At 70.2% G+C, this 57,671-nt stretch carries 24 protein-coding genes (2 of these 24 running past the window's edge); 12 read left to right on the top strand and 12 right to left on the bottom strand.

Annotated features, from left to right (window positions below; all coding sequences use genetic code 11):
- The 4 genes from AC3B6C_RS00930 to AC3B6C_RS00915 form a co-directional block, all read left to right on the top strand.
- A protein-coding gene (locus AC3B6C_RS00930) for a non-ribosomal peptide synthase/polyketide synthase (RefSeq protein ID WP_488374603.1) crosses the window boundary here: on the top strand, positions 1 to 14,482 show its final stretch. 25,733 nt of this gene lie to the left of the window's left edge; 14,482 of the gene's 40,215 nt are visible here — the last part of the coding sequence; its start codon lies beyond the left edge, outside the window; it ends in the stop codon at positions 14,480 to 14,482.
- A 75-nt stretch (positions 14,483 to 14,557) separates the two neighbouring features.
- Positions 14,558 to 28,369 (top strand): amino acid adenylation domain-containing protein, encoded by a 13,812-nt coding sequence (locus AC3B6C_RS00925; protein WP_488374602.1) that lies wholly within the window; start codon positions 14,558 to 14,560, stop codon positions 28,367 to 28,369.
- A 122-nt stretch (positions 28,370 to 28,491) separates the two neighbouring features.
- Complete coding sequence (locus AC3B6C_RS00920; protein ID WP_010842256.1) at positions 28,492 to 28,719, top strand: MbtH family protein; 228 nt, start codon at positions 28,492 to 28,494, stop codon at positions 28,717 to 28,719.
- Positions 28,720 to 29,025: 306 nt separating this feature from the next.
- Positions 29,026 to 29,343: a hypothetical protein gene (locus AC3B6C_RS00915; protein WP_010842255.1), complete on the top strand. Its 318-nt coding sequence runs from the start codon at positions 29,026 to 29,028 to the stop codon at positions 29,341 to 29,343.
- Positions 29,344 to 29,448: 105 nt separating this feature from the next.
- Here AC3B6C_RS00915 and AC3B6C_RS00910 read toward each other — a convergent pair whose 3' ends face one another.
- Positions 29,449 to 30,084 carry a DUF4190 domain-containing protein gene (locus tag AC3B6C_RS00910; RefSeq protein ID WP_488374601.1) on the bottom strand — a complete coding sequence of 212 codons (636 nt, stop codon included), beginning with the start codon at positions 30,082 to 30,084 and terminating at the stop codon, positions 29,449 to 29,451.
- 80 nt (positions 30,085 to 30,164) lie between these two features.
- Positions 30,165 to 30,701: an MTB12 C-terminal domain-containing protein gene (locus tag AC3B6C_RS00905; protein ID WP_488374600.1), complete on the bottom strand. Its 537-nt coding sequence runs from the start codon at positions 30,699 to 30,701 to the stop codon at positions 30,165 to 30,167.
- A 171-nt stretch (positions 30,702 to 30,872) separates the two neighbouring features.
- On the opposite strand from AC3B6C_RS00905, the gene AC3B6C_RS00900 reads away from it, so the two are divergent.
- Together AC3B6C_RS00900 and AC3B6C_RS00895 are read left to right on the top strand one after the other, a co-directional pair.
- Positions 30,873 to 31,973 (top strand): LLM class flavin-dependent oxidoreductase, encoded by a 1,101-nt coding sequence (locus tag AC3B6C_RS00900; protein ID WP_488374599.1) that lies wholly within the window; start codon positions 30,873 to 30,875, stop codon positions 31,971 to 31,973.
- On the top strand, positions 31,970 to 32,641 hold the full coding sequence (locus tag AC3B6C_RS00895; RefSeq protein ID WP_010842251.1) for a CE1759 family FMN reductase: 672 nt from the start codon (positions 31,970 to 31,972) through the stop codon (positions 32,639 to 32,641). The genes AC3B6C_RS00900 and AC3B6C_RS00895 overlap by 4 nt, the downstream gene beginning before the upstream one ends.
- 108 nt (positions 32,642 to 32,749) lie before the next feature.
- Here AC3B6C_RS00895 and AC3B6C_RS00890 read toward each other — a convergent pair whose 3' ends face one another.
- Together AC3B6C_RS00890 and AC3B6C_RS00885 are read right to left on the bottom strand one after the other, a co-directional pair.
- Entirely contained in the window at positions 32,750 to 33,763 is a 1,014-nt protein-coding gene (locus tag AC3B6C_RS00890) for a pirin family protein (protein WP_488374598.1), read from the bottom strand.
- Between the two features lie 67 nt (positions 33,764 to 33,830).
- Positions 33,831 to 34,586, bottom strand: a complete 756-nt coding sequence (locus AC3B6C_RS00885; RefSeq protein ID WP_010842249.1) for an acetoacetate decarboxylase family protein — start codon at positions 34,584 to 34,586, stop codon at positions 33,831 to 33,833.
- 329 nt (positions 34,587 to 34,915) lie between these two features.
- Here AC3B6C_RS00885 and AC3B6C_RS00880 point away from each other — a divergent pair, with 329 nt between their 5' ends.
- Together AC3B6C_RS00880 and AC3B6C_RS00875 are read left to right on the top strand one after the other, a co-directional pair.
- Positions 34,916 to 35,632, top strand: coding sequence for a DNA-binding response regulator (locus AC3B6C_RS00880; protein WP_488374597.1), 717 nt, complete (start codon positions 34,916 to 34,918; stop codon positions 35,630 to 35,632).
- A gap of 243 nt (positions 35,633 to 35,875) precedes the next feature.
- The gene (locus tag AC3B6C_RS00875) at positions 35,876 to 36,241 is read left to right on the top strand and encodes a response regulator transcription factor (protein ID WP_010842247.1); all 366 of its coding nucleotides are present in this window, start codon (positions 35,876 to 35,878) and stop codon (positions 36,239 to 36,241) included.
- 48 nt (positions 36,242 to 36,289) lie between these two features.
- Here AC3B6C_RS00875 and AC3B6C_RS00870 read toward each other — a convergent pair whose 3' ends face one another.
- From AC3B6C_RS00870 to AC3B6C_RS00840, 7 genes are all read right to left on the bottom strand, one after another.
- Positions 36,290 to 37,327, bottom strand: coding sequence for an alpha/beta hydrolase (locus AC3B6C_RS00870; RefSeq protein ID WP_488374596.1), 1,038 nt, complete (start codon positions 37,325 to 37,327; stop codon positions 36,290 to 36,292).
- Positions 37,328 to 37,452: 125 nt separating this feature from the next.
- Positions 37,453 to 38,400 (bottom strand): anti-sigma factor, encoded by a 948-nt coding sequence (locus AC3B6C_RS00865; protein ID WP_488374595.1) that lies wholly within the window; start codon positions 38,398 to 38,400, stop codon positions 37,453 to 37,455.
- Positions 38,401 to 38,407: 7 nt separating this feature from the next.
- On the bottom strand, positions 38,408 to 39,016 hold the full coding sequence (gene sigK, locus AC3B6C_RS00860) for an ECF RNA polymerase sigma factor SigK (protein ID WP_010842244.1): 609 nt from the start codon (positions 39,014 to 39,016) through the stop codon (positions 38,408 to 38,410).
- A gap of 91 nt (positions 39,017 to 39,107) precedes the next feature.
- A complete protein-coding gene (locus AC3B6C_RS00855) occupies positions 39,108 to 39,890 on the bottom strand; it encodes an ABC transporter permease (RefSeq protein ID WP_010842243.1) in 783 nt (260 codons plus the stop codon).
- The gene (locus AC3B6C_RS00850) at positions 39,880 to 41,130 is read right to left on the bottom strand and encodes an ABC transporter ATP-binding protein (RefSeq protein ID WP_488374594.1); all 1,251 of its coding nucleotides are present in this window, start codon (positions 41,128 to 41,130) and stop codon (positions 39,880 to 39,882) included. Before AC3B6C_RS00850 ends, AC3B6C_RS00855 begins: the two co-directional genes overlap by 11 nt.
- Complete coding sequence (locus AC3B6C_RS00845; RefSeq protein ID WP_010842241.1) at positions 41,108 to 41,365, bottom strand: MbtH family protein; 258 nt, start codon at positions 41,363 to 41,365, stop codon at positions 41,108 to 41,110. The genes AC3B6C_RS00850 and AC3B6C_RS00845 overlap by 23 nt, the downstream gene beginning before the upstream one ends.
- On the bottom strand, positions 41,362 to 55,179 hold the full coding sequence (locus AC3B6C_RS00840) for a non-ribosomal peptide synthetase (protein ID WP_488374593.1): 13,818 nt from the start codon (positions 55,177 to 55,179) through the stop codon (positions 41,362 to 41,364). The genes AC3B6C_RS00845 and AC3B6C_RS00840 overlap by 4 nt, the downstream gene beginning before the upstream one ends.
- Positions 55,180 to 55,777: 598 nt before the next feature.
- Here AC3B6C_RS00840 and rplN point away from each other — a divergent pair.
- From rplN to AC3B6C_RS00820, 4 genes are read left to right on the top strand one after another with little or no spacing between them, the layout of a single operon-like run.
- The gene (gene rplN, locus AC3B6C_RS00835; RefSeq protein ID WP_004019493.1) at positions 55,778 to 56,146 is read left to right on the top strand and encodes a 50S ribosomal protein L14; all 369 of its coding nucleotides are present in this window, start codon (positions 55,778 to 55,780) and stop codon (positions 56,144 to 56,146) included.
- A gap of 1 nt (position 56,147) precedes the next feature.
- Positions 56,148 to 56,465 (top strand): 50S ribosomal protein L24, encoded by a 318-nt coding sequence (rplX, locus tag AC3B6C_RS00830; protein WP_005197643.1) that lies wholly within the window; start codon positions 56,148 to 56,150, stop codon positions 56,463 to 56,465.
- A gap of 1 nt (position 56,466) precedes the next feature.
- Positions 56,467 to 57,045, top strand: a complete 579-nt coding sequence (rplE, locus tag AC3B6C_RS00825; RefSeq protein WP_010842239.1) for a 50S ribosomal protein L5 — start codon at positions 56,467 to 56,469, stop codon at positions 57,043 to 57,045.
- 1 nt (position 57,046) lies between these two features.
- A complete protein-coding gene (locus AC3B6C_RS00820) occupies positions 57,047 to 57,232 on the top strand; it encodes a type Z 30S ribosomal protein S14 (RefSeq protein ID WP_005197641.1) in 186 nt (61 codons plus the stop codon).
- A 105-nt stretch (positions 57,233 to 57,337) separates the two neighbouring features.
- Here AC3B6C_RS00820 and AC3B6C_RS00815 read toward each other — a convergent pair whose 3' ends face one another.
- Positions 57,338 to 57,671: the 3' portion of an SRPBCC family protein gene (locus tag AC3B6C_RS00815; protein ID WP_488374592.1), read on the bottom strand. The gene runs 119 nt beyond the window's last position; the window shows 334 of its 453 coding nt (coding positions 120-453); the start codon falls outside the window, past its right edge; the stop codon is at positions 57,338 to 57,340.

Below are 57,671 nucleotides of genomic sequence, written 5' to 3'. Positions count from 1 at the left end.
CACCCCCGAGGCCACCGCGCTCGTCTTCGGCGACCGCGAGGTCTCCTACGCCGAGTTCGCCGCCCGGGTCAACACGCTCGCCCGCGATCTGATCGCCGCCGGAGTCGGCCCCGATGTCGCTGTGGCCCTGTGTGTCCCGCGTTCGGTGGAGATGATGGTCGCGATCCACGCGGTCGTCGCGGCCGGTGGACAGTACGTCCCCGTCGACGTGGCCGCACCCGCCGATCGCGTGCGGTACATGTACGAGACCGCCGGTGCCAAGGTGCTGCTGGTCGCCGACGCGCACGGGGTCCGGAACGCGGTGGGCGCCGCGACCGAGGTCGGTGTGCAGGTCATGACCGTCGATGCCTCGGCGCTCCTGGACGTCGATTCGGCGGCCGCGTCCCCGGTGTCCGACGACGACCGTCTCGCGCCACTGCGCGCCGACGACGCCGCCTACACACTGTTCACCTCGGGGTCCACCGGACGTCCGAAGGGCGTGACGCTGTCGCATGCGGCCGTGCTGAACCGACTGTGGTGGGGTCTGGACGCCCTGCCGATCGGCCCGGACGACGTCGTGATGCAGAAGACGCCGTACACCTTCGACTGTTCGGTGCCGGAACTGTTCGCGCCGTTGGCGATCGGCGCGCGCGTCGTCGTCCTCGCCGACGGCGGCCATCTCAACCCGCGGCAGGTCGCCGACGAGATCGCCCGCACCGGTACGACGATGGTGCACTTCGTGCCGTCGATGCTCTCGGTCTTCCTCGAGGTCGTCGACCGCGAGCAGCTCGCCGCACTCGACACCATCCGCATCGTGTCCACCACCGGTGAGGCGTTGCCGCCCGCGGTCGCGGCGCCGGTGCGCGAGTTGTGGCCCGACGCCTGGTTCTTCAACCTGTACGGCCCGACCGAGGCCGCGGTGGAGATCACCTTCGAGCGCATTCACTCCGTCGCCGCCGACGACCCGACCGTGCCCATCGGCATCCCGGTCTGGAATTCGTCTGCCGTGGTGCTGGATTCGCGGTTGCGGCGGGTGCCGCCCGGCGTGCCCGGGGAGCTCTACCTCGGCGGTGTGCAGCTGGCCCGCGGCTACGCCGCGCGCCCGGATCTGACCGCGGAGCGGTTCGTCGCCGATCCCTACGGTGAGCCCGGCACTCGCCTGTACCGCACGGGCGACCTGGTGCGCCGCCGCCCCGATGGCGTCCTGGAGTACCTGGGCCGCACCGACTTCCAGGTGAAGTTGCGCGGCCAGCGCATCGAGCTCGGCGAGATCGAGGCGGTCATCGCCTCCGCACCGGGCGTCGTGCACGCCGCGGCCACCGTGGCGACCGTGCCCGGTGGTGGCGAACACCTCGTCGGCTACCTCGCCGGCGCGCCGGGTGAGAGCATCGACCTCGATGCGGTGAAGGCGGTTGTCGCCGAGTCGCTCCCGGGATACATGCGGCCGACGGTGTGGATGCCCGTGGAGGACATCGCACTCAACACGGCGGGCAAGATCGATCGCCGCGCGCTGCCCGAACCGGTGTTCACCGCGGGCGAGTACGTCGCGCCGGCCGACGAGTCGGAGGCCGCGGTGGCGGAGGTCTTCGCCGACATCCTCGGGGTGGACCGCGTCAGCGTGACCGACTCGTTCTTCGATCTCGGCGGCAACTCGCTGGCGGCGATGCGACTCGTGGCACGAGTCGGCGAGGTCACGGGTGCCGAGATCGCGGTGCGCGACCTGTTCAACGCCCCGAGCGTCCGCGAACTGCTCCGTGCCAGCACCGATCTCGGTGCGGCGCGAGCACCGATCGTCCCCGTCGCACCGCGGCCGGAGCGGGTGCCGCTGGCATTCGCCCAGCAGCGGATGTGGTTCGTCAACCAGGCCGACACCACCTCGTCGGCGTACAACCTCCCGGTCGTGCTGCGACTGTCCGGGGCACTCGACACCGAGGCGCTGCACGCCGCGCTGATCGACGTGGTCTCCCGGCATGAGTCGCTGCGGACCACGTTCCCGTCGGCCGACGGCATGCCGTACCAGAAGATCAACCGGGCATCGTCGGTCGCCGCACGTCTCGACTGGCAGGAGGTGTCCTCGCAGGCGGAGATCGAGGCCGCGGTGTCCGCGGGCTTCGACGTCTCCACCGAGTGGCCCATCCGCGCACGGATCTGGGAGGTGGCCCCGGACGAGCACGTCTTCGCCGTCATCACCCACCACATCGCCTCGGACGGTCAGTCGATGACGCCGCTGGTGACCGATGTGGTCACGGCCTATCTCGCCGAGTCGGCCGACACCGATCCCGAGTTCGGGGAGCTGGAGGTCCAGTTCGCCGACTTCGCGATCTGGCAGCACGAGGTGCTCGGCTCGCCGGACGACCCGGACTCCGTCGTCGGCCGCCAGCTCGCCTACTGGACCGATCGTCTGGCCGGGCTGCCCGACGTGATCGAGCTGCCGACCGACCGGCCGCGCCCGGCACGTGCCGGCCGGCGCGGTGGTCGCGTGTCGTTCGCCGTGCCGGCCGCCGTCGGTGACCGGATCGCGGGCGTCGCGCAGGAAACCGGCACGACACCGTTCATGGTCGTGCACGCGGCGCTCGCCGCACTGCTCTCGCGGCTGTCGGCGACCGAGGACATCGCGATCGGTACCCCGATCGCGGGTCGTGGTCAGCGCGTTCTGGATCCGCTGATCGGCATGTTCGTCAACACGCTCGTGCTGCGGACCCGGGTCGACCGGGCCCGCGGTTTCGCCGACCTGCTCGAGGCGGCCAGGGACGCCGACCTCGAGGCCTTCGCCAACGCCGACGTCCCCTTCGAGGTGGTCGCCGACGCCGCGGGGGCGCAACGCTCCGCCGCGTTCGCGCCGTTCACCCAGGTGTGGTTGACCTTCGACCGATCCACCCTGCCCGAACTCGCCGGTTCCGATCTGTCGGTGGGCGAGATCGCCGGCCTGCAGGTGAGTCCGGTGACCACCGAGCGGATCCCGGCACGCGTCGACCTGCTCGTCGGGATCTCCCAGCCGGAGGGGTCGGGCACGGACTGGTCGGGCACCATCACTTATGCGGCCGACCTGTTCGACGAGTCGACGGTGTCGCGGATGGCCGATCAGCTCACCGCCCTGCTGGACGGAGCGCTGACCGACCTGGAGGCCCCGCTGGCCAAGATCGCGCTCGGTGACACCGTGTCGCCGGCCGAACTGGCCCGCGCGGCAGCGCAATCCGAGCCGCAACGGGAGACGGTGTCGATCGCCGACTCCGACGCGGTCGTGACCGGGGGACCGGGAACCGAGCCGGTCGTCCTGGGCGAACTGTTCGCCCGGGCCGCCGCGAAGTGGGGACCCCGCCAGGCCGTCGTCGACGCCGACAACGTCTGGTTGTCCTACGCGGACCTCGACGCGCGGTCGAACCGCTTGGCGCGCTGGCTGATCGGTCAGGGCATCGGCCCGGAGAAGCTGGTCGCGCTGGCGATCGGCCGGTCCGCCGATCTGCTCACCGCGATCTGGGCGGTGGCCAAGACCGGTGGTGGCTATGTGCCGATCGACCCGGACTACCCCGCCGAGCGGGTGGCGAACATGGTCGAGGACTCGGGCGCGATCCTGGGACTGGCCGTTCAGGCGTCGGGAACGCTTCCCGGCGAACGCTTCTCGTGGCTCCGTCTTGACGATGCGACGCTGTCCGCGGAGATCGCGGCGCTCTCCGACGCGCCGATCACCTCATCGGATCGTCGTGCACCGGTGCGGGTGGACAACGTCGCCTACGTCATCTACACCTCCGGCTCCACCGGGCGCCCCAAGGGTGTCGCCGTGACGCATTCGGGTCTGGCGAACTTCGCCGCCGAGGAGATCCGCCGCTCGGGTGCCGACGAGTACTCACGGGTGCTCGGATTCGCCTCGCCCAGCTTCGACGCGTCGGTGCTCGAGTACCTGCTCGCGACCGTCTCGGGCGGCGTGCTGATCTATCGTCCCGCCGACGCCGTCGGCGGTCCGCCGCTGCAGGACCTCATGATGCGGCAGGCGATCACCCACACGTTCCTGACGCCGACGGTGCTCGCGACCATCGAACCGCAGGCGGTCCCGGCGCTCCGGGTCGTCTACGCCGGTGGCGAGGCCGTGCCGCAGACGTTGAAGGACAGCTGGGCACCGTTCCGGCGCATCCAGAACCTGTACGGCCCGACCGAGACCACGATCGGCGTCACCATCAGTGCGCCGATGGCCGTGGGGGAGCCGGTCTCGCTCGGCGGCCCGCTCGCCGGCGTTGGCCTGATGGTGCTCGACGCGCAGTTGCGTCCGGTGCCCGTCGGTGTGACGGGTGAGCTGTACGTCAACGGCGGCGCCCTGTCGCGCGGATACCTCGACCGCCCCGGTCTGACCGCCGATCGGTTCGTGGCGAACCCGCACGGTCACCCCGGCGACCGGATGTACCGCACCGGCGACGTCGTCCGCTGGAAGCAGGACTCCACCGGCGCGCCGGTCATCGAATACTCCGGCCGTAGCGACGACCAGGTGAAGTTGCGCGGTCTGCGCATCGAACTCGGTGAGATCGAGGCGGTACTCGCCGAGCACCCGGCGGTCCGCTCGGCCGTGGTCGTCGGTGTCGGCGGTTCAGTCGCGACCGCGCTGGCGGCCTACGTGGTCGGGGCCCGGACACCGGCTGGACCCGACGTCGATCCGGCGGAGCTGAGAGCATTTGTCGGCGAACGACTCCCGGCGCACATGGTGCCGGCCTCGGTCGCGGTGCTCGACGAGCTCCCGCTCACCCCGGTCGGCAAGCTCGACAAGGCGGCGCTGCCCGAGCCGGTCATCGAGGTCGGCGAGATCGTCGCACCGGAGACCGACGAGGAAGCCGCGGTCGCCGCGGTGTTCGCCGACGTCCTGGGGATCGAGCAGGTCAGTGTCACCGAGTCGTTCTTCGACCTCGGTGGCAACTCGCTGTCGGCGACCCGCGTCGCCGCCCGGGTGGGCGAGGTGCTCGGCGTCGAGACCTCGGTGCGCGACCTGTTCGAGGCGCCGACGGTGCGTGCGCTGGTGGCCGAGGTGTCCGGACACGCCGAGGCACTGCCGCCGGTCGTCGCCCGTCCGGACCGTCCGGAACTCGTACCGCTGTCCTTCGCCCAGCAGCGGATGTGGTTCATCAACCAGTTCGATCCTTCGTTGCCCACGTACAACATCCCGTTCGTGTTGCAGGTGCGGGGCACTCTCGACACCGAGGCGCTGCGCCGCGCCATCGTCGACGTCGTCGAACGGCACGAGGTCCTGCGGACCACCTTCCCGTCCGTCGACGGGGTCGCCCATCAGCTGGTCCATCCGGCCGACCAGATCGCCGACCGCCTGGACTGGGGCATCGCCGAAGATCAGCGCGGACTCGAGACCGCCGTCATGTCCGGGTTCGACGTCGCCGCCGACTGGCCGATCCGCGTGCGGGTCTGGCACGTCGATGCCGAGCGTGCCGTGGTCGCGGTCGTCGTCCACCACATCGCCGCCGACGGCGAGTCGATGAATCCGTTGCTCGTCGACGTCCTGGCCGCCTACGACGCCCGGGTGTCGGGAACCGAACCCGACTTCGAGCCCCTCGAGGTCCAGTTCGCGGACTACGCCCTCTGGCAGCACGAGGTGCTCGGCGACGGGACCGATCCGAGCTCGGTCGTCGGGTCCCAATTGGCCTACTGGACAGACAGACTCGCCGATCTCCCCGAGGTGCTGAACCTGCCGTTCGACCGGCCGCGGCCGCTGCAGGCCTCGCAGCGCGGCGGCCGCGTCGGTGCCGCGATCCCGGCCGAGATCGGGGAGCGCGTCCGCGAACTCGCACGCGAGGTCGACGCGACCCCGTTCATCGTCGTGCACGCGGCACTGGCCGTGCTGCTCGCGCGTCTGTCGGCCGGCGAGGACGTGGCGATCGCCACCCCGGTGGCCGGACGCGGTCAGCGTGTCCTCGACCCGCTCGTGGGCATGTTCGTCAACACCCTCGTCCTGCGGGCCCGGGTGGACCCGTCGATGTCGTTCGCCGAGCTGTTGGAGCAGGCGCGCGACACCGACCTGGAAGCCTTCGCCCACGCCGACGTGGCCTTCGAGATGCTCGTCGAGAGGCTCAACCCGGTCCGGTCCGAGGCGTTCGCCCCGCTGGCCCAGGTGATGCTCACGTTCGGCCAGACGGCGCTGCCCGAGATGGGTGCGGACACCGCGCCGGCCTCGGTCGCGGGTCTCGAGATCGAACCGATGCCACCGGCCGACCCGCCGGCGAAACTGGACCTGACGATCGGCGTGTCCGTTCCGGACGGCGACGGGGACTGGCCGCTGTCGCTGGTGTTCGCACGGGACCTCTTCGACGAGGACACCGTCGCCCAGCTGGCGCGCAGGTTCGTCGGGTTGCTCGACCAACTCACCGCGCACACCGACGATCCGGTGGCCGACGCCGCACTCCTCGAACCCGCCGAGGTCGAGGAGATACTCCGGAGGTCACGGGGTACGGAGACCGCCATACCGGCGGGATCGGTGGCCGATGCGCTCTCGTTTCGCGGGGCGCGGTCGCTCGACTCGATCGCGCTGACCTTCGCCGACCGTGAGCTCACCTACCGCGAATTCGGCGCCCGGGTCGCCGATCTCGCCCGCGAACTCCTCGGGCTGGGCGTGGGACCCGATGTCGCGGTGGCGGTCTGCATCGATCGCTCCGTGGAGATGGTGGTCGCCGTCCACGCGGTGACCGCGGCGGGCGGCCGGTACGTGCCCATCGACACCTCGGCTCCGGGTGACCGCGTGCGCTACATGGTCGAGACCGCGGGTGTGCGGGTCCTCCTCGTCGGACCGCGTCCCGTGGCGGCCGACCTGTCCGGCCTCGACGACGGGATCCGGCGTGTCACCGTCGATTCCGGGCGTGCGGTGGATCCGGCGACGCCGCCGGTCACCGACGCCGAACGCGTCCGGCCGATCCGCGGCGACGATGCGCTGTACACCCTCTTCACCTCCGGTTCGACCGGGCGGCCGAAGGGCGTGACCGTCAGCCACGCCGCCGTGGCCAACCGGCTGTGGTGGGGACTCGACGAGTACCCCTGGACCGTGGGCGACCGGATCATCCAGAAGACGCCCTACACGTTCGACGTCTCGGTGCCGGAGCTGTTCGCGCCGTTGCTGACCGGGGCCACGATGGTGATGGCCGAACCGGGCGGTCACGCCGACCCGCTCTACATCGCCGACCTGATCGCCCGCAGCGGTGCCACCTCGGTGCACTTCGTCCCGTCGATGCTGTCGGTGTTCCTCGATGTCGTGCCGGCCGAGACGATCTCCCGCCTGGGGACCCTCCGGTGGCTCTTCGCCTCCGGTGAGGCGCTTCCACCGGCGGTGGTGGCCCGCGCGCACCAGCTGCTGCCACACGTCCGGATCGTGAACCTGTTCGGTCCCACCGAGGCGGCGGTCGAGGTGGCCTACGCCGACGTGACCCGGGCACCGTCGATCGTGCCGATCGGCGTGCCGGTGTGGAACACGACCACGCATGTGCTCGACGCGCGACTGAACCCCGTCCCGACGGGAGTCCCGGGCGAGCTGTATCTCGGTGGCGACCAGGTGGCACGCGGGTACGCCGCGCAACCGGGACTGTCCGCCGAGCGCTTCGTGGCCGACCCGTTCGGCCGGCCCGGCTCACGGCTCTACCGAACCGGCGACCTCGTGCGGTGGAACACCGACGGGGAGATCGAGTACCTGGGCCGCACCGACTTCCAGGTGAAGCTGCGCGGCCAGCGCATCGAACTCGGCGAGATCGAGTCCGTCGTCGCGGCCGCCCCCGGCGTCGTGCACGCCGCGGTGACGGTGGCCGACGCACCGGGTGGCGGACAGCATCTGGTCGCCTATGTCGCGCCGTCGACCGTGGACCTCGAGGTCCTGCGAGACGCGGTGGCGCAGGCACTTCCGGAGTACATGCGTCCGACACTGTGGATGCCGATCGACGACGTGGTCCTGAACAGCGCGGGCAAGCTCGACCGCCGTGCCCTGCCCGCACCCGACTTCGCGGGGCTCGATGCCGACTATGTCGCACCGGCCAACGCGACCGAGGAGACCCTGGCGACCATCGTGTCCGGCCTGCTCGGGCTGGAACGCGTCTCGGTCACCCAGTCGTTCTTCGCGCTCGGCGGCGACTCGATCATGTCGATCCAGCTCGCCTCGGCGGTTCGCGCCGCCGGGTTCACGCTCACGCCACGAGACATCTTCGAGCAGCGCACCATCCGGGCGATGGCCCGGATCGTGGCCGGGGAGGCACATCGCCTGCCGGCGCTCGACGAACCCGCCGGCGGTGGGCACGGCGACCTGCCGCTGCTGCCGGTGATGTCGTGGATGATCGAGCATTCGGCGGATCCCGCCGACTACGCGGACTTCTCGCAGTACCGGGTGCTCCACGCGCCGGCGGGTCTCACCGTGGACGCGTTGTCGGAGTTGCTGTCCGAGCTCGTCGCGGTGCACCCGATGCTGTCCGCGCGTCTCACCCGTGACGGCGATCGCCCGCGGCTGGTCGCCGGCTCGGACGAGACCCCAGATGGTCGCATCGCGCCGTATGTGTTCGCCGAGTCCTCGGCCGCACCGGTGGGCAGTCCCGGCCACGACGCCGATCTGCGTGCCGCGCATGCCGAGGCGCTGGCACACCTCGATCCGTCGACCGGTGCGCTCGTCGCGGCGGGCATCGTCACCGACGTCGACGGCGTCGGCCGGATCGTCCTGGCGATCCACCACCTCGGTGTCGACGCGGTGTCCTGGCCGATCATCGTCGAGGACCTGGTGACCGGATGGGCGCAGCGGTCGGCGGGGCAGCCGATCGCCCTGCGTGCCGAGGCGACGTCCGAGCGGGCGTGGGCCCACGCGGTCGGCGCGCAGACCGACCGGCGGTCCGCCGAGCTGGCCTACTGGCTCGACCGGCTCCCGGCCCGGCCCACCGATCTCGGGGTCACCTTCGACCCGTCGCGGGACCGGTTCGCCACCGAGGTGTCGGTGGTCCACGCGTTCGACGCGGAGGTGACCGAGGCGGCGCTGACCTCGGTGCCGGAAGCGTTCCGCGGCAACGCCAACGACGTCCTGCTCGGTACGTTCGCACGTGCGGTCCGGGCGTGGCAGGCCGCGCGCGGCATCGCCGACGTCGCACCCGTCACGGTGCTGGTCGAGGGACACGGTCGCAAGGACGAGATCGTCACCGCCGACGGCGAACGCGCGGTCGACCTGTCCCGCACGGTCGGCTGGTTCACCACCATCGCCCCGGTCGCCGTCGATCCGTCCACCGACGTCACCCACGCGGTGAAGTCGGCCAAGGAGGAACGCCTCGGGCAGCCCGACGGCGGTCTCGGTTTCGGTGTGCTGCGCTACGGCGCGGACACCGAGCTCGCGCAGCGTCCGCTGCCGAGCATCGGGTTCAACTTCTTCGGCGCCGGCCGTGCCGGACGCCCCGCCGCCGAACCCACGCACGACGTCATCCCGTTCACCGGTGCGCCGGGCGTACCGGGGATGCCGCCGTCGGTGTCCGGCGCGATGATCGCGCTGAACCCGTTGAGCGTCAACGTCGGTACGCGAAGCGACGGCGATGCCCGGCGCCTCACGGCCAACTTCACGTTCCCGTCGGCACTGTTCGGGACCGACGACATCACCGCGCTCGCCGAGTTGTGGGCCGACGAGCTCACCGCGCTCGCGCAGCACGTCGCCGTCGTCGGCGACCCGGGCCGGTCACCGTCGGATGTACCGGGTACGCCCGTCACCCAGACCGAGCTCGACGCACTCGCGGTGCGGTTCCCGGGCGCGGACGTCTGGCCGCTCACCCCGCTGCAGGCCGGTCTGTACTTCCAGTCGCAGATGGCGGTCCGGGACGCGGTGGGAGCCGACGACGGTGCCGCGGGTGTGGACGTCTATGTCACCCAGGCGGTGCTGCATCTCGGCGGGGACGTCGACCGGGCGCGCTTGCGTTCGGCGGCAGAGGAACTCGTCGCACATCATCGCGTGCTGCGCAGCGGATACCTGCGCACGGCGGGCGGCGCCCTGGTGGCCGTCGTGCCGCCGCGCGTCGACCTCCCGTGGTCCGAGGTGTCCCTGGAGCCCGGGTGTGACGGTGACGAGGCCGCGCGACGAGTACGCGAGATCGCCGACGCCGAACGGATCACGCCGTTCGATCTCGAGGAGCCGCCGCTCGTGCGGTTCGTGAGTGTCGAGCACGGCGCCGGGTCCGACACGACGCTGAGCCTGATCGTGACCAACCACCACATCCTGCTCGACGGCTGGTCCGGTCCGTTGGTTCTCGCCGACCTGCTCGCGCTGTACGCCGGGGTCGGCCCGTACACCGCGACCATCGCCGCCGACACCGACTTCGGTGACCATGTCCGTCGTCTCGCCGCCGCCGACCCGGCCGCGGGTCTCGCCGCCTGGCGCGACGTCCTCGCGCCGTTGGAGGAGCCGACGCTGGTGTCCGGGGTCGAGGAGGCCACGACCACCTCGCTGCCGCGTGACCACGAGGAGTGGATCGACGCCGGCACGACGGCGGCGATCAACCGGCTCGCCCGCGAACGCGGCGTCACCGTCAGCACGATCCTCCAGTTCGCCTGGGCGGTGTTGCTGTCGCGGATGACCGGCAATCGGGTGGTCGCCTTCGGCGAGACCGTGTCGGGACGGCCGTCGGACCTCGACGGCGTCGAGGGCATGGTCGGCCTGTTCATCAACACGGTCCCGAGCGTCGTCGACGTCGACCCGGCCGCCCCGATCGGCGACGTACTCGCCGCGATGCAGGCCGACAAGGTCGCGGTCCTCGACCATCAGCACGTCGGCCTCGCCGACCTCACCGCGCTGGCCGGGATCGGGGCCCTCTTCGACACGCTGACCGTGTTCGAGTCGTTCCCGGTGGACTCCGACTCGCTGTCCACGGCGGACACGTCGCTGGCCGGCGGACTGCAGATCGTCGGCGTGGACGCGGGCGACTCGACGCATTACCCGCTCAACCTAGCTTCCTCGCCGTCCGGCGACCGCCTGCTGTTGAAGCTCAAGTACCTGCCGTCGGCCTTCAGCGACGACCAGGTGCGGGTCTTCGGTGCGGCGCTGCGCGAGATCCTGCGGACGACCGTCGACGATGCGGATCTGCCGACCTCGGCGATCGCACTGCTCGACGCCTCCGCCGCGGCCGAACTCACGCCGGTGAACGGTCCGGCGGCGCCGCAACCGCGTCTGCTCGGCGAGGTGTTCGCCGACGTCGCGGCCGAGCACGCGGACATCGTCGCGGTCACCGACGGCAGCGGCGCGTCCCTCACCTACGCCGAACTCGATGAGCGCTCGAACCGACTCGCGCGGTGGATGATCGGTCGCGGGATCGGTGTGGACACGGTCGTGGGACTGGCGCTCGGTCGCACCGTCGACCGCCTGGTGGGGCAGTGGGCGCTGGCGAAGCTGGGCGCGGCATACCTGTCCGTCGATCCGACGCTGCCCGCCGACCGCATCGCCCACATGGTCACCGATTCCGGTGTGCGCCTGGTGATCGCCTCTGGACAGGGAGCTCCGGAACAGGGCACCGCCGCCCCCGGTGACGTCGAGTGGATCGAGATCTCCGCTCTCGCCGAGGCCGTCCGCGACATCGAGGGCGGTCCGCTCGCGCCCGGTGAGATGGTGGGGATCCCACGCCTCGATGCGCTCGCCTACGTCATCTACACCTCCGGGTCGACCGGTGTCCCCAAGGGGGTCGCGGTCACCCAGCGCGGTGCGCACGCCTTCGCGGTCGCCGAGACGCAGCGGTTCGGCATCCACCCGGGTTCGCGCGTACTCGGTTATGCCTCACCGAGTTTCGACGCCTCGGTGCTGGAATGGCTGCTCGCCTCGACCTCGGGTTCGACGCTGGTCTACCGCCCGGACGAGGTCGTCGGCGGTGAAGTGCTGACCGGTTTCCTCCGCGAGCACGAGCTGACGCACGTGTTCCTGACACCGAGCGTGCTGGCGACCGTCGACCCCGACGATCTGCCCGTACTGCGGATGCTCGCCTCGGGTGGCGAAGCGGTCTCGGCCGCACTCGTCCGCACCTGGGCGCGCCGGGTCGCGTTCCACAACGCCTACGGACCGACGGAGACGTCGGTGGCCGTCACGATCAGTGGTCCGCTCGACCCGGACGAGCCGGTGACGATCGGCGGCCCGGTCGCGGGCACCGGCCTGCTGGTCCTCGACCAGCGCCTCTCCCCGGTGCCCGTCGGGATGGCCGGCGAGCTGTACGCCACCGGTGTGTCGACGGCACGTGGATACCTGCGCCGCCCGCAGCTGACCGCCGAACGGTTCGTCGCGTCTCCGTTCGGCGAGCCCGGCGATCGCATGTACCGCACCGGCGACCGCGTCCGGTGGGTGCGCTCGGCATCCGGCGAGCTGGTTCTGGAGTACCTCGGACGTTCCGACGACCAGGTGAAGCTGCGCGGCCTGCGCATCGAACTCGGCGAGATCGAGAACGCGCTGTCCTCTCATCCCGCGGTGAAGACCGCGGTGGTCCTCGGGGTCGGCGGATCGGTCGCGACCGCACTGGCCGCCTACGTCGTCCCGGCGTCGGATGAACCGGGTGCCGGGACCGCGACACCGGCTCTCGACACCGGCGAACTCCGGGATCACCTCGCGGAACGACTGCCGTCGTACATGATCCCGGCGACGATCACGGTCCTGGCGAACCTGCCGCTCACTCCGACCGGCAAGCTGGACAAGCGGGCGCTGCCGGCACCGGACATCGAGGCCGACGACCTCGTCGCACCGGAGACCGCGGCCGAGGCACGTGTCGTCGCCGTCTTCGCGGACCTGCTGGGCGTCGACGCGGTGTCGGTGACCGGTGACTTCTTCGCCCTCGGCGGCAACTCGCTGTCGGCGACCCGGCTGGCGGCACGCGTCGGTGACGCGCTGAACGCCGACATCGGCGTGCGGGACGTGTTCGAGTCCCCGACTCCGCGCGCACTGGCCGCCCTCGGCGAGCATCGCGGCGGTCTGCGCGCACCGGTCACCCGGGTCGAGCCGAGACCGGCGGAGATCCCGCTGTCGTTCGCACAGCAGCGGATCTGGTTCATCAACCGCCTCGACCCGGCATCGGCGGCGTACAACCTGCCGATCGGCGTCGAACTCGGCGGGCAGCTCGACGTCGAGGCACTCGGCGCGGCGATCGGCGACGTCGTCGCGCGGCACGAGATCCTGCGGACCACGTTCCCGGCCGTCGACGGTCGGCCGACGCAGGTCGTCCACGACGCCGACGGTCCGGCGGCACTGCCCACGCTCGTCGAATGCGCCACGGAGGCAGAGCTACTCGACGCGCTGTCCGCCGGCTTCGACGTGACCACCGAGGTGCCGGCGCGGATCCGGCTGTGGCGACGCGGTGAGGGCTCCTGGGTGCTGCTCGCCGTGCTGCACCACATCGTCGGTGACGGCGAGTCGATGCGGCCGCTGATGGCCGACGTGGTGACCGCCTACCGGGACCGTGCCGCCGGCCGGACACCGGAGCTGCCGCCGTTGCCGGTCCAGTTCGCCGACTATGCGCTGTGGCAGCAACGCGAGCTCGGCGCGGTCGACGACCCCACGTCGGTGGTCGGCCGGCAGCTGTCGTACTGGCTGCGACAGCTCTCCGGGGTGCCCGATGTGCTGGAGCTGCCCGCCGACCGGCCTCGCCCGACCGTGGCGTCGATGCGGGGGGCGCGGGTGGACTTCGAGATCCCGCACGAGGTCGCCACGCGGATCACGGCACTGGCGCGTGAGCGCGGGATGACGCCGTTCATGGTGGTGCACGCGGGACTGTCGGTGCTGCTGGCCCGTGTTACCGCAACCGACGACATCGCGGTCGCCACCCCCATCGCGGGTCGGGGGCGCGCCGAGATCGACCAGCTGATCGGCATGTTCGTCAACACCCTGGTCCTGCGCGCCGAGGTCGACCCCGCGATGAGCTTCGCGGAACTGCTCGAGGACACCAGGGTCATCGACCTCGATGCGTTCACCAACGCCGACGTGCCGTTCGAGACACTGGTCGAACGTCTGAACCCGACCCGGTCGAGGGCGTTCTCGCCACTCGCGCAGGTCATGCTCACGCTGACCAACGCGGGCAACGCCGCCCCGGTGTTCGAGGCGGAGGGTCTGCGGGTGGCGGCGCTCGAATCGCCGGTCACGACGGCCCAGCTCGACCTGACGGTCGCGGTGGTCGCCCGTCCGGACCGGTCCTGGTCGGCGTCGATGGTGTACGCGACGGACCTGTTCGACGAGGGGACCGTCGAGCTGCTCGCGCAGCGCCTGGTTACGCTCCTCGACGGGCTCACCGCCCGGCCGGACGCCGCGGTCGGGGAGTGTCCCCTGGTGACGCCCGCCGAACGCGACCGCGTACTGGCATGGTCGGCGGGCGCCGCGACGCGGCCGACGGGCGCCACCCTGCCGGGCATCATCGGTTCGCGGCAGGCCGCCGTCACGCAGGCGGGAAGCGGCGAGAACGGTGCCGTCGACGGCGAGGTCGGGTACAACAGTCGCGGTGGGTACGACGGTCGCTACGGTGACGGTGGTTCCGGTGGCGATGGTGCCGGTGGGGATGACTGACCGAACAGAACACTCGGGGGGAATGGGGAACGCAGGACGAGACGGCAGGCGACGAGGCGAGATGGAGGCCCAACGGTGACCGATGTGGTGCATGTGGCGACGAGGTCCGACGTACCGGCCATCGTGTTCGGTTCGCGTCGCGTCAGCTACGCCGAGTTCGGGGCGCGGGTCGACTCACTGGCACGTCATCTGATCTCGATCGGTGTCGGACCCGACGTCGCCGTGGCGGTCGCCATCCCGCGTTCGGTCGAGCTGCTCGTCGCCGTTCACGGCGTCGTCGCCGCCGGCGGTCACTATGTGCCGCTCGACATCGACGCGCCGCACGACCGCACCCGGTACATGCTCGAGACCGCGGGCGCACGGTTGGCCCTCGTCACCGCCGACTCGGCCGTCGAGTTGCCGGCCGATGTCACCGCGGTCGTGGTCGACACGACCACCGAGATCGACCTCGCCACCCCACCGGTGACCGACGACGAACGTCGCGCGCCACTACAGTCCGCCGACGCCGCCTACACGCTGTTCACCTCGGGGTCGACCGGTCGGCCGAAGGGTGTCACCGTGTCGCATTCGGCGATCGTGAATCGCCTGGAATGGATGCGGGACTGGTACTCGATCAAGGATTCCGATGTCTTCGTGCAGAAGACGCCGGTGACGTTCGACGTGTCGGTGTGGGAGCTGTTCCTGCCGTTCGCGGTCGGGGCCACCCTGGTGGTGGCCGAACCCGAACGTCACGGTGATCCGCGATATCTGGCGGAGGTGATCACGGCCGAGAAGGTGTCGGTCATCCACTTCGTGCCGTCGATGCTGTCGGTCTTCCTGGACGTACTCGGCGACCGCGTGAGCGATCTGTCGTCCCTGCGGTTGACGTTCACCTCCGGTGAGGCGCTGACCGCCCCGGTGGCGCAGGCGCTGGTGGCGGCGTTGCCGCACAACGAGGTCCACAACCTGTACGGCCCCACCGAGGCGGCCGTGGACGTGACCGCCCATCAGGTGCGGGCGGGGGAGACGTCGGTGCCGATCGGCGTCCCGGTCCCGAGCACCACGACCTTCGTCCTCGACTCGCGGCTGCAGCTCGTGCCCTCGGGCGTGCCCGGCGAGCTGTACCTCGGGGGAGTGCAGCTCGCGCGCGGCTACGCCTCACAACCCGCGCTGACCGCCGAACGTTTCGTCGCCAGCCCCTTCGCGGCTCCCGCACGCGGTGATGCGGCGGGAAGCGCCGACGGTTTCGGCGAACCCGGAGAGCGTCTGTACCGCACCGGCGACCTTGTGCGCTGGAATGCGCGCGGGCAGCTGGAGTACCTGGGCCGTACGGACTTCCAGGTGAAACTGCGCGGACAGCGACTCGAGCTGGGGGAGGTCGAGTCCGTCCTCATGTCGGCGCCGGGCGTCCTGCATGCGGCCGCCACCGTGGCGAAGGTCTCCGGACAATCCCATCTCGTCGCCTATGTCTCGCCCGCATCGGTCGACGTCGACGCGGTGAAAACGGTTGTCGCGCAGGCGCTGCCGGCCTACATGCGGCCCACGGTGTGGATGACGATGGAGCATCTGCCGCTGAACAGCGCGGGCAAGGTCGCCCGCCGGCAGCTGCCGGTGCCCGAACTCACGGTCGAGGAGTTCGCGGCGCCCGAGTCCGACGCCGAGACCTCGATCGCGGCCATCGTCGCCGATGTGCTCGGCGTCGACCGCGTCAGCGTGACGCAGTCGTTCTTCGACCTCGGCGGCAACTCGCTGTCCGCGGCCCGGGTGGCGGCGCGCGTGGCCGACCTGCTCGACGTCGACGTGTCGGTGGGCGACCTGTTCGACGCCCCGTCGGTGCGGGATCTGGCCGGCCTGGTGTCCGGGCGCGGGCGGAGCGTCCCGCGCGTCGCCGCCATGCCGCGACCCGCGCGGCTGCCGTTGTCGACGGCGCAGAGTCGGATGTGGTTCATCAACCAGTTCGACACCGCCTCTCCCGCCTACAACATCCCGATGGCGTTGCGTCTGACCGGAACCCTCGATCTCGACGCGCTCGAGGCCGCGGTCGGTGACGTGGTCGCCAACCACGAGATCCTGCGCACCACCTATCCCAGTGACGAGCACGGCCCGATCCAGCTCGTCACCGATCCCGACACGGCCCGCGCACGCCTCGACTGGCGGGCGGCGGACACCGAAGAGGACCTGTTCGTCTCGGCGACGACCGGCTTCGACGTCGCCACCGACCCGCCGCTCCGGGTCCGGTACCTGCGTCGGGACGAGACCGTGGTGGACGTGGTGGTCACCGTGCACCACATCGCCTTCGACGGCGAGTCGACCCCGGTGTTCGTGCGCGACCTGCTGGGCGCGTACCTGCACCGTACGAACGGCGCGCCAGCGGTCGCCGCGCCCGCGGTCCAGTACGCGGACTTCGCCCTGTGGCAACGCGAATACCTCGGCGCCGCCGACGATCCGGGCACGCCGATGGGTCGTCAGCTCGCACACTGGCGTACCGTCCTCGCGGACCTCCCCGCGGTGACCGATCTGCCGATGGATCGCCCGCGACCGGCCGTCCTCGACACCGCGGCGGCGGTCGAGTCGGTGACCGTGGACGACGCACTCGCCACCGCCCTGGACGACCTCGCGCGCAGCCGCGACGTCACGCTCTTCATGGTTCTGCACGCCGCGCTCGCCGTCACCGTCGCCCGGCTCGCCTCGACCCGGGACGTCGTGATCGGTACCCCGATCGCGGGCCGTCCCGACGCCGCGCTCCACGACCTCGTCGGCATGTTCGTCAACACCCTCGTGCTGCGCACGGCCGTCGACCCGGCGTCGACGACGGACGATCTCATCGCCACGATCCGCGCCGCAGACCTGGACGCCTTCGCGCACGCGGACGTGCAGTTCGACGATCTGATCGAGGAACTCGCGCCGGAGCGGTCCACGGCCTACCCGCCGCTGGTGCAGATCGCCTACACCCTCGTCGCCGCCGGCGGACGGCCGGAGGAGATCGACCGGGTGGAGCTGTCGGGTCTGAACGCCGAGCCGCTCGGGGTCGCCTCACCGATCGCCAAGTTCGACCTCACGGTCTCGGTGTCCGAACGCACCGGATCGTCGCCGATGAGGGCCGACTTCCTGTATGCCACCTCGTTGTTCGACGCCGCGACCATCCGCCGCTTCACCGAGGTCTGGCTGCAGGTGATCGCCGCGATGGCGACCGGTCCCGCGCTGCCCGTCGGTGACATCGACATCGTCGGCATCGACGCCGCCACGCTCAGCGCACCGAGCCGGAACTCCGTCGGCGAGGCCGTGCCCGCCGCGGACGGCGGGGTGACCGAACCGCTGACCCTCACCGAGCTCCTCTCGCGGCGGGACCTCGACCCCCACCGCCCGGCGCTGGTCCACGACGGTGCGGAGGTCTCCTACGCGGAGTTCGAGGAGCGTACCAATCGTCTGGCGCGACAGCTGATCTCGCGTGGAGTCGGCCCCGGTGACGTGGTGGCCGTCGGACTCGAGCGATCCATCGGATCGGTGGTCGCGGTGTTCGGTGTGATCAAGGCGGGTGCCGCCTACGTGCCGATCGACCCCGCCTACCCGAGCGATCGCATCGCGTTCATGGTGTCCGATTCCGGTGTCCGGCTCGGTCTCACCGACGCGTCGACGCGGAGCCGGCTGGGCGAATCATCCTGCGAATGGCTCGAACTCGCCTCGCTCGACGACCCGGCCGTCCCGGGCGGACCCGTCACCGACGCCGAACGTCGCGGGCCGGTGCGACTCGACGACCTGGCCTACCTCGTCTACACCTCCGGCTCCACCGGCCGCCCGAAGGCCGTCGGCGTGCCCCACCGCGGCATCGCGAATTTCGTCGCCGCGCTGACCGAGGTCACCGGGACACCCGCGCAGGCCCCCGACACCCGTGTCCTCCACGTCGCCTCACCGAGCTTCGACGCGTCGGTGCTGGAGATGATGTGGTCGATCGCGGTCGGGCACACCCTCGTCGTCGCACCTGCCTCGGAATACGCCGGCGACGCACTCGGGCGCATCCTCGAACGTGACCGGGTCACCGACACCCTCATCACCCCCACCGTGCTGGCGACCGTCGACCCGCGGCGGGGCCGCTTCGTCCGGAACCTCGTCACCGGGGGCGAGGCATGCCCGCCCGAGCTGATAGCACGGTGGGTCACACCGGAATCCACGCGCCGGATGTTCAACTTCTACGGGCCGTCGGAGGCCACCGTCTGGGCGACCACCGGACGATCCGAGCCCGGCGCGCCGGTGACCATCGGGCGACCGGTCCGCGGCTTCGCCGCCTATGTCCTCGACGGCCGTCTGCATCCGGTCCCACAGGGTGTGGTGGGTGAGCTCTACCTGTCGACCGGCGACTCGCTCGCGCGCGGTTACTTCGGCCGGCCCGGCCTCACCGCATCGTCCTTCGTGGCCGACCCGTTCGCCCGCGAGCCGGGCCGGCGGATGTACGCAACCGGCGACCTGGTGCGGATCACCGCGGCCGGCGAGATCGAGTTCGCCGGGCGCGCCGATCATCAGGTCAAGATCAACGGGCAGCGAGTCGAACTCGGCGAGATCGAGTCCGTTCTCGGCGATCAGCCGGGCGTCGGCTCGGTCGTCGTGACCGGCGTCGACGACGAACACGGGCGCACACGTCTCGTCGCCTATCTCGTGGGCGACGACACCGCGGGCGACGGGCGCCTCGATGCCGACGCGGTCCTCGCCGGGGCGTCGGACCGCCTTGCCGGACACATGATCCCGCACTCCGCGATGGTGCTCGACGAGCTGCCCGTGACCCCGGGCGGCAAGCTCGACCGGCGCGCGCTGCCGGTGCCCGAGTTCACCACACCCGCCGACGGGTACGTCGCACCGGCGACGACCGCCGAGGAGACCCTCGCCGCGATCGTCGCGGGACTGCTGGGCCTCGACACCGTCTCGGTGACCGAGTCCTTCTTCGCGCTCGGCGGCGACTCGATCATGTCCATCCAGCTGGCCTCCGCCGCGAAGGCGGCCGGATTGCCTCTGTCGCCTCGAGGGATCTTCGAACAGAAGACCATCCGCGCGATGGCGCGTGTGGCGTCGGCGGGCGGGGACCGCGCCCCGATGCTGGCCGAGCCCGCCGGGGAACCCGCTGGACGGGTCGACCTCCCGCCGATCGTCTCCTGGCTCGTCGACGCCGCGCGGACACCGGCCGACTTCGCCGACTTCAACCAGTCGATGGTGCTCACCGCGCCCCCGGGACTCACCGTCGAGCATCTCGGCGAGGTGCTCGGGGCGGTCGTGGCCGCACATCCGATGCTCGGTGCACGCCTGGAGTCCGTCGGTGACACCTGGATCCTCACCGCCGGAACGCCGTTCGACGCCGACGCCTCGATCGTCGCGTCCACCACCGGCGCGGCCGCCGGCGAGCCCGGGTTCGCCGAGGCACTGGTCGAGGCGCATGCCGAGGCGGCCCGGCGCCTCGACCCGGCCGCCGGGCGACTCGTCGCCGCCACGATCGTCACCGGCGCCGCACCCGCGGACTCCGACCACGCGGAGTCGAGCCGACCCGCACGAATCGTGCTCGTACTCCACCACCTCGGCGTCGACGCGGTGTCGTGGCCGATCCTGATCGAGGATCTGCTCACCGTCCACGCGCAACTGACCGCCGGGCAACCGGTGGCGGTGCGTGCCGAGGAGACCTCGCAACGTGCCTGGCAACGGGCCCTCACCTCGCAGCTCGGCGCCCGCCGGGCCGAAGCCGGGTACTGGCTGGACCGCTCGCCGGTCGCCCCCACCGACTTCGGTGCGGCGCTCGAGCCCGACCGCGATCGGTACGGCACCCTGACCTCGATCGTCCACCGCGTCGATCCGGCGATCGTCGATCCGTTGACCACGACCGTGCCCGAAGCATTCTCGTCGTCGGTGGTCGACGTCCTGCTCGCCACGCTGGCCCGCGCGGTCCGCTCCTGGCAGCGCGATCGCGGTATCGCCGACACCGCACCCGTCACCGTGCTCACCGAGGGGCACGGCCGATACGAGGACGTCCTGCTGGCCGGCCCCGAGCCGCGTCGCGCGGACCTGTCGCGCACGGTCGGCTGGTTCACCTCGCTCGCCCCGCTCGCCATCGATCCCGCCGACGACGTCGTCCACGCGGTCAAGGCGGCCAAGGAAGAACGCCTCGGCATGCCCGACTCCGGCATCGGCTATGGCCTCCTGCGGTACGCCGCCGGCGATGACACCACCGATGATGCGGCCGCACAACTGCATTCGCGTCCGCTGCCGACGATCGCGTTCAACTACCTCGGAACCCGCGGCACGACCGGACGGAGCGAGTCGCCGACGACGCCCGACGTGGCCGCAGCGCCCGGCACGCCGTTCCTGCCCGCACCCGACGCACCGTTCCTGCCCGCCACCGTGTCCGACGGGGTGGCCGCGATGAGCGTGCTGACGGTCAACGCGAGCACCGGCGCGTCCCCGGCCGGGCGAGTGCTCTCCGCGGATCTGCAGTTCCCCGCGGCGATCCTGTCGCCGGCAGACGTCGGCGACATCGCGCAACGGTGGACGGCCGAACTCGCCGACGTCGTCCGCCTCGTCGCCGACGGCGTCGACGTCGGTCTCTCACCGGCGGATGTCCCGGGTGCCGAGGTGACGCAGCACGACCTCGACACGGTGGCGGAGCGATTCCCCGGCGCTGCGGTCTGGGCCCTGTCGCCACTGCAGCGCGGACTCTACTTCCAGTCGCAACTCGCCGGTACCGACCAGCTCGATGTGTATGTGACCCAAGCGGTCCTGCACCTCGACGGGGACGTCGACCTCGAGCGGCTGCGAACCGCCGTGGTCGCACTGCTCGATCACCACCGCGCCCTGAAGTCGGGCTTCGTGCGCGTGCCCAGCGGGCACGTGGTGACCGTCGTGCCCGAAACGGTGCCGTTGCGCTGGCGCGTGATCGACGTGCCCGCCACCGACGCCGAAGGTCTCCGGGCCGCCGTCCACGAAGTCTCGGCGAGCGAGCGGACCGAGCCGTTCGACCTCGCCGATCCGCCGCTGTTGCGTGCGGTGGTCGTGCGGCACGCGCAGGGGACCAGCGTGGTCATCACCAACCACCACATCCTCTTCGACGGCTGGTCGGGTCCGCTCGTGCTGGCCGACCTGCTCGCGTTGTACGCCACCGGCAGCCCCTTCACCGGTCGGGGAACCGGCGAGCGCACCGACTTCGCGGACTACCTCGCGCGCATCGCCGATGCCGATCTCGACGCCGGTCTCGCCGCGTGGACACGGATCCTCGAGCCGGTCGACGAGCCCACCCTGGTCGCCCCCGGCCTCACCGCTGCCTCCGTCGAGGACGACGGAAACGACACCGCGGCAGCGCATCTGCCGCGCGAGCACCGCTGGGTCCTCGAACCCGAGCTGGTCTCGGGGCTCGAGCGCACGGCGCGGCAGTCGGGGTCGACCATGGCCACGGCACTCCAGCTCGCGTGGGCGGTACTGCTGTCCCGGCTCACCGACAATCGGGTGGTCACCTTCGGCGAGACCGTCTCCGGGCGTCCCGCCGGGCTCGACGGCGTCGAGTCGATGGTCGGCCTGTTCATCAACACCCTGCCCGCCGTCGTCGACGTCGATCCGGACGCCACGATCGCGGAGGTCCTCGGCCGGCTGCAGTCGGACAAGACCGCCGTCCTCGATCATCAGCACATCGGCCTGCCCGAGATCCTCACCGCCGTCGGGCGTCCGCAGCTGTTCGACACCCTGACCGTGCACGAGTCCTATCCCGTGGACAACGACTCCCTGGCCGACGGCGCCGCCAGCGCCGCGGTGGGGCTGTCGATCCGGGACGTCGAGGTCTCCGACGCCACGCACTATCCCCTCAACCTGGCGACCTCACCGACCGCATCGGGTATCGCGGTCCGACTGACCTACCTGCCCGACGCTTTCGCCGACGACCAGGTCGCCGTCTTCGCGCGGTCCCTCGTGCGGATCCTGCGGACGATCGCCGACGATGCGCAGACGCGTATCGCCGACATCCCGCCGATGTCGGCGGACGACGAGGCCCGCCTCGACACCTGGTCGACCGGCCCGGAACTGAGTCCGGCCGGTTCGCATGTCGCCGATCTCCTCCTCGAGCGCGTCGCCGCGTCACCCGATGCGATCGCGGTGGTGGGTCCGGCAGGGGAGTCGACCTACGCCGAATTGGGAAGCCGGGTGAGCGTTCTCGCCCGGCGGCTGGTCGGTCTCGGGGTCGGCCCGGAGGTCGCGGTCGGGGTCTGCATCCCGCGGTCGGTGGAGATGATCGTCGCCGTCCACGCGATCCTCGTCGCCGGTGGGCAGTTCGTGCCGATGGACCCCGCCGCACCGGCCGACCGCATCGACTACCTGGCGCGTACCGCCGGTGTCGCGGCGGTCCTGATCGGTCCGGGACAGACCCCGGTGGGTATCGAGGCGCTCGACCCCGGTGTGCCCGTGGTGACCGTCGACGACGACACGGACGGGTCGGCACTGCTCTTCGGCTCCGCCGAACGCGCCTCGGCGGTCGACGGGGCGAATCCGGCCTACACCATCTTCACCTCGGGCTCGACCGGTCGGCCCAAGGGCGTCACGGTGAGCCACGAGACGCTGCGCGCACACCTCGACTACGACCGCGGCGCCTACGATTTCGGGCCCGACGACGTGTTCCTGCAGGTGTTGGAGCTGACCTTCGATCCGTCGGTCGGCGAGATCCTGCGCCCGCTGCTGTCCGGAGGCCGTCTCGTGGTCATGGAGCCGGGTGCGCACCGGGATCCGGTCGCCGTACTGCGGTATCTCGCCGACTTCGGCGTGACGTCGGCGACGCTGGTGCCCTCGATGCTCGCGGTACTGACCGAGGTCGCCGATCCCGAACAGCTGCGGGGGCTCTCACGGCTGCGTTTCCTGCACACGGGTGGCGAGGCGCTCCCGCAGAGCGTGGCCGAGACCGTGCGGGAGCTGATCCCGCATGCCCCGATCCACAACCAGTACGGGCCGACCGAGGCGACGATCTACGCGACCGTCGCACGGGTGTCGGGTGACTCGGTCTCCATCGGGCGACCCGTCGCGAACACCACGGCGTTGGTCCTCGACCACCGGTTGCGGCCGGTGGCACCGGGATTCACCGGCGAGCTGTACCTCGGCGGCATCCAGCTGGCACGTGGATACACCTCGCGGCCCGCTCTCACCGCCGAACGCTTCGTGCCGAACCCGTACGGCGAGCCGGGTTCTCGCCTGTACCGGACCGGTGACCTGGTCCGCTGGTGGGCCGACGGCGAGCTGGAATACCAGGGCCGCACCGACTTCCAGGTGAAGCTGCGCGGCCAGCGGATCGAGCTCGGCGAGATCGAGTCGGCGCTCACCTCGGCGCCGGGGGTCGTGTACGCCGCGGCCGCCGTCGTCGAGACTCCGGCCGGCCAGCAGCTGGTGGCCTACCTGACGCCGGCCTCGGTGGACCTCGACACGGTCAAACACTCGGTGGCGCAAGCGCTTCCGGAGTTCATGCGGCCCGGGATGTGGATGCTGCTGGACGAGATGCCGCTCAGCAGCGCGGGCAAGGTCGTGCGACAGCAGCTGCCCGCGCCGACCGTCGACGCCGCCGCGATCGTGCCGCTCGTCGGTGCGCGGGAGACGGCAGTGGCGGCGGTCTTCGCCGAACTGCTGTCGATGTCGGAGGAGAACGTCGGCGCCACCACGAACTTCTTCGAGATCGGCGGCAACTCGCTGTCGGCGATGCGGGCGGCCGCCCGCATCGGTGACGCCCTCGGTGCCGACGTGACGGTGCGTGACGTCTTCGAGGCGCCGACGCCGCGACTGCTGGCCGAACGCCTCGGCGACCGTACCGGCGGACTCCCGCCGATCGTCGCGGTGAGCCCGCGTCCCGACCGGATTCCGTTGTCGTACGCCCAACAGCGGATGTGGTTCATCAACCGGTTCGACCCGACGCTGGCGGCCTACAACATCCCGGCCGTGATGCGTCTGACCGGCGCCCTTGATCCCGCGGCACTCGGCGCGGCGATCGCCGACGTCGTCGCGCGTCACGACATCCTCCGCACCACCTACCCCGAGGCCGGTGGCCGGCCGGTCCAGTCGATCGCCCCGGTCGCCGACATCGCGGGTCGGCTCGACCACGAGTTCGTACCGGCTGCCGACGGTCGCGACGGGGGTGAGGTCGTACTCTCCGCGGTCACCGGCGGGTTCGACCTGACCGTCGACTGGCCGGTGCGGACCCGGTTGATCGAGGCCGGAACCGAGTCCGGGACAACGGAGTACATCCTCGCGGTGGTCCTGCACCACGTGGCCTCCGACGGTGAATCCCTGGGTCCGCTCGTCTCCGACCTCACCACCGCCTACCTGGCGCGGGCCGCCGGGGCGCCGCCGCGGTTCGAGCCGCTGCCCGTCCAGTACGCCGACTACGCCATCTGGCAGCGCCGCGCCCTCGGCGACGTCGACGACGCGGAGTCGGTGATGGGCGCCCAGTTGGACTACTGGGCCGCACAACTGGCCGGCATGCCGGACCTGCTCGAACTGCCGACCGACCGGCCTCGTCCCGCGGTCGCCTCGCAGCGCGGCGCACGCGGGCCCTTCACGATCCCGGCGGACGTCACCGCGCGGATCGACACCATCGCCGACGAGTTCGGGGTCACCCCGTTCATGGTGCTGCACGCGGTGCTGGCGATCCTGCTCGCCGACCTGTCGGGGACCGACGACGTGGCGATCGGCACGCCGATCGCCGGCCGGGGTGCCGCGGTGCTCGACCCGCTCGTCGGAATGTTCGTGAACACCCTCGTCCTCCGGACCGCACACTCGGGGGCCGACACGTTCGCCGACGTACTCGGTCGCGTCCGCCGCGTCGACCTCGACGCCTTCGCGCACGCCGACCTTCCGTTCGAGACCCTCGTGGACCGGCTCAACCCGGTCCGTTCCGAGGCCTTCGCCCCGCTCACGCAGGTGTGGCTCACCCTGGATCGCAGCGTGGTGCCCGAGCTCGCCGGACAGGCGCTGTCGGCCGATCTCGGCGACATCTCGGTCACCGCCCTCGATGCGGGCGAAGTGCCGGCGAAGGTCGATCTGCTGTTCTCGGTCGCGAAGGCCGGATCGGGCGAGAGTTGGTCGGGTGCACTGCAATACGCCACCGACCTGTTCGCGGACTCGACTGCCGCCGGGTTGACGGCCCGGTTCGTCAACCTGCTCGACGCGCTCACGGCGACCCCGACCGCTCCGGTGGCCGCGGCGCCGATCCTGCTGCCGGGGGAGGCCGAGTCCCTGGTGCCGGTGCACGGTGGCGAGGCGGCCGACGCCGTGTTGCTCGGCGAGCTGTTCACCGAGGCCGGTACGCGGTACCGGCGTCGTACCGCGGTGGTCGACGCCACCGGCGCGACGTTGTCGTACTCCGCGCTGCACGCCCGGTCCAACCGCCTGGCGCGCTGGCTGATCGGCCGTGGGGTCGGTCCGGAAACGCTGGTGGCACTGGCGATTCCCCGGTCCGTCGACCTTCTGGTCGCGATCTGGGCGGTCGCCAAGACCGGCGGAGGTTACGTCCCGATCGATCCGGATTACCCCGCCGAACGGGTGGCGACGATGGTGGAGGACTCCGGCGCCCGGATGGGTCTGTCGGTCGCCGGCGTCGGGGCGCTGCCGGACGAGGGCTTCGAGTGGACCCGGCTCGACGACGCCTCGGTGCTGGCCGAACTCGACGCCACCCCGGACGTCACGGTGGAGCCGGCCGGTCCGGTCCGCATCGACAACGTCGCCTACGTCATCTACACCTCGGGGTCGACAGGTCGCCCCAAGGGCGTCGCGGTGTCGCACTCGGGACTGCGGAATTTCGCCGTCGCGAAGTCGCGGGCGATGGGCACCGAAGACGGGGCGGTCGTCCTGGGATTCGCGTCCCCGAGTTTCGACGCCTCCGTGCTCGAATACCTGCTCGCGACGATCAACGGTGGGACGCTCGTCTACCGCCCGTCGACGGCGGTCGGCGGTGCGGAGCTGCAGGAGTTCATGCAGCGACACGAAGTCGCCACGACCTTCCTCACCCCGTCGGTGCTGTCCACGCTCGACCCGGCTGCGCTGCCGAGCCTGCAGGCGGTGTCCGCGGGCGGCGAGGCGGTTCCGCAGTCGGTGATGGACGAGTGGTCATCGCACACCCGCATCCACAACGGCTACGGCCCGACCGAGACGACGATCATGATCGCGGTCGGCGAGGCGGCGACACCGGGCGACCCGGTCCGCCTCGGCGGCCCGCTGCCCGGCGTCGAGTTCCTGGTGCTCGACGCACACCTGCGACCGGTGCCGGTCGGCGTGGCCGGGGAACTCTACGTCCTCGGACCCGCCCTCTCGCGCGGCTACCTCGACAAGCCCGACCTGACCGCCTCGCGATTCGTCGCCAGTCCGTACGCGGGGTCCGGACGCCGGATGTACCGGACCGGCGACGTCGTGCGGTGGCGTGAGTCGCGCTCGGGCGCACTCACGCTCGAGTACTCCGGTCGGAGCGACGACCAGGTGAAGCTCCGCGGACTCCGCATCGAGCTCGGCGAGATCGAGGCGGTGCTGCGGTCGGCGCCCGAGGTGCGTTCGGCGGTCGTCGTCGGCGTCGGGGCGACGGGGACACCGAGTTCGGTGGCGTCGAGCCTGGCCGCCTATGTCGTCGGTGACGGCGTCCAGGTGGACGCTCTGCGGGACCTGCTGGCCGCGCAGCTCCCCGCGCACATGGTGCCCGCGTCGATCACGGTGCTCGACGAGTTCCCGCTGACCCCGGTCGGCAAGCTCGACCGCGCGGCGCTGCCCGCACCCGAGGTGGCCACCGTCGAGTTCGTCGCGCCGGCCACCCCGGTCGAGCAGGCGATCGCCGACGCCTATGCCGAGATCCTCGGCGTCGAGCGGGTCGGGGCCACCGACAGCTTCTTCGACCTCGGCGGCAATTCCCTGTCGGCCACTCGCGTCGCGGCCGCGCTGCGCGACCACAACGGCTTCGACATCGAGCTCGCGTGGCTGTTCAACGACCCGACCGTGCATGGTCTGGCCCGACGACTGGCCGACGGCAACTCGGTGAGCAGCGACGTCGTGATCACCCTCCGCGGCGAGGGATCGCGGCCGCCGCTGTTCTGTGTGCACCCCGCCGGCGGCCTCGCCTGGTTCTATGGTGGGCTCGCACCCCACCTCCGGGATCGGCCGATCTACGGGCTGCAGGACCCGCACGTGGTGACCGGAGAACCGAGCGTGACCGACGCGCGGGCACTGGCCCGGCGCTACGTCGAGGAGATCCGCCGCGTCCAGCCGAGCGGCCCGTACCACCTGCTCGGCTGGTCCGTCGGCGGTGTCATCGCGCACGCCATGGCCACCCACCTCGTCGAACTCGGTGAGAGCGTCGCCTACCTGGGGATCATGGACTCGCGGCCGGAAGACGAGCCCGTGATCGTCGGTCACGAGCGTCCGTCGACCGACGAGGACGCGTCCGGGAGGGTCGCCGAGTCCGGCGCCGCACCGGGGTCCACCGTCGCCGAGACCATCGAGCCCGACGCGTCGACGGTGGCGGACGTCCTGGGCGGCTGGCGGGATCTCTTCGATCTCGGCGACGACGTGCAGGCGTCCACCTCCGAGGAGGTCACCGCCATCATCCGGCAGCAGATCTCCGGCATGGGTCTGCTGGCGGAGGATCAGGTGGAGCGCATCATGGACAGCTTCGATTCCTCCACCCAGGTGGTCCTCGACTACCGGCCGGACGTCTTCGCGGGCGACATGCACGTCTTCACGGCCACGGAGGACAAGGACGACCCGTCCCTGCTGGCCGGTGCCTGGCGGCCGTTCGTGACCGGTGCGATCGACAACGTCGACGTCGCCACACACCACCTCGGGATGGCGAACGCCGACGCGCTGGCGGTCATCGGGCCGACTCTCGACGCCCAGCTGTCGCGGATCGACGCCACGGACGGTCGGGGACCGGAATGAGGGGATTTGCGTGACATCATCGACCTGACCTCGCCGACGTCCCGGCCGAGAGCCATTACGTTCGACAACAACAAATGCAGGCGGGTGACGACAGTCGCCGCGCCAACGGAGAAAGGACACCCATGACGAACCCATTCGACGACGAGGACGGCCGCTTCTACGTGCTCGTCAACGACGAGAACCAGCACTCGCTGTGGCCGACCTTCGCGGACATCCCCGCCGGATGGACCAAGGTCTTCGGCGAGGACAGCCGGGCGGCGTGCCTGGAGTATGTGGAGCAGAACTGGACCGACCTCCGGCCCAAGAGCCTCATCGAGGCCATGGAGGCGGACAAGGGCGGCGACGCCTGAGCCTCGGTTCGGGGGTTCGACACTCGCGATCTGCAAAGTCGGACTAGCTTGAATGTCGGGACAGTTGCATGTGGATAACAGGTAACGAAGCAACTCACTGGGTTCCTGTTTCAACTGCAGTCACAGCCGTAACATCGAAGTACAGCAGAGTTACGGGAATTGTTGTGGAATATCCCACACATGTTGAGCCAGTGTTCTACTACTTGAATGAGGTAGGGCACACTGGGTTGGAGGATCGCTCGGTGCCAACGTCAGGGGAGGCGCGGACACGGCGATCGACGCTCCACGGGCGGGAAGGCAGTAATCATGGACCAGCTACTTCTGGACGACATCCAGAACCGAGGGGCGATCACGCCCCACCTGACAGCAGTTCGGCTGGGCGATGAGGCTCTCACCTATGGTGAACTCGCCGATCGCGTCGAAGACTACGGAAACGTGCTCGCCGAGTACGGCATGTCGCCGACCTCGGCGTTCTACGCCGCTCTGATGCACTGCATGCCGTCGCTCGCCGACATCGACCCGGTGGACGCCAGGCTGCAGGTCATCGGCGAGATCCAGGCCTGGCTCGGGCGCGAACGCGGCGAAGTGGCCTCGGTCAGGCCGCGGCTGCGCGCAGTCAGCTAAGTCCCCGACACACACGGACACCACGACGAGACCCGCCGAACGGCGGGTCTCGTCATTTTTGTGGTGTCCATCCGCCCGCCAGCCGAGGCGCGGGCGTTCTTGTGACTACAGTCCGGCGAGGAAGAGGACGAGAAGCAGGATCGGGCCACCGACGACCATGCTGCCGGCGCCGGTCACGATGCCGGTGATTGCGCGGCCGGTTCCCTTGCGCTCCGCGGGGGCGCGACGGACCTGTCTCACGGCGACGGCGCCGGAGACCACGGCGACCAGACCGAGAACCGCGCCCAGGCCGAGGACGAGCGTCAGGGGAATCGAGATCAGGCCGGTGGTCAGCGCCAGCGATGCGGCCGGAGCGACGGGACGGCCGCCGACGGGCCGGGTCAGGTAGGGCGCCGGGCGGGGCGGAACCGGTCCGGCCGGCAACGGCATCGCGGCCAGGGACACCGGGCCGACATTCTGCAGGTCCCAGAAGTCGCCCACTGGCGGTAACGCGGCATGTTCGCGTGCGGGAAGCCTGGTCTGCACCCGGGTCGCCGCCCGCGGAGTCGGTCTCGCCGCGGTGTCGATCCTGGTCGGGACCGGTGAGTCCGGCGCGGAAGCGCTCGCGACGACGACGCGCTCGGGCTCCGGCTCGGTCGCGTTCGGGAGTTCGGTGTCGTCGAGATCGTTGACCAGTGGCCACCGCTCATGCCGTTCGGTCACCGGCGGAGCGAACGGTTGGGTGGGATGATCGGTACGCACGTACACCTCCTCGCCGTCCGGCGCCGGGGCGGAACCGCACCCGTCCGAGTGTAGGCGAGGAGGCGACGTGGGCCGGGGGTCTAGTTGCCCTCTTGCTGGCCGCTACCCATGCTGATCAGCTGCTGGATGGCGTCACCACTGAGCTTCCAGTCGCCGTCGACCTTGACGAAGGAGAGCTGGATGTCGACCGGTGCCGGCGAATGCGGGCTCTTCACGGCGACGGTGGCGGTCGCCTTGTCATCTCCGTTCTCGGTCACCTCTTTGACCGAGAACGCGTCCGGGGTGTAACCGGCCGCGGACGCGCCCTTCGCGAACGCCATCGCGGCGGGCTTGGTCGCCGGGTTGGTGACGTCGATGACCTGGTCGAGCTCCTCGGATGAGGTGGCCGGATCGATGGCCTGGCGGAGGGTTTCCTGCGCGTCGTCGTTGCTGAGGCCGGTGACCTCGTCGACCGCGTCACTGGCGGCGGTCTCGGCCTGGCTGGCAGCGGACTCGACGGCCGTCGACACCGCACTCGTGGCCTCGTCGACGGTGTCGGTGGACTCCGAACAACCGGCGACGACGAACAACGCGGCCCCGGCGAGGGTGACGGCAGCGACGGACTTCCGGATCTTCATGCGACTCTCCTGAATGCTGTATCTCTTGGCGTCTCTCGGCCCGCTCGCTTCGCTCCCGGCGCCGGTCCGCGGCGCTTCCCCGCAGTAAGCCAACACTAACCCACCGGCCTCCGGAATTAATCGGACCGCGGTCCGGTTAGAGTGTGTGTAACCACGACAAGGAGGCGCGAAATGCAGTTCGGACTCTTCAGCGTCAGCGACATCACCGTCGACCCCACCACGGGTACGACGCCGACCGAGCACGAGCGGATCAAGGCGATCGTCGAGATCGCGAAGAAGGCCGAGGACATCGGACTCGACGTGTTCGCACTCGGCGAGCACCACAACGAGCCGTTCTTCTCGTCGTCGCCCACCACGACCCTCGCCTACATCGCGGCGCAGACCCAGCGCCTGCAACTGAGTACTGGGACCACGCTGATCACCACCAACGACCCGGTGAAGATCGCCGAGGACTTCGCCATGCTGCAGCACCTCGCCGACGGGCGTGTCGACCTGATGCTCGGGCGCGGCAACACCGGTCCGGTGTATCCGTGGTTCGGACAGGACATCAGGCAGGGCATTCCACTCGCGATCGAGAACTACCACCTGCTGCACCGGTTGTGGACCGAGCACGTCGTCGACTGGGAGGGACAGTTCCGCACTCCGCTGACGTCCTTCACCTCGACCCCTCGTCCGCTCGACGATGTGGCACCGTTCGTCTGGCACGGCTCGATCCGGAGTCCCGAGATCGCCGAACAGGCCGCCTACTACGGCGACGGCTTCTTCGCGAACAACATCTTCTGGCCGAATGAGCACTTCCAGCGGTTGATCAACTTCTATCGCGAACGGTACGAGCACTACGGACACGGCAAGGCCCATCAGGCCATCGTCGGACTCGGCGGGCAGTTCTTCATCCGGCCGAAGTCGCAGGACGCGGTGCGGGAATTCCGTCCGTACTTCGACAACGCGCCGGTGTACGGCCACGGGCCGTCGCTCGAGGACTTCACCTCGCAGACGCCGCTGACCGTCGGCAGCCCGGCCGAGTTCGTCGACAAGACGCTGACCTTCCGGGAGACCTTCGGCGACTACCAGCGTCAGTTGTTCCTCGTCGACCATGCGGGACTTCCGCTCAAGACCGTGCTGGAGCAGCTCGACCTGCTCGGCGAGGTGTTGCCGGACCTGCGGGCCGGATTCGCCGAGGGTCGCCCCGCCGACGTTCCCGATGCGCCGACGCACGCGTCGCTCGTCGCCGCGCGCCGGGATGTCGAGGAAGGTGTGGAGGTGTCGTCGTGACCGCACTGCGGATCGTTGCGGTGAACGCGGGCCTGTCCGAACCGTCGTCGACGCGACTGCTCATCGACCGGATGGTCGCGGCGGTCACCGAACGACTCGGGCCGGGGCGCGCGGACGTCCAAATCGTCGACCTGCGTGACCTCGCCGGGGACCTCGGCCAGGCGATGACGGTCGGCTTCGCCTCGGGCGGGGCCCGCACGGCGCTCGACGCGGTCGAGGGCGCGGACGCCCTGATCGTGGCGACGCCGGTGTTCAACGCCTCTTACAGCGGGCTGTTCAAGATGTTCTTCGATCTCGTCGACATCGATGCGATGGCGGGTAAGCCGGTGCTGATCGGCGCGACCGGTGGCAGCCCAAGACACTCGATGGTGCTCGATCACGCACTGCGACCGCTGTTCGCCTACCTGCGCACCGTCGTCCTGCCGACCGGTGTCTACGCCGCATCGGCGGACTGGGCGGGCGCCGGCGGGGACACCGCCTCGCTGAACGACCGGATCGCCCGCGCCGCAGCCGAACTCGCGTCGCTTCTCACGCCGCGGGGCGGTGCGGGTCCGGTGGACGCCCCCGCCCGGGGACCGTCGATCGCATCCGATGCGGCCGGCGGCCGGCAGCAGGCGGTCGAGGCCGCGGGAATCGCGAACTTCGCGAGGCTGCTCGGCACGGCGTGATCGCCGGCTGAGAGTCTCCCGGTGGACAAACCCACCACAGATGGACAGACGCGCCCCCGAATCGGGAGCGCGTTTGTGCATCCGTGGTGGGTTTGCGGTCTGTTCGGTTCAGGGGGTGGCGCGCCCGGGTGTGTTGGTCCGGGCGCGCAGACGCGAATGCGGTAGCGGCGGAGCGGGCAGGTGCTGGGTCGATCCGACGTAACCGTGGACCTGCCCGAATCGCTCGCTGTGGGCTTCCCACTGGTCCCGGTAGGCGACGATCTCCTCGTGCGTGCGACCGATGAAGTTCCACCACATGACGATGTCCTCCGACAGCGGTGCGCCGCCGAGGAAGACGACGCGCGCGTCGGTGTCGGCGACGTTGGTCAGTGTGATCCGTCGCGCGCCGAGCCCGAGGTAGCCCAGTTCGGTGCGGGACAGCGGTGCCGCATCGGTTCCGGCGACCTGTATGGCCCCGGTGTCGACCAGGATGCCGTGTTCGTGGGTGGGATCGACGTCGATGTCGACCGTGGCGCCGGGCGCGAAGTCCAGCTGGGCGCCGCTCAGCGGCGTGAACGTGTGCACCGGCGAGCGCGTGCCGAACAGGTCTCCGAGGAAGACCTTGGCGGTCACTCCGCCGAGGTCGAGCGCGTCGGGCCGGTGGTGCGCGAAGTCGCGTGGGGTGTCGGCCTTGTCGGCCGGCAGGGCGACCCACAGCTGCACGCCGTGCAGAGTCGTGGTGTCGGGTGTCGAGACCTCCGTGTGCGCGATCCCGTGTCCGGCGGTCATCAGGTTGATCTCGCCGGGGCGGACCATCGCGTGGTTGCCCATCGTGTCCCGGTGCTCGACCTCCCCGGTGAACAACCAGCTGACCGTCTGGAGTCCGGTGTGGGGGTGCGGCGGAACGTCCATCCCGCCGCTGCTCGCGACGTCGTCGGGACCGTAGTGGTCGATAAAACACCAGGCCCCGATCAGCGACCGGGACCGCTGCGGCAGCGTCCGGTGCACGGTCATCGCGCGCGGCCCGCCGAGCGGTACGTCGCGGGCGGCGAGTACGTCCATGTGGAGGAGGCCCGAACCCGAGGCGATGCCGGCCCCGGCGCGGCATTCGACCTCGACGGGGTCCGTTTCCAGATTGCTCATGGGGCCATTGTCCGCGACCGCGGCCCGGGCGTCCGCAGACCCGCGTCCACGGGAGCCGCCGGCCCGGTCAGACGAGCGTGGGGTCCTCGAAACGCATCGTGATCCGGTCCACCGAGCTGGACATGAGCGCATGTCGGCCGAGCCGCAGCGACCGCAGTTCGTCGGCGATCGGGTGGTCGCCGAGGGTCAGGCGCGCACCGCCGATCCGCGTGCGGGTTCCGCCGGTGGAGGTCAGGCGCCACGGTGTCATCCGGGTGATGCCGTCGAGCTGCGAGTAGGCGTGCAACACGGTGTCGGCGGTGGAGTCGGGGACCTTGATCCCCGGCTTCACGCTCAGGTCGGCGATGAGCGCGTCATCGGCGACGAGCCGGCCGTGTCTCGTGGCCGAGGAGTGGTCGACGTCGAACTCGGCGAGCGTCTTGGGGAAGCCCCAGATGCCTCGGCCGGCGGCCAGGGTGAACTCGCCGTCGACCGGGAGGCGGTGCACGAGCGCACGCGCGTCGCCTTTCAGCAGGGAACGCAGCGCCCGGACCGGTGAGGCGGGCGGAACGGTCGGGTCCTCGACGAGGAAACACACCCCGAACTCGTTGTACGGTCCGAGATCGCCGTCGACGTAGTCGACGAACACGAGCATGCACATCGTGCGACCGGGCCGGATGCGCAGCGGCCGGAGGATGCCGGGCCGCGCCGACTGGGCGTCGATGGCCCGGGTGACGGCCGCGGTGTCGGCGGTGAACCCGGCGACGAAGCACCGGGCGTGCCGGATCTCGACCGGCATCGTCACCGTGGTGCCGAGTACGTCGTGGGTCGAAGGTGCGCTCACCTGTTCTCCTTCTCGGGGTGGGATCACGACCGGTCGACGGCGCGGACGGGCCTGAATCGCGATTTCTAGAACATGTTCTAGTCTTGCACGTGTCGGTCGCGGATGTCGCGAGGTGGCGATGTCCCCAAGAATGTGGACACAAACGGTTCCAGATTGGGACAGATCGTCGCTGGTGAGGTCGACGACGGGGGAATGTGTCCGACTCGTCGGATACGTTCGCTGAGTACAACGTCGCAAAACGCTGTGTACTTGCTGAGAACCGGGTCGTCGTGAGACAGGCACAGCTGTCGCGGCCGATCGCGCCGACGGGTTCCGAGGGGGTGAACGCGATGACGACAGGACCGTCGGAGGATGGCGGGTCGCTCGTCCGCGTCGGGATGGTCGACGACCATCGATCGCCGATCTGGGGGATAGAGCGCGTACTCGACCCGATCGCCGACATCTCGCTGGTCTGCGCTGCCTCGACAGTCGACGGTGTCCTCGGCGGGATGCCCCTCGACGTCGTCCTCCTGGACCTGCGCCTCGACGACGGCACGACGCCGCGCGAGAATGTCACCGCCTTGTCGGCCGCCGGGGTCGCCACTGTCGTCTACACGTCCGGCGAGCATCCGGCGCTGTTGCGATCGGCGGCTCGGGCCGGAGCGCTCGGCGTGGTCCTCAAATCGGCCGACGAGTCGGTCATCATCGATGCGATCCGGTCGGCGGCCCGGGGCAGGGCGGTTCTCACCACGGAGTGGGCCGCAGCCATCGACGGCGATCCGGAGCTCGCCGCGGTGGACCTGTCTCCTCAGTTGCAGAAGGTCTTGGCGCTCTACGCATCCGGGGAGACCTCGGCTCGGGTCGGCGCCGCCCTGGGGGTGTCCGCCGAGACGGTCAACGAATACCTCAAGCGGATTCGCCAGAAATACGCGGATGCGGGGAGGCCTACGCACACCAAGGTGGACCTGTTCAAACGTGCGGTCGAAGACGGCTGGTTGCCGGTGCCGCAGCGGCGCCGACGGACCAGCGGAGCGGTCTCCGACGACTCTCGGGGGCGCCGGCGGTGAGCGGAGTGCGAACCGCCCGCGAGCGGTGACACTGCCCGGACGTCGGGGATGCCGACCGGAAGACAGAGGAGGGGAGCGAATGGGGAATCGGATGCGAGATCGGTTGGGGCGGGCCGAGGTCCCCAGTTCTGGGTCTACCGACCAACACCACGGCCGACCTACCGTGGGACAACGATGAGAACGCGTGGAGCGTGCGGCGCGGGGGACGTCAGCGATGCGCTGATCGAAAAGGGGATGGGATCAATGACGGCGACCACACAGATCTTCGCGACCGGCGCCCTGCCGGCACCACGCCGTGCCGATGGGCCGGACACGATGGGGCACAAGCCCGTTGCGCGTCTGGCGGACTACCGGGGGAGCGGGGAGGTGGCCGCCGCGATCCCTCGACCGAGCCTGTCCGACCGCGAGATCGAGGTCTTGCTGGCATGGCTCGCCGCCGACTCCAAGGAGGATGCCGCGGCCCGCCTGTTCATCTCGGCGTCGACGGTCAGCACGCACCTTGCACGAATCCGTGCCAAGTACACAGCCGTCGGACGGGGTGCGCCGACCAAGACTCATCTCTTCGCTCGCGCTCTGCAGGACGGATACACGGGCCTCGACGCGTGGTGAGTTCCCGACCGATGGGCCGAGTCGGGTGACGCGGACGCCGGCCGGACCTCATCGCAGGTCGCGTTCGATCCGCGGCCAGGTCTGGTACAGGTCGTCCTGCCAGTAGCCCCATGAGTGGGTGCCGGCCGGGCGGAAGTTGACGTGCACCGGGACGTCGAGCGAACGCATGCGCTCGACCATCTGCCGCGTGCAGATGTCGATCGCGACCTCGATCCCGCCGCCCACGATCGCCTGGTTGGCCAGTGTGAAGCCGTCGCCCGCGATGCTCGGGTCGGCCAGCTGTTCGTGAACTCCCGGCGCTCCCGTGCCGGTGGTCATGTAGACCTTGCTGCCACGGAGTTTCGCCGCGTTCAGGTAGGGGTCGTTGGCCCGCCATCCGGGACCGTCGAGAGGCCCCCACATGTTGGTCATGTCCGCCTGGCCCCGGTCCTCGACAACCAGCCGGATGTACTGCTGCCCGGCGGGATCACTGGTCCGGGCGCACCCGCTGAAGGCGGCCACGGACCGGTACAGCCCGGGGGCCGCGATGGCGAGGTTGAGCACCGAGGTCCCCGCCATGGAGATCCCGGCGATCGCGTTGACCCCGGTGGTGTCGAATTCGTCGTCGACGAGCGGCGGGAGTTCCTTGGTGAGGAAGGTCTGCCACTTGTTGCGGCCCAGCGCCGGGTCGTCGCGTTGCCAGTCGGTGTAGTACGAGTAGGCGCCACCGATCGGCGTGACGACGTAGGCGTGCCTGCCGGCGAAGTACCGCTTGTAGGTGGTCCGCGCGTCCCAGGTCGCGGAGTCCTCACCGCCGCCTGCGCCGTTCAGCAGATAGAAGGTGGGGGCCGGCCGGGAGCGGTCCCGGGGAGTGAGAACGGTGACCGGAACCGTTCGGTTCATGGCCGCGGAGTGGACCAGCAGGGTCACCTGTTGTGCGTCGTCGCGGTAGGAGTCGACGATGCGGGAACCGTCGGGAGCCGACGGCGGTGCCGCGGAAGCCCGCGCCCCGGGCGCGGTCGCGAGGCCCGCGATGACCGCACACACCGTCATCATCCCGGCGAGCAGCTTCCAACCGTCGAGAGGTCGACGACCGTTTCCGTTCACACCGCACCCACTCGTTCTCGAGACGCACCCGTTCGCCGACGCACCGAACGGCTCCTCAGTCTATGGATCGTCGTCGGGGAACAGAACGCTACGACTGTCACCCGAAGGATCGAATCACGCCGGGACTAGAGGGCGACCTGGGCGAGGATCGGCGTCGTCGGCTGTGGCGAGCCGCCGGCCGGTTCGATGGTCACCGCGAGCACGCTCGACCCGCCCACGTCGTTCACCACCACGGGGGCGGTGTCGTCGCCGGGGATCAGGCCGGCCGGCACGGGTTGGTCGGCACCGCCGACCAACCACAACTGGTAGGTGCTGTCGGCCGGGATCGGAGTGCGCAGATCCCGCAGGAGCGCGACGGCCTGATCGGCGGACTCGGACGTCACCACCGCGATGGTCCCGCGGTCGTCGGCGAGTGGTTCGACGGTCACCGACGCGTCGGCTGCGGTGAGCACTCCGAGCACCTCGCGCTGGGAGTCGCTGAGCGCCGTCGTCGACGTGGAGGTTTCCGGGGCGGTGGTGCGACCGATGAGCACGCCCGCTCCCAGCGCCACTGCCACCGTCACGGCCGCCGCCGCCAGGATCGCGGTGGCGCGTGCCGGACGCGGTGCGGTGCCACCGGCCCGGTGTTGGCCGCGGGATGATTCGCGGGGCCGCAGTTCGATCGGTGTCGGTGGCACGAGGTCGGTCTCCCCGGATCGATCCGTGCCGGCCGGAGCGGCAGCGGGCTCCGGGTCGATGGCGGCGCCGCTCGCGTTCGGCGGGCCGGGATCGATGCCCGCGGGCATGTAGGCGTCCGGGTTGAGCGCCGCGCCCTCGAAGACGTGATGCAACACCCGGTCCCGGAGTTCGGGCGGCGCGTCGAGCGCATAGGTCGTCGCGAAACCGGCCATGGCCGCGTGGATGTCGGTGATCTGCGCGTCGTAGGCCGCGCGCCGCTGCGGAGGCAGGGCGGCTAGTTCCTGTTCGGCTCGGGTCGTCTCGTCGGGGGTCAGCGCGCCGACCGCGAAGAGCTCGACGTGATCGTCGAGCCAGGCGGACCCGCGGTCCCCGGACGTCGTATCGGGTGTGGTCATTGTGGGTTCAGGCGTCCTCGTGCGTCCTCAGGCAATTTCTCAACCGACGCAGGCCATCTCGAATCCGAGACTTGATGGTGGGTAAGGGGGTGTCGGTGTGCCGGGCGACCTCGGGATAGGTCAGGCCTCCGAAGTACGACATCTCGATGCAGCTCCGTTGCAGTTCCGTGAGCGTACCGAGACATGTTCGTAGCGTACGCGCCTCGTCGGTCTGTACAACGACCTCGAGCGGAATGTTCCGCGGTGTCTCCACCGACACCGCGCCGTACTGCGACATCCGCTGTTGTTGCAGCTCCTCGGAGCGCACACGATCGACGGCCCGCCGGTGGGCGATGGTCATCATCCAGGTGATGACCGACCCGCGCCCGGGCTGGTACTCGGCAGCCTTCTGCCAGTACTGCAGGTACGCCTCCTGGACGATCTCCTCGGCGTACTGGCGGTCGCGCACGACCCGGAACGCGAGACCGTAGATGCGCGAACTCGTGAGGTCGTACAGAGTGGAGAACGCGGTTCGGTCGCCCGCCGCGGCCGCGGCCAGCAGCTCCCGCAACATCCCTGCCTCGCCCCCGCGTCCGTGGTGCGCGTGGGCGGCCGCGCTGCCATCGTCCGGTGTCACTGGTCCACGGTAACGAACACATGGGGATTTCTCGGCCGATCGTTGATCGCGGGTATGCCGATCGTGAATTCGCACAGCGCTGACGCGGAGGTCATCGATTCGCGGAGCGGCGGTACAGGATGAGCGACGCAGGTATGCACACCGCCAGTATGACCAGGGCCGAACCGACCGAGTAGCCGACCGCGTGGTCGGCGACCCATCCGGTGGCCTCGGGGAAGGTCGGGGGCGCCTCGTTGCCGAAGAGCTGCCGGGAGGCGGTCGCCACTGCGGTCACCGGATTCCACTCGGCGATCGCACGCAACGGCCCGGGCAGGCTCTGGGCGGAGATGAAGGCGCTCGACAGGAAGGTGACGGGGAACATCCACAGGAAGCCGATGCTCTGCGCGGCTTCGACATTCGGCGCGGCGAGACCGGTCACCGCACCCACCCACGCCATGGCGAGCGCGAACAGGCCGATGATGCCGAAGGCGAGGGCGGCGTCGCCCGCGCTGCCGTACACGCGCCATCCGATCGCCAGGCCGCAGGCGACCATCACCGCGAGACCGACCACGCCCAGGAGCATGTCGGAGGTGACCCGACCGCTGATGACGCCCAGCCGGGACATCGGCAGCGACCGCAGCCGGTCGACGATGCCGTCGGAGGTGTCGTTCGCCAGACCGACGGTGGTGAAGGCCGCGTTGAACACCACGGTCTGGGTGAAGATGCCGGCCATCAGGAATTCGCGGTAGGAGCCCCCGCCGAAGGTCGCGCCGAAGACGTAGGCGAACAGGAACACGAACATCAGCGGCTGGATGGTGGCACTGATGAGCAGTGTGGGAATTCGCTTGACGGTGAGCAGGTTCCGCTCGACCAGTACTGCGGTGTCAGTGAGCATGGAGTCGATCCGATCGGGTCGTCGGGGCGTGGGAGAGGTCGGGATCGGCGTCGGACACCTTCGGGATGACGGTGGTGTCGGCGTCGGCCGTCGCCTGTGCTCCGGCACCGCGGTCACCGCTGCCGTCGCTCGCCTGCGTGTTCCGCTCCGTGAGCGCCAGGAACACGTCGTCGAGGGTCGGGGTCGCGACGGTGGCGTCGACGACGTCGATGCCGACGGCATCCAGTGCCCGGACGGCGGAGACCGCGCTGCGCGTTCCCTCGTCGACCGGTACCGACCACTTCGTGACTCCGGCAGCCGTCTGCTCGGCGAGGGGTGCGTCGGTGCGGTCCGGGTCCTCGAGTCGTTCGGGCATCCCGAGTCCGACCTCGGCGAGTGTGGTGGCGACCAGCTCGTCGTGGCGGCCGTCGTCCGAACGCACCTCGATGGTGAGAATCGAGGCGCCGGTGGAGGCCTTGAGAGCGGCGGCGCTACCCTGTGCCCGGATGCTGCCGTGGTCGATGACGGTGATCTCGTCCGCCAGCGCATCGGCCTCCTCGAGGTACTGCGTCGTCAGCAGTACGGTCGCACCGCCCGCGACCTGTTCGGTGATGACCTCCCACATCTGTCGGCGACCTCGCGGATCCAGCCCGGTGGTCGGCTCGTCGAGGATCACCAGTGACGGCCGGTTGATGAGGGCACCGGCGAGGTCGAGCCGCCGGCGCATACCGCCGGAGTAGGTGCGCATCGGTCGGTCGGCCGCGTCCTGGAGCGCGAGGTCGGCGATCAGTTCGCGCGCCCGCCCGGAGGCCTCGGCCCGCGACAGTCCGTAGAGCTGCCCGACCATCCGCAGGTTCTCGAAACCGGTCAGGTTCCCGTCGACGGCCGCGTACTGGCCGGAGACGCCGATGATCTTGCGGGCGGCACCGGGATCGGCGATGGCGTCGACCCCGTCGACGAGGACGGTGCCCTCGTCGGGCTTCATCAGGGTCGCCACGGCGCGGACGGTCGTGGTCTTGCCCGCCCCGTTGGGTCCGAGCAGCGCGTGCACGGTGCCCGCGGGCACCGTGAGGTCCAGGCCGTCGAGGGCCTGAACGCGGCGGCCACGGCCGAACAGGCCGGTGCGGAATGTCTTTCGTAGGCCGCGCAGTTCGAGGGCGTTCGGCGCGGGGGTGACCGTGTCGGTGGACATTCCGCCGGGAGTCGTGTCCGGCGATGCGGTGTCCGCCGAGGTCGTGTCAGCCATACTGTGCCGCCCCATGTGTGACCTCCCTTTCAGTGTTCTGCGAACGTTCCATCGACCGGATCAGACTGGCGGGCCTCATGTCTCGCCAGTTCTCCTCGACGTACTCCAGGCACTCGTCGTGACCCGACGGACCGAACACGACGCGCCAGCCGTCGGGAACGGGGGCGAAGTCCGGCCACAGGGAATGCTGGTTCTCGTGATTGACGAGGACGCGAAAGGTCCCCTCGGTGTCGTCGAACGGGTTCGTCATGATTCCTCCTCCTGTGCTGCGATTCCCGGTGTGCCCGGGCCAGCCTCGATTGCGGTCATCCACTCGGAGACGTTCTCCGGCAGCAACATCCGCGCGTGGGTACTGGTGGCCTCGATCTCGACCACGCGACCGGTGACCTTGGTGTGCCAGCCGGCGACGGCCGGTGGACTGTCGTGGGCGTCCACGGTCGCGGTGACGAAGGTGAGGTCACCGTCGAAGACGCGGGGCTGCCAGTTCCGCGCCAGCGGTGACGCGTGCCGGAACACCTCGTGGACGGTGGTGAGGGTCTCCTCGGACAGACCGCCGAGTGCTCCGCCCGCGGCGGAGATGATCCGGAACGCGTCGGCGACCGTGGGTTCGGCGGAGTCGCCGTCCGGGGTGACGTCGTCGGGGACGTCGAGTCCGAACTCGCGCATCAGCTCCGCGATCGACGCCTCGGTGTCGAGGTCGGGCCGTTCGGCGACGACATAGCTGTCGAGCAGGACGAGTTGCTCGACGGTCTCGCCCGCCTCCTGCAGCTGAACGGCCATCTCGTGGGCGATCAACCCGCCCAGCGACCAGCCGAGCAGGTGGTAGGGCCCCTCGGGTGCGACCGTGCGCAAGCGCGCGACGTAGACCTCGGCGAGGTCGGCGATCGTGCGCGGGCACGGGTCGCCGGCCAGCGCCGGATGCTGCAGGCCGTAGACCGCGCGGTCGGCGGGCAGGTGGGGAAGCAGCGAGGTGAAGCTCCAGGACAGGCCGATCGCCGGATGCACCACGAACAGTGGTGCAGGAGCGTCGTTTCCGGCGTCATCCTGGACGCGGCGCAGCGGCAGCAGTGTGTCGAGGCCCGACGTCGACGGACCGTCGGTCCGGTTCGGATCCGCCTCCCCGTCGAGCAGGTCGGCGAGTTCGGCGGGACTCGGAGCCCCGAACAGCGTCTGCGCCGCGACGTGGTGCCCGGTGAGTTCGGTCAGTCTGCTGGTCACCGCGGTCGCCATCAGTGAGTTGCCGCCCAGGTCGAAGAACCCGTCGTCGGCGCCGACGACGTCGATGTCGACCTCGAGGACCTCGGCGAAGACGCGGGCGACGGTCGCCTCGGTCCCGGGTGCCGGTGCTCTCCCCGAGGCGGACACGGCCGGCGTCGGCAGCGCCGCCCGGTCGAGTTTGCCGGTCGGGGTCAGCGGGATGTCGTCGAGCACGGAGACCGACACGGGCACCATGTGCCGCGGCAGACGACGCGCCACCCGGCGCCGCAGATCCGCGGGGTCCGGATCGGACCCGCGGGTCGCGGTCACGTAGCTGCGCAGGATCGCCGCGGTTCCGGTGCCGTCCACCAGCGTGACGGCGAAGTCGACGTCGGGTTCGGCGGCGAGCGCGTCGTCGATCTCACCCAGTTCGATGCGGAACCCGCGGACCTGGACCTGGGTGTCACTGCGGCCGACGTAGGCGAGCTGCCCGTCGGCGGTCCAGCGGACCAGGTCACCGGTGCGGTACATCCGCTGCCCGGCGAACCGCGGCCCGGTGACCATCGGAGCCGGGACGAAACGCACGGCGGTGAGCCCGGGTCGACGGTGATAACCGCGCGTGAGCTGCACGCCGGTCAGGTACAGATCGCCGGTGACGCCGGGCGGCACCGGGTGCAGCCGATCGTCGAGGACGAGTGCGCCGACGCCGTTGTTCGGGGTGCCGATCGTCAGCGGCGTGTTCGGGGTCAGCGAACGGCTGCCGGTCGTGATGATCGTCGTCTCGGTGGGGCCGTAGACGTTGATCATCGTGCGACCTGGCGACCAGCGCCGCACGAGATCGGCCCCGTAGGCCTCGCCACCGACTGCGAGAGCGCGCAGGGACGGCACAGCGGCGGGATCCATGCTGGCGACCGCGGCGGGGGTGATGAACGCATGCGTCGCCTGGCGCGCACTGATCACGTCGCTGAGCGCGGTACCGCCGTAGACGTGCGGTTCCACGATGGTCAGCGCCGACGAACCGGCCAGCGCGAGGAGCATTTCCAGCACCGAGGCATCGAAACTCGGTGAGGCGAAGTGCAACACGCGTGACGTGGGTCCGGGATTCATGCGCTCGGCGAGCTCGTCGTGCACGGCACGCAAGCCGCTGTGCGGGACCAGCACGCCCTTGGGCTTACCGGTCGACCCCGATGTGTAGATGATGTACGCCAACTGATCCGGACGGATCGTCGACTCCCGCTCGGCGTCGGTGATCGGTGCCGGTGACGAGTGCTTCATGCGGGTCCGGGTCGGCGCCGCGTCGAGGACCAGGGTCGGTACGTCGTCTCCGGCCGAGCTCTCCCGGATGCGTTCCCAGGCGGACGACGTCGTCACGAGCAGCTGCGCGCCGCTGTCGTCGAGCATGTGCGCGATCCGGTCGGCGGGATACTCCGGGTCGATCGGGACATACGCGGCGCCGGCCTTCACGATCGCCCAGATCGCCACCAGGGAATCGATGGAACGGCTGATCGCCATCGCGACCACCGGCTCCCGGGACGACCGGACGTCGGGACCCACGGTTCCCGGCTCGTCGTCCGTCCGTGCGTAGGCGCCGACCCCGCGGCCGAGCAGCACCCGGGCCAGCCGGTTCGAGCGGGCGTCGAGTTCGGCATACGTGAGTGTCTCGGGGGCGTCGCCGTCCCCGGTGGGCTGCCCGATGACGGCGAGTCCGTCCGGGTGACGTCGCACGGCGTCGGCGATCAGCATGTCCAGCGTCGTCGGCGCCTGGCCGCGCGGGCCCAGAGCGGGGGTGCGCTCGGCGACCTCGAGTGGGTCGGTGATGCGGATGTCGCCGATCGCGCGCCCGGGATCGCCGAGCATCCCGCGCAGCACACGCATCAGACGTGTCCCCAGCATCTGGGCGTCGTCGTGGCCGTATCGGGCGGCGTCATAGGTGATCTGGACGGCGGCGTCGGTGTCGGCATCGGTGGCACCCAGGCCGGTGACGGTGAACTGCAGGTCGAACTTGGCCGCGAGCGAATCGAATTCGGCCACCTCGGCGAGGAGTCCGTCGTCCATCGGGACGGCGGCCCCGGCGAGGGAGTCCGCGCCGCCGACCGGCGTCGGTGCGCCGCCGGCGAAGTCGTGCACCGACAGCGCCACCTGGAAGATCGGGTGACGTCCGTGTGCGCGTTCGGGATTGAGCGCGGACACCACGTCATCGAACGGCACGCCCCGGTGATCGAGGGCGTCGATGTCGGAGTCGCGGGTACGGCGGACGAGCGCGGCGACGGTCTCCGCGCTGCGCAGGTGGCTGCGCAGCGGCACCATGTTCACGAACATGCCGACCACGCCGCTGTAGTCGCGGTCGACGCCGGCCATCCCGGTGCGGTTGTCGACGGGGCTGCCGATCACCAGATCGTCACCGACCCCGAGGCGGTGCAGCAGGATCGCGAGCGCGGTGTGCATGACGGAGAACGGAGTCGTCGACTGCTCCCGGGCGAAGGCGGTCAGGCCCGCCCTGGTGTGTGCCGGAAGCTTGAGGCTCACCGACCGGGCGCCGGATTCGCGTCGCCCACCGGTCACCGGTTCGACCGTGCTCTCGGCGGGCGCACCCGCGAGGTGCTCGGTCCAGAACCCCAGCTCTTCTCCGCCCGCGGGCGCTGCCGCACTCTCGACGGCGTGGTCGCGGTAGTCGAGTTCGGCTGCCGCCCAGGGCTCGGCGCGGCCGGCGCGTCGTTCGCGGTAGGCCTGGGCCAGGTCGCCGACGAGGATCGGCAGCGACGCGCCGTCGGCCGCGATGTGGTGCACGACGAGCATCAGGACATGCGCGGGATCGTCGTCCCGGGTGCCGGGCTCGACGAGGAGGGACGCCCGGAGCGGGGCCTCGGTGGTCGGGTCGATCGGCGTCGATGCGAGACGCGCGATCTCGCTCATGAGAGCGTCCGTGTCCGCGGGAGCGACCGGGGTCAGCGCGCCGACGACGGCCTCGGGGTCGTCGAGCACCCGGCCGGACGGGGTGCCGTCCGCGGCCTCGAAGACCGTCCGCAGGCTCGTGTGCCGTGCGACGACATCGGTCAGTGCCCCTCGGAGGGAGTCGACGTCGACGTCGCCGGCGAGTCGCAGGACGAAGGGCATGAGGTATTCGGTCGACGCGGGGTCGGCGACCGCCAGCGACCACAGGCGGCGCTGGACCGGTGCGAGCGGGAACTCGTCCCGTCGGACCGGGCGGCCGGTCGCGTCGTCGGCGACGGCTTCCCAGTCCTCGGGCAGGCTGATGAGGCCGGCGAGCGCCTCGGCGGTCGGGTTGTCGAACACGTCCCGGACGCGGAGCCGGCCGTCGATCGACGCCCGGTTGATCCGGCTGACCAGCGTCGTCGCCTGCAGCGAGGTGCCGCCCAGCAGGAAGAAGTCGTCGGTGGCCCCCACCTCGTCAGGGGCGAGCCCGAGCACGTCGGCGACGATCTCGACCAGCGCGGTCTCGGCGTCGGTCCGCGGCGCGCGGCCGGCGGACGAGATGCTGCTCGCCGAGGGTTCCGGCAGCGCCCGGCGGTCGAGCTTGCCGTTGCCGGTCAAGGGGATCTCGTCGAGCACGACGATCGCGGACGGGACCATGTGGCGGGGGAGCCTGCGGCGCATGTCCTCGAGAACCGTTGCGGTGTCCAGGGTCCCGCCCGAGCTGGTGACGTATCCGACCAGGGTGGCCGATGCGCTCTCGCCGCGGACGACGGTGGTGGCGAAGTCGACCCCGTCGACGGCCGCCAGCGCGGCGCTCACCTCGTCGAGTTCGATGCGGAAACCGCGAACCTTCACCTGGTTGTCGCTGCGTCCGTGGTAGGTCAGCGCGCCCGCGGCATCGCGGTGGACGATGTCGCCGGTGCGGTACATGACGGTTCCGCGGCCGACCGGGGACGCCACGAATCGTCCGGCGGTCAGGCTCCGCCGGCCCAGGTAGCCGCGTGCCACTCCCGGTCCGGCGAGGTAGAGCTCGCCGGGGACGTGGTCGGGCAGCGGGCGCAGCCGGTGGTCGAGGACGAGTGCGGTGCACTCGTGGACCGGTGTGCCGATGGTGATCGGGTCACCCGGGTGCAGTGGCGTCGACATCGCGGCGACGATGGTCGTCTCGGTGGGTCCGTAGCAGTTGATGTAGCGTCGGCCGGTTCCCCAGCGCGCCACCAGCTCCGGGGTGCTCGCCTCGCCGCCCACACCCAGGGTCCGCAGGTGGGGCAGCGGATGCGGCGCGGCGGCGGCGAGCGCCGACGGGGTGATGAACGCGTGGGTCACCTCCCGTTCGTCGAGGAACTCGACGAGTTCGTCTCCGCCGTAGATCGTGGTCGGCGCGACCACCATCGTCGCGCCGGACTCGACCGCGAGGAGGAACTCCAGCATCGATGCGTCGAACGAGGGGGAGGCGAACAGCAGGGTGCGGTCACCCGGGCCGACCTCGTACCGTTCCCGCTGGCTCGCCGCGAAGGCGGCCAGGCCGCGATGGGTCACGCTGACGCCCTTGGGTTTTCCGGTGGATCCCGAGGTGTAGACGATGTAGGCGACCGAATCCGGGTGCCGCACCGGGGAACCCAACGCCGAGCGCTCGCTCGTGCACAGGTCCTGCGGGGTGAGCCACCAGATGTCGTGCGGCACATCGCGGCGGTGATCGGAGCCGCTGATGCCGAGGATGGCCCCGGAATCGGCGATCATGTGCGCGATCCGCTCGGCCGGGTAGCGCATGTCGACCGGCAGGGCGGCGGCACCGGACTTGGCCACCGCCCATGTGGCGATCACCGACTCCAGGCTGCGATCGACGGCGATCGCGATCACGTCCTCCGGTCCGACCCCGAGATCGCGCAGCACGCGGGCCCAGCGAGCGGAGATCTGGTCGATCTCGGCGTAGGTGAGGGTGCGGTCGCCGTCCTCGATGGCGACTCGATCGGAGTGATCGATGACGGTGTCGGCGATGATGTCGGCGAGGTGTCTCGGCTCGACGGTCCGGTCGTCGTGGACCTCGGCGTCGATGGTGTTCGCGAGATCGTCGCCGACGGCGAGGTCGTCGAGAGGTGTGGACGGGTCCGCGGCGACCGTACGCGCGAGGTCGACGAACATCCGGGCCAGTTCGGTGACACGCTCGGAACTGTGGACGTCGGTCGCATAGGTGAACCGCGCGCGCCCGTTGCGGATTCGCAGCTCGAGGTCGAAGCGCACACCCTCGGTGTCGATCTCCTCGGCGACGATCTGCAGGCCGGGCAGGTCCACTCTGGTGTGGTCCGGCTCGAGGGTGTCGGAGACTCCGGCGTCGAAGGCCAGGGCGATCTGGAACACCGGATGCCGGTCCGTCCGAGGCGGATTGAGCATCGAGACGATCTGCTCGAACGGCATGTCGGCGGCCGAGAGTGCTTCGAGATCACGGTTGCGGACGGAGTCGAGCAATGTCGCGAACCCCTGACTCCCGTCGACCGGGGTCCGGAGGACGACGGAGTTCACGAACATGCCGACGATCTCGGCCAGGCGGGGATCGGCGCGTCCGGCGACCGGGGTGCCGATGACGATGTCCGATGCCGAGCCGGCGACGTGCACCTGGGGGTCGGCATTCAGCCGGTGCAGCAGGGCGGCGAACACCGCGTGCACGCACATGAACTCGGTCGCCCGGCCGTTGCCCAGGGCGCTGAGGCGGTTGCGCAGCCCGGCGTCGAACTCGACCTCGACGACACCCGCGGTCCGGGTGGCCCCGGCCGGTGCGTCGGGTACGAGGATCGGTCCGACATCGAGGCCGTCGAGGTCCTCTCGCCACCGGTCGGCCAGATCCGGCCGGGTGTCGAGGTACTGTGCCTGCCAGCGCAGGTAGTCACGGTAGTCCAGGGCCCCGGGGTTGGCGGTGACCGTGGGTTCGGTGCCGTTCTCGGCGGCGGTATGCAGCTCGGCGTACGCGCGGGTGATGTCGCGGTGCAGCGGCACCATCGACCAGCCGTCGGCGGCGATGTGGTGGATGACGAGGGTCAGCTTGTGGTGTGCCGCGTCGCCGTCGATCCGGTGCAGCGCGACCCGCAGCGGCACGTCGGCGGTGAGGTCGAACGGACGGCGGGCCAGCGCCTGCGCGAGCTCCGGCCAGTCGGTCGCGGTCGTCTCGGCGACGGTGAGGTCGGTGTGCGCCTCGTCGACGGGACGCACGTCGAGGACGGGTCGTCCGTCGTGTTCGGGGTAGACCGTGCGCAGCATCTCGTGGCGTCCGACGGCGTACCGGAGTGCGCCGGACAGCGCTGCCACGTCGAGGTCGCCGCGGAGATCCAGAGCGAAGGCGATGGCGTAATCGGCGGTCGGCGAGCCGTTCTCGACCTCCATGCGGCGTTCACCGGCGTCGGAACCGGCCGCGAGCTGGTTGAGGAACCACAACTGCTGCTGGGCGGGCCCGGGATGGGCCGGGCGGTCCGGATCGTGCCGCAGGTCGGGCAGGGTGTGCGTTTCGACGACAGATGTGTCGCCCGTGTCGGCGCCGCCGAGCCGGGCGATGCCGGCGACGGTCGAGTGGTCGAAGACCTCGCGGACGGGGATGCGACGCCCGGTGAGGTTCTCGAGCGCGCCGACGATCTGGGTGGCCAGCAGCGAGTTGCCGCCGAGATCGAAGAAGTCGTGATCGCGCCCGATGGTGCCGGGTTCGAGCTCGAGACGCTCGGCGATGAGGTCGGCGACGGCCCGCTCGATCGGGGTTCGCGGCGCGACGAACGCGACGTCTCCGCCGACCGACGCGGCTTCCGGCGCCGGCAGTGCCCGGAGGTCGACCTTGCCGATCGGGGTCGTGGGGATCTCGTCGAGTTCGATGATGGCGGACGGGATCATGTGCCGAGGGAGCCGTTGCGCCAACCGGTCCCGCACCGCCGCGGCCTGACCGTGCTCGCCGTCGGTGACCGTCACGTACGACACGAGATGCGCGCGGTCGCCTTCGCCGTGCGTGGTGGTGACGGCGGCACGGACAGCATCGTCGGCGACGAGGGCGGCATCGATCTCACCGAGTTCGATGCGATGCCCGCGGATCTTTGTCTGGTGGTCGGCGCGCCCGCGGAACTCGAGTTCGTGGTCGGGGGTCCAGCGCACGAGGTCGCCGGTGCGGTACATCCGCTCACCGGGATCGCCGTACGGGTTGGCGATGAACCGCTTCGACGTCAAGGGCCGGACACCGTGGTAACCGCGGGCGAGATGCTCACCGGCGATGTACAACTCGCCGATCGCGCCGGGGGCCACCGGGCGCAGGCGCTCGTCGAGCACCACCGCGGAGATTCCGCGGATGGGCCGGCCGATCGTGAGCGTCGTGTAGTCGGGGCTGATCGGCGACGACACCGCGGCGACGACGGTGGTCTCGGTGGGACCGTAGGCGTTGAACAGCTGCGGGCCGCTCGACCAGGTGCGCACCACCTCGGAGTTCGGGTGCTCGCCGCCGATGACGAGAGCCTCCAGGTCGGGGACGTCGTCCGGGGACATGGTCGTCAGCACCGACGGGGTCAGGAACGCGTGCGTGATCCGCGCGTCGCGCATGAGCTCGGCGAGCTCGGCGCCGCCGACGATTCCCGGCGGGACGATGTGCATCGTCGAGCCGGCGGAGACGGCCATCAGGATCTCCAGCACCGACGCGTCGAAGCTCGGCGAGGCCATGTGCATGGTCCGGCTCCGGGGGGTGATCCCGTACTGGGTGACCTGCTGCGCGCCGAAGTCGGCGAGTCCGCGGTGGCTGACCACCACGCCCTTCGGTGTGCCGGTGGTGCCGGAGGTGTAGATCAGGTAGGCGGGCTGGTCGACGTCGAGGACACCGAGGCGGTCCGAATCGGCCACGGGGGCGGGCGATTCGGCGTCGATGCGGTCGCGGGTGGCCGGGTCGTCGAGCACGACGGTCGTGATCTCGCCCCCGGCGCGTGGATCGGACGCGCTGTCGGTGACGAGCAGCTGCGTCCCTGAGTCGGTCAGCATGTGTTCGATGCGAGCCGCCGGGTAGGCGGGATCGACCGGGACCCAGGCTGCGCCGGTGCGGGCGATCGCCCACATCGTGGTCATCCACTCCACGCCTCGCGGGAGGGCCACGGCCACATGACGTTCGGGACCGGCCCCGCCCTCGATGAGCAACCGCGCCAGCCGGTTCGACGCCGCGTCGAGCTCTCGATAGGTCAGCGACCGGGTGCCGTCGGTGACCGCGATGCGGTGCGTCGAGGACTCCGCGGCCGCGGACAGCAGCCGCGTCAGGTGCTCCACGGGGCGGCTGCCCTCGCCGACGGCCGGCACGAGGTCGAGACGCTCGTGCAGGTCGAGGACGGGCAGGTCGCCGACGGGTGTGCCCGGGTCGGCGGTCGCGGCGTCGAGCAGACGGATCAGGCGCGAGCCCAGCCCGGCCACCGTGTCCCGGTCGAACAGTGCGGTGGCATAGCCGATCTCGAGGGTGAGACCCGTCGGCTCGCCGGTCGCCCCGCGCACCTCGGTGAAGGTGAACTGCAGGTCGAAGGTGGTGCGGCCGGTGTCCACACGGGACGCGGTCGCCGCGAGCCCGGCGAAGTCGAGGCGGATCGCGGAGCGGTCCTCCAGGGCCAGCGACACCTGGAAGAACGGGTGGACGTTGCCCGACCGGACCGGATTCAGCTCCGTCACGAGACGGTCGAACGGCATGTCGGCGTTGTCGAACGCGTTCAGGTCGGTGTTCCGTACCCGGGCGACCAGATCCGCGAACGGCAAGTCCTTGTCGACGTCGGTGCGCAACGCGAGCGTGTTGACGAACATGCCGACGAGGTCGTCGAGGTCGGCCTCGCCGCGCCCGGACACCGGTGTGCCGACGATGACATCGGAGGTCTGCGCGAGGGATCGCAGCAGGAGCGCGACCGATGCGTGGAGCACCATGAACACGGTGGCGTCGGCATCGGCGGCGACGGTCCGGATCGCGCCGTAGGTGTCGGTGTCGATCGTCGACGTCACCGACGAGCCGGACCGGCCGGTGACCTCGGAGTCCCGGGTCCGGGGCCGGTCGAGGGGCAGTTCGGTCTCGCCCGGCGCCCCGTCGAGCGTGGTGCGCCAGAAGTCGAGTTCGGCCGCGGCGTGGGGACTCTCGTCGAGCCAGGCGTGACGCGCGGCGCTGGTCTGCGAGTAGCTGACCGGCAGTTCGGCCCAGGTGGGCTCGTTCCCGTCGCGACGTGCTCGATAGGCGGTGGCCAGGTCACCGGCGAGGGGTGCCAGCGACCAGCCGTCGGCCGCGATGTGATGGACGACCATCGTCAGGCGGTGATCGTCGTCGGCGGTGCGGACGAGGCGCGCGCGAACGGGGATCTCGGCGGCCAGGTCGAAGGGGATCGAGGCGTAGTCGCGATCCGGGCACTGCGCGATGTCGGCGGTCGCGAGGACCGGCAGGTCGACGTCGACCGTATCCGGATCGGCCGCGGAGATGCATGCCACACCGTCGATCTCGGCGACGACGCTGCGCAGCGGCTCGTGTCGGCGGACCACGTCGACGAGCGCCGCGCGGAGCGCATCGGTGTCGAGGGCGCCGACGAAGCGGACGGTGAACGGCATGTTGTAGGTGGCCGCGGACGCCGGGTCCAGTCGGGTCGCCAGCCACAGGCGGTGCTGGGCGGGGGACAGCGGCACGGCTCCGGACGCGGTCCGGCCGGCGGTGTCGTCGGCCCCGGTGGGACCCGTGGCGGCCGGATGGTCGGAGTCGACGCCGAGGTCGGTGAGCGTGGCGACGATGCCGGCGAGGTCGTCGGCGTCGAACACCGTGCGGATCCCGATCCGGTTGCCGGTCGCCCGGGACAGGCGCGACGCCATCCGCGTGGCCGACAGCGACGATCCGCCGATCTCGAAGAAGTTGTCGCTCAGCGAGACCGACGCCGACCCGGCATGCGGGGAACGCCCGGACCGGCGGTCGGATGCGTCGTCCTGCAGATCCAGCACATCGGCGACGGTGGTGACGACGAGGCGTTCGAGCGCGGTACGGGCGGGGACGAACTCGCGGTGGGTCCGTAGGTCCGGCCGGGGCAGGGCGCGGCGGTCGAGCTTGCCGTTGGCGGTGGTGGGCAGGGAGTCGAGGACCATGATCGCGGTGGGGATCATGTGATCCGGTAGCGCGGTGCGGAGTTCGGTGCGCAGGTCACGGTCGGCGAGTCCGGTGCCGGTGACGTAGCCGACGATCGCGGCTTCGCCGGCGACCAGGTCGTCGCGGATCACCACGCCGGCGGCGGTGACGTCGTCGAGGGCACTGAGCGTCGATTCGATCTCACCCAGCTCGACGCGCTGGCCGCGGATCTTCACCTGGGAGTCGGTGCGGCCGAGGTACTCCAGCTCGCCCGTGGCGTTGAGGCGGACGAGATCTCCGGTGCGGTAGAGCCGTTCGCCCGGGGTCTCGGGCGAGGCGACGAAACGCGACGCGGTCAGGTCCGCGCGTGACCGGTAGCCGCGGGCCAGCTGGACACCGCCGAGATAGAGTTCGCCGATCGCGCCGGGCGGCTGCGGCCGCAGGTGGTGGTCGAGCACGTGGACGCTGGTGTTCCACACCGGGGAACCGATGGGGATCACCGAGAGGTCCGCGCGGCAGTCGTCGTGATGGGTGACATCGATCGCGGCTTCGGTGGGACCGTAGAGGTTGTGGATCGGCGCGGCGGTCAGCGTCGCCGTGGCGCCGACGGTCGAGGGCGTCAGTGCCTCACCGCTGGTGAAGATCTGACGCAGGCTCGTCAGCATCGAGGAGTCGTCGGCGTCGAGAGCCGCGGTGAAGGCGGCCAGCATCGAGGGGACGAAGTGCACGGTGGTGACGCGGTGTTCGGCGATCACGTCGCGCAGGTACCACGGGTCGCGGTGTCCGTCGGCACTCGGCACGACGAGTGTGGCGCCGGTGGTGAAGGGCCAGAAGAACTCCCACACCGACACGTCGAAGGTGGACGGGGTCTTCTGCAGCACCCGATCATCGGCGTCGAGTGCATAGCGGGACTGCATCCACGCGAGGCGGTTGACGATGGCGCGGTGGGTGATGACCACGCCCTTGGGCTTTCCGGTGGAGCCCGAGGTGAACAGCACATATGCGGCCGCGTCGGGACCCGGGCGCGCCGGAGCGGCCCCATCGGCGTCCTCGTCGGCGCGCAGGTCGGCGAGCACCGCGTCGGTGATGACGAGATCGGGCGAGGCCACCTCGAGAATGTGGCCGAGGCGATCGGAGGGTTCGGCCGGGTCGATCGGCAGGAACGCGGCGCCGGCACGGATGACGGCGTGCAGAGCCAGGACCTGGTCGGTGCTGCGGTGCAGTTGGACACCGACGACGCTCTCGGGGCCGATCCCGCGACGCGTGAGCGCTGCAGCGATCTGTGTTGCTGCGCGGGCGAACTCGCGATGGGTGAGCGAGTGCCCATCCTGTGCATCGGTCACCGCGGTGGCGTCGGGGTGGGCGGCGGCTCCCCCGTCGAGCAGGTCGACGAGCGTGGTGTCGCCGTGGTCGACCTGTTCCCCGGTCATGTGCTCGGGGAGCGTCGCGCGCTCGGCGTCGGTGAGAACGTGCAGGTGCGACACCCTCGTGTCGTCCGGCGCGCTGACGAACGCCGTCACGAAGTCCACCAGGCGCCGGTGATGGGTGGTGATCTCCTCGGCCGGGTAGATGTTCGGGTTCGCCTCGAGGTCCAGGGTCATGCCGCCGTCGAGGCTGTCGTAGACGTTGACCGACAGGTCCTCGATCGGGCCGGTGGACAGGACGTGCAGTTCCCCCTCCAGCGGGCCGAAGTCGATGTGCTGGAAGAACAGCATGACGTTGACGAGCGGGCCGAAGAAGCCCCGTCGCGCGCCGGCCGCCCCGAGGATCTGAGAGGTGATGTCCTCATGCCGGAACTTCTGGTGCCGGACGGCGACCTTGATCTCGGAGTTGGCCGATCTCAGCAGATCGGCCAGCGTGGCCGTGTCGTCGTCGAGCGCGATGCGCAGCGGGATGACGTTGGAGGTCAGACCCGCCGAGGTGCGGAGGACATCGCGATCGCGAGCCGCGACCGGGAGACTCAACATCGCTTCGTCGCGGTCGGTGTACCGCGCGACGTAGGCGGCGACGGCGGCGGTGATGACCGAGGCCGGCCGTACCCGGTGGGTGCGGCCCAGCTCGCGGATGCGGGCGACGAGCGTGTCGTCGAGGACCGCCGAGCGAACGTCCGACAGCGGGGCGGCCGATGCCGAAAGGTTGGTGAGAGTGGTCATTTCGGGCATGTCGGCCAGATGCGACGCCCAGTGCTCACGGTCCTCGACGAACTTGGCCGACGCGCGGTACTCACGGTCGAATTCGGCGATGTCGAGCATCGACGCGGTGTCCGCGATCGGGGGAGGAGTTCCGTTCACGATCGCCGTGTAGTGCGCGGCGACGCGCAACATCATGTACATCGCGGCATAACCGTCGAAGCCGATGTGGTGACCGTGGCAGTACCAGATCGAGTGTCCCGGGCCGATTTTGAGCAGATGGGTCTCGAGGATCCGATCGGCGAACACGTCTGAACTGGCGCTTCGTCTGCGATCGATCCAGGCCAGCGCAGCCGCGCGCGGGTCCGCCGCGTCGGAGAAGTCCTGCCGTCCGAGCACCACGCCCTGCGACCGGTCGATCACCATCAGCGGTTCGCCGTCGTCGGTGGGGATGAGCCTCAGCATGGGGGCTTCGGTCTCGCGCTCGGTCAGCGTGACCGCCCGCTGCATGATGTCCGGATCGACGTCCACGAGGGGGTCGGCACCGTCCTCGGCCCGCGGACCCGATGTGTCGCCGCGGAATTCGACGTACGCGTCGATGGTCATCGGCACGTCCGGCTCGAGTTGCTGGGCGTAGAAGATGCCGCGCTGTGCGGCTGTCATCGGGATCGTCAGGCCGGTGTCGATGTCGGTAGCAATGGTGTTCCGGACCGCGTCGTCTGTGGTCACGCGTGCCTCCCCTGTGAGTGCGCCCGCACGGCAGCGTCGAACCCGGATGTGAGTGGGTTTCGAACTCCGGTCCACGAACTCGGGGCGGGTGGCCCGGAGTCGTGAACTCGCCGTCAGGCCCGCGGTTGTCGGACTGAACTGCGGAGCCGGGGAGCCTGGTGATCGTTCGGCTCACGATCGGCAGCCGAGATACCCCCGGTGCTGACACGCCCCCCGTGTTTCGCTCCCTCCCGGCGCGCGCTGGTTGCGCCGGGAGGGCTTGTATCTTTGGTCGATCTCGTCTCATGGGTGCTTCGCGTGGCGGTGCACCGCAGATGGGTCAGTGACCGAAAAAACTTTCCCGGCCCGGCGCCATCCGAAACCCGGGGCCGATGACAGGGGCATCGATTTGGCCCGGACCTGGGCATTCCCCTACACTTGTGGGGTTGCCTGCGGCACCGATGTGTCGCGAATCGGCTCACGAACCCACTGGGGCGGACGGTCCAGTTGTCACAGTCTGGCCAAAACCCCAGGCAGGCGTGTGTTCGGTGGCAACAGACCGTGTGCGTCGGGTCGGAAATCCGCCGTACATAAGAAGCCAGGTCAAGGAGACTAACGAGTGATTCAGCAGGAATCCCGCCTGCGAGTCGCCGACAACACCGGTGCCAAGGAGATCTTGTGCATCCGCGTGCTCGGCGGTTCCTCGCGGCGCTACGCCGGCATTGGCGACGTCATCGTCGCCACTGTCAAGGACGCCATCCCGGGCGGCAACGTCAAAAAGGGTGAGGTCGTCAAGGCCGTCATCGTGCGCACCACCAAGGAGCGCCGTCGTGCGGACGGAAGCTACATCCGCTTCGACGAGAACGCCGCCGTCATCCTCAAGGGTGAGAGCGACCCCCGCGGTACCCGCATCTTCGGCCCGGTCGGCCGCGAGCTGCGCGAGAAGAAGTTCATGAAGATCGTGTCGCTGGCACCGGAGGTGATCTGACATGAAGGTTCACAAGGGTGACACCGTGATCGTCATCTCGGGCAAGGACAAGGGCGCCAAGGGCAAGGTCATCCAGGCCTTCCCGAAGACGCAGCGAGTTCTCGTCGAGGGCGTCAACCGAATCAAGAAGCACACCGCCGCGTCGGCCAACGAGCGCGGTGCCTCCTCCGGCGGCATCGTGACCCAGGAAGCCTCGATCCACGTCTCGAACGTGATGGTCGTGGATTCCGACGGCAACCCGACCCGCGTCGGCTACCGCGTCGACGAAGAAACGGGCAAGAAGGTCCGGATCTCGCGCAAGAGCGGGAAGGACATCTGACATGACCACTTCTGAGAAGATCCAGCCGCGCCTGAAGACTCGCTACCGCGAGGAGATCAAGGACACGCTGAACAAAGAGTTCGACTACCCCAACGTGATGCTGATCCCGGGCGTCGTGAAGGTCGTCGTGAACATGGGCGTCGGCGACGCCGCCCGTGACGCGAAGCTGATCAACGGCGCCGTCGAGGATCTGGCCAAGATCACCGGTCAGCGTCCGGAGATCCGCCGGGCACGCAAGTCCATCGCACAGTTCAAGCTGCGCGAGGGCATGCCGATCGGTGCCCGCGCCACGCTGCGCGGCGACCGTATGTGGGAGTTCCTGGACCGCCTCGTGTCCATCGCGCTCCCGCGTATCCGCGACTTCCGCGGCCTGTCGGACCGTCAGTTCGACGGCAACGGCAACTACACGTTCGGCCTGAACGAGCAGTCGATGTTCCACGAGATCAACATCGACAACATCGACCGGCCCCGCGGTATGGACATCACCGTCGTGACGTCGGCCACCACGGACGAGGAAGGCCGCGCGCTGCTGCGTGCCCTGGGCTTCCCGTTCAAGGACAACAACGTTAAGGACAACTGACATGGCAAAGAAGGCTCTGGTCAACAAGGCCAACAAGAAGCCCAAGTTCGCCGTGCGGGGCTACACCCGGTGCAACAAGTGCGGTCGTCCGCACTCGGTGTTCCGCAAGTTCGGCTTGTGCCGTATCTGCCTGCGCGAAATGGCACACGCCGGCGAGCTGCCGGGTGTGCAGAAGTCCAGCTGGTGACTTTCACCTCTCGGATTTCGTAGCATCGATGCGCTCATAGCGCGCATTCCAGCTGCCGATTCGGCAACAGCCCCACCTCGCTCACGCGAAGTGGGGCTGTTGCTGTCAGCGGGTCGCGGCCCATTCGTCGACGAGGCGCGGAAGCTTCTTCGCGTTCGCGGACAGGGACCGCTGATAGGCGCGGATCGCCAACGCGTCGGCGACCTTCCCGACCGCCCCGCCGATGCCGGCGTTGCGAATGCGGTAGGTGAGTTCGACGCCGCGGCGAACCTCCTCGAAGGTCGCCGAGATGGCGAACTCGAGCGGTGACTCCGTCGAGGAGAACTCGGTGGCCGCGTGCGCATCCACCCGCGTGAACTCGCCGCTCCAGTCGACCGCGCGGCCGAGGCCCTTCATCTGCCCCCGCCACACGGTCCCCACCGCGACCGGCCCGTCGGTG

This window comes from Gordonia sp. 11cp (assembly GCF_057767225.1).
The sequence above is the reverse complement of the archived record's forward strand: the minus strand, read 5'-3'. Positions and strand labels throughout refer to the sequence as shown.

Bases quoted from the DNA above. Each gene is read 5' to 3' on its own strand.
- AC3B6C_RS00920 (WP_010842256.1), top strand. From the start codon at position 28,492: ATGACGAACCCATTCGACGACGAGGACGGCCGCTTCTACGTGCTCGTC.
- AC3B6C_RS00915 (WP_010842255.1), top strand. From the start codon at position 29,026: ATGGACCAGCTACTTCTGGACGACATCCAGAACCGAGGGGCGATCACG.
- AC3B6C_RS00905 (WP_488374600.1), bottom strand. From the start codon at position 30,701: ATGAAGATCCGGAAGTCCGTCGCTGCCGTCACCCTCGCCGGGGCCGCG.
- AC3B6C_RS00900 (WP_488374599.1), top strand. From the start codon at position 30,873: ATGCAGTTCGGACTCTTCAGCGTCAGCGACATCACCGTCGACCCCACC.
- AC3B6C_RS00890 (WP_488374598.1), bottom strand. From the start codon at position 33,763: ATGAGCAATCTGGAAACGGACCCCGTCGAGGTCGAATGCCGCGCCGGG.
- AC3B6C_RS00880 (WP_488374597.1), top strand. From the start codon at position 34,916: ATGACGACAGGACCGTCGGAGGATGGCGGGTCGCTCGTCCGCGTCGGG.
- AC3B6C_RS00875 (WP_010842247.1), top strand. From the start codon at position 35,876: ATGACGGCGACCACACAGATCTTCGCGACCGGCGCCCTGCCGGCACCA.
- AC3B6C_RS00865 (WP_488374595.1), bottom strand. From the start codon at position 38,400: ATGACCACACCCGATACGACGTCCGGGGACCGCGGGTCCGCCTGGCTC.
- AC3B6C_RS00855 (WP_010842243.1), bottom strand. From the start codon at position 39,890: ATGCTCACTGACACCGCAGTACTGGTCGAGCGGAACCTGCTCACCGTC.
- AC3B6C_RS00850 (WP_488374594.1), bottom strand. From the start codon at position 41,130: ATGGGGCGGCACAGTATGGCTGACACGACCTCGGCGGACACCGCATCG.
- AC3B6C_RS00845 (WP_010842241.1), bottom strand. From the start codon at position 41,365: ATGACGAACCCGTTCGACGACACCGAGGGGACCTTTCGCGTCCTCGTC.
- rplX (WP_005197643.1), top strand. From the start codon at position 56,148: ATGAAGGTTCACAAGGGTGACACCGTGATCGTCATCTCGGGCAAGGAC.
- rplE (WP_010842239.1), top strand. From the start codon at position 56,467: ATGACCACTTCTGAGAAGATCCAGCCGCGCCTGAAGACTCGCTACCGC.
- AC3B6C_RS00820 (WP_005197641.1), top strand. From the start codon at position 57,047: ATGGCAAAGAAGGCTCTGGTCAACAAGGCCAACAAGAAGCCCAAGTTC.